Annotated in this window: 43 protein-coding genes and 10 pseudogenes; 29 read left to right on the forward strand and 24 right to left on the reverse strand. The window is 60.4% G+C overall.

The annotated features are described in order from the left end of the window. Nucleotides 1–555 precede the first annotated feature (555 nt). Complete coding sequence (locus tag LG661_RS16240) at nt 556–684, forward strand: WGxxGxxG family protein (protein WP_230532933.1); 129 nt, start codon at nt 556–558, stop codon at nt 682–684. Nucleotides 685–1,080: 396 nt separating this feature from the next. Here the strand turns inward: LG661_RS16240 and LG661_RS16245 are convergent, their stop codons facing one another. Further along, nucleotides 1,081–1,386 (reverse strand): hypothetical protein, encoded by a 306-nt coding sequence (locus tag LG661_RS16245; protein WP_230532934.1) that lies wholly within the window; start codon nt 1,384–1,386, stop codon nt 1,081–1,083. A gap of 379 nt (nt 1,387–1,765) precedes the next feature. On the opposite strand from LG661_RS16245, the gene LG661_RS16250 reads away from it, so the two are divergent. From LG661_RS16250 to LG661_RS25440, 7 genes are all read left to right on the forward strand, one after another. Next, nucleotides 1,766–2,158, forward strand: a complete 393-nt coding sequence (locus tag LG661_RS16250; protein WP_230532935.1) for a hypothetical protein — start codon at nt 1,766–1,768, stop codon at nt 2,156–2,158. 152 nt (nt 2,159–2,310) lie between these two features. Then, nucleotides 2,311–2,601: a GlsB/YeaQ/YmgE family stress response membrane protein gene (locus LG661_RS16255; RefSeq protein WP_322098883.1), complete on the forward strand. Its 291-nt coding sequence runs from the start codon at nt 2,311–2,313 to the stop codon at nt 2,599–2,601. Between the two features lie 67 nt (nt 2,602–2,668). Beyond that, entirely contained in the window at nt 2,669–3,370 is a 702-nt protein-coding gene (locus tag LG661_RS16260; protein ID WP_230532936.1) for an NAD-dependent deacylase, read from the forward strand. Between the two features lie 90 nt (nt 3,371–3,460). Continuing rightward, complete coding sequence (locus tag LG661_RS16265; protein WP_230532937.1) at nt 3,461–4,534, forward strand: ion channel; 1,074 nt, start codon at nt 3,461–3,463, stop codon at nt 4,532–4,534. 187 nt (nt 4,535–4,721) lie between these two features. Continuing rightward, a complete protein-coding gene (locus LG661_RS16270; protein WP_230532938.1) occupies nt 4,722–5,084 on the forward strand; it encodes a DsrE family protein in 363 nt (120 codons plus the stop codon). 36 nt (nt 5,085–5,120) lie between these two features. Continuing rightward, nucleotides 5,121–5,498, forward strand: a complete 378-nt coding sequence (locus LG661_RS16275) for a nuclear transport factor 2 family protein (RefSeq protein WP_230532939.1) — start codon at nt 5,121–5,123, stop codon at nt 5,496–5,498. A 349-nt stretch (nt 5,499–5,847) separates the two neighbouring features. Beyond that, nucleotides 5,848–6,084: a hypothetical protein gene (locus tag LG661_RS25440; protein ID WP_407666731.1), complete on the forward strand. Its 237-nt coding sequence runs from the start codon at nt 5,848–5,850 to the stop codon at nt 6,082–6,084. Here LG661_RS25440 and LG661_RS16285 read toward each other — a convergent pair. The 6 genes and pseudogenes from LG661_RS16285 to LG661_RS16310 form a co-directional block, all read right to left on the reverse strand. Continuing rightward, nucleotides 6,039–6,197 (reverse strand): annotated as a pseudogene (locus LG661_RS16285) (MucR family transcriptional regulator); the annotation flags it as partial. The gene LG661_RS25440 and the pseudogene LG661_RS16285 sit on opposite strands and share 46 nt — an antisense overlap. 23 nt (nt 6,198–6,220) lie before the next feature. Further along, nucleotides 6,221–7,492 carry a plasmid partitioning protein RepB gene (gene repB, locus LG661_RS16290; protein ID WP_230532940.1) on the reverse strand — a complete coding sequence of 424 codons (1,272 nt, stop codon included), beginning with the start codon at nt 7,490–7,492 and terminating at the stop codon, nt 6,221–6,223. Beyond that, nucleotides 7,492–8,730 carry a plasmid partitioning protein RepA gene (repA, locus tag LG661_RS16295; protein WP_230532941.1) on the reverse strand — a complete coding sequence of 413 codons (1,239 nt, stop codon included), beginning with the start codon at nt 8,728–8,730 and terminating at the stop codon, nt 7,492–7,494. Before repA ends, repB begins: the two co-directional genes overlap by 1 nt. A 1,517-nt stretch (nt 8,731–10,247) precedes the next feature. Further along, nucleotides 10,248–10,451 carry a hypothetical protein gene (locus tag LG661_RS16300; protein WP_230532942.1) on the reverse strand — a complete coding sequence of 68 codons (204 nt, stop codon included), beginning with the start codon at nt 10,449–10,451 and terminating at the stop codon, nt 10,248–10,250. A gap of 8 nt (nt 10,452–10,459) precedes the next feature. Further along, nucleotides 10,460–10,699: a hypothetical protein gene (locus LG661_RS16305; protein WP_230532943.1), complete on the reverse strand. Its 240-nt coding sequence runs from the start codon at nt 10,697–10,699 to the stop codon at nt 10,460–10,462. 220 nt (nt 10,700–10,919) lie between these two features. Beyond that, a complete protein-coding gene (locus LG661_RS16310) occupies nt 10,920–11,840 on the reverse strand; it encodes a recombinase family protein (RefSeq protein WP_230532944.1) in 921 nt (306 codons plus the stop codon). A gap of 535 nt (nt 11,841–12,375) precedes the next feature. On the opposite strand from LG661_RS16310, the gene LG661_RS16315 reads away from it, so the two are divergent. The 8 genes from LG661_RS16315 (at nt 12,376) to LG661_RS16350 (ending at nt 20,324) form a co-directional block, all read left to right on the forward strand. Continuing rightward, complete coding sequence (locus tag LG661_RS16315) at nt 12,376–13,113, forward strand: MBL fold metallo-hydrolase (RefSeq protein WP_230532945.1); 738 nt, start codon at nt 12,376–12,378, stop codon at nt 13,111–13,113. A gap of 591 nt (nt 13,114–13,704) precedes the next feature. Then, on the forward strand, nt 13,705–14,355 hold the full coding sequence (locus LG661_RS16320) for a TetR/AcrR family transcriptional regulator (RefSeq protein WP_230532946.1): 651 nt from the start codon (nt 13,705–13,707) through the stop codon (nt 14,353–14,355). A 104-nt stretch (nt 14,356–14,459) separates the two neighbouring features. Continuing rightward, complete coding sequence (locus tag LG661_RS16325) at nt 14,460–15,698, forward strand: metal-dependent hydrolase family protein (RefSeq protein ID WP_230532947.1); 1,239 nt, start codon at nt 14,460–14,462, stop codon at nt 15,696–15,698. A gap of 20 nt (nt 15,699–15,718) precedes the next feature. Then, entirely contained in the window at nt 15,719–16,939 is a 1,221-nt protein-coding gene (locus LG661_RS16330; protein WP_230532948.1) for an ABC transporter substrate-binding protein, read from the forward strand. A gap of 175 nt (nt 16,940–17,114) precedes the next feature. Further along, a complete protein-coding gene (locus LG661_RS16335) occupies nt 17,115–17,978 on the forward strand; it encodes a branched-chain amino acid ABC transporter permease (protein WP_230532949.1) in 864 nt (287 codons plus the stop codon). After that, complete coding sequence (locus tag LG661_RS16340; RefSeq protein WP_230532950.1) at nt 17,978–18,862, forward strand: branched-chain amino acid ABC transporter permease; 885 nt, start codon at nt 17,978–17,980, stop codon at nt 18,860–18,862. Before LG661_RS16335 ends, LG661_RS16340 begins: the two co-directional genes overlap by 1 nt. Next, nucleotides 18,859–19,617, forward strand: coding sequence for an ABC transporter ATP-binding protein (locus tag LG661_RS16345; protein ID WP_230532951.1), 759 nt, complete (start codon nt 18,859–18,861; stop codon nt 19,615–19,617). Before LG661_RS16340 ends, LG661_RS16345 begins: the two co-directional genes overlap by 4 nt. Then, complete coding sequence (locus tag LG661_RS16350) at nt 19,614–20,324, forward strand: ABC transporter ATP-binding protein (protein ID WP_230532952.1); 711 nt, start codon at nt 19,614–19,616, stop codon at nt 20,322–20,324. Before LG661_RS16345 ends, LG661_RS16350 begins: the two co-directional genes overlap by 4 nt. Before the next feature lie 6 nt (nt 20,325–20,330). Here the strand turns inward: LG661_RS16350 and pcaD are convergent, their stop codons facing one another. The 11 genes and pseudogenes from pcaD to LG661_RS25140 form a co-directional block, all read right to left on the reverse strand. Continuing rightward, complete coding sequence (pcaD, locus tag LG661_RS16355) at nt 20,331–21,137, reverse strand: 3-oxoadipate enol-lactonase (protein ID WP_230532953.1); 807 nt, start codon at nt 21,135–21,137, stop codon at nt 20,331–20,333. Between the two features lie 232 nt (nt 21,138–21,369). After that, nucleotides 21,370–21,708: a hypothetical protein gene (locus LG661_RS16360; protein ID WP_230532954.1), complete on the reverse strand. Its 339-nt coding sequence runs from the start codon at nt 21,706–21,708 to the stop codon at nt 21,370–21,372. Nucleotides 21,709–21,839: 131 nt separating this feature from the next. After that, nucleotides 21,840–22,280, reverse strand: coding sequence for a hypothetical protein (locus tag LG661_RS16365; protein ID WP_230532955.1), 441 nt, complete (start codon nt 22,278–22,280; stop codon nt 21,840–21,842). A 6-nt stretch (nt 22,281–22,286) separates the two neighbouring features. Then, nucleotides 22,287–22,874: a transposase gene (locus LG661_RS16370; protein ID WP_268995478.1), complete on the reverse strand. Its 588-nt coding sequence runs from the start codon at nt 22,872–22,874 to the stop codon at nt 22,287–22,289. A gap of 21 nt (nt 22,875–22,895) precedes the next feature. Further along, entirely contained in the window at nt 22,896–23,105 is a 210-nt protein-coding gene (locus tag LG661_RS16375; RefSeq protein ID WP_230532957.1) for a hypothetical protein, read from the reverse strand. A gap of 219 nt (nt 23,106–23,324) precedes the next feature. Beyond that, nucleotides 23,325–24,083 (reverse strand): DMT family transporter, encoded by a 759-nt coding sequence (locus LG661_RS16380; protein WP_322098884.1) that lies wholly within the window; start codon nt 24,081–24,083, stop codon nt 23,325–23,327. Nucleotides 24,084–24,382: 299 nt separating this feature from the next. Further along, nucleotides 24,383–25,771, reverse strand: a complete 1,389-nt coding sequence (locus tag LG661_RS16385; protein ID WP_230532958.1) for an NAD-dependent succinate-semialdehyde dehydrogenase — start codon at nt 25,769–25,771, stop codon at nt 24,383–24,385. 53 nt (nt 25,772–25,824) lie between these two features. Continuing rightward, nucleotides 25,825–26,945, reverse strand: a pseudogene (locus tag LG661_RS16390) (alkene reductase). A gap of 127 nt (nt 26,946–27,072) precedes the next feature. After that, complete coding sequence (locus tag LG661_RS16395; protein WP_230532959.1) at nt 27,073–27,258, reverse strand: type 2 periplasmic-binding domain-containing protein; 186 nt, start codon at nt 27,256–27,258, stop codon at nt 27,073–27,075. A gap of 71 nt (nt 27,259–27,329) precedes the next feature. Then, nucleotides 27,330–28,146 (reverse strand): annotated as a pseudogene (locus LG661_RS16400) (IS5 family transposase). A 167-nt stretch (nt 28,147–28,313) separates the two neighbouring features. Next, nucleotides 28,314–28,439 (reverse strand): helix-turn-helix domain-containing protein, encoded by a 126-nt coding sequence (locus tag LG661_RS25140; RefSeq protein WP_268995477.1) that lies wholly within the window; start codon nt 28,437–28,439, stop codon nt 28,314–28,316. A 91-nt stretch (nt 28,440–28,530) separates the two neighbouring features. Between LG661_RS25140 and LG661_RS16410 the strand changes: the two genes are divergently transcribed. From LG661_RS16410 to LG661_RS16425, 4 genes are all read left to right on the forward strand, one after another. Then, the gene (locus LG661_RS16410) at nt 28,531–29,127 is read left to right on the forward strand and encodes an OsmC family protein (protein ID WP_322098885.1); all 597 of its coding nucleotides are present in this window, start codon (nt 28,531–28,533) and stop codon (nt 29,125–29,127) included. A gap of 306 nt (nt 29,128–29,433) precedes the next feature. Next, complete coding sequence (locus tag LG661_RS16415) at nt 29,434–29,892, forward strand: (2Fe-2S)-binding protein (RefSeq protein WP_230532960.1); 459 nt, start codon at nt 29,434–29,436, stop codon at nt 29,890–29,892. 3 nt (nt 29,893–29,895) lie between these two features. Continuing rightward, nucleotides 29,896–32,043, forward strand: a complete 2,148-nt coding sequence (locus LG661_RS16420; protein WP_230532961.1) for a xanthine dehydrogenase family protein molybdopterin-binding subunit — start codon at nt 29,896–29,898, stop codon at nt 32,041–32,043. A 16-nt stretch (nt 32,044–32,059) separates the two neighbouring features. Further along, nucleotides 32,060–32,695 (forward strand): Isoquinoline 1-oxidoreductase subunit, encoded by a 636-nt coding sequence (locus LG661_RS16425; protein WP_407666732.1) that lies wholly within the window; start codon nt 32,060–32,062, stop codon nt 32,693–32,695. Between the two features lie 390 nt (nt 32,696–33,085). Here the strand turns inward: LG661_RS16425 and LG661_RS16430 are convergent. Then, nucleotides 33,086–34,137: pseudogene (locus LG661_RS16430) on the reverse strand (IS3 family transposase). A 125-nt stretch (nt 34,138–34,262) separates the two neighbouring features. On the opposite strand from LG661_RS16430, the pseudogene LG661_RS16435 reads away from it, so the two are divergent. Further along, nucleotides 34,263–35,962: pseudogene (locus LG661_RS16435) on the forward strand (IS1182 family transposase). A 63-nt stretch (nt 35,963–36,025) separates the two neighbouring features. Here LG661_RS16435 and LG661_RS25445 read toward each other — a convergent pair. Then, nucleotides 36,026–36,415, reverse strand: a pseudogene (locus LG661_RS25445) (transposase); the annotation flags it as partial. Beyond that, on the reverse strand, nt 36,324–36,719 hold the full coding sequence (locus LG661_RS16440; protein ID WP_230532963.1) for a transposase: 396 nt from the start codon (nt 36,717–36,719) through the stop codon (nt 36,324–36,326). The pseudogene LG661_RS25445 and the gene LG661_RS16440, both read right to left, overlap by 92 nt. A gap of 397 nt (nt 36,720–37,116) precedes the next feature. Here LG661_RS16440 and LG661_RS16445 point away from each other — a divergent pair, with 397 nt between their 5' ends. Beyond that, nucleotides 37,117–37,764 (forward strand): phosphatase PAP2 family protein, encoded by a 648-nt coding sequence (locus LG661_RS16445; protein WP_230532974.1) that lies wholly within the window; start codon nt 37,117–37,119, stop codon nt 37,762–37,764. Nucleotides 37,765–37,998: 234 nt separating this feature from the next. After that, a complete protein-coding gene (locus LG661_RS16450) occupies nt 37,999–38,286 on the forward strand; it encodes a transposase (protein ID WP_322098886.1) in 288 nt (95 codons plus the stop codon). On the opposite strand, the pseudogene LG661_RS16455 reads toward LG661_RS16450, so the two are convergent. Both LG661_RS16455 and LG661_RS16460 read right to left on the reverse strand, forming a co-directional pair. Then, nucleotides 38,274–38,501 (reverse strand): annotated as a pseudogene (locus tag LG661_RS16455) (transposase); the annotation flags it as partial. The gene LG661_RS16450 and the pseudogene LG661_RS16455 overlap by 13 nt on opposite strands. A 92-nt stretch (nt 38,502–38,593) precedes the next feature. Then, nucleotides 38,594–39,476: pseudogene (locus LG661_RS16460) on the reverse strand (transposase); the annotation flags it as partial. 229 nt (nt 39,477–39,705) lie between these two features. On the opposite strand from LG661_RS16460, the gene LG661_RS16465 reads away from it, so the two are divergent. Next, nucleotides 39,706–40,719, forward strand: coding sequence for a ketopantoate reductase family protein (locus LG661_RS16465; RefSeq protein WP_230532964.1), 1,014 nt, complete (start codon nt 39,706–39,708; stop codon nt 40,717–40,719). 86 nt (nt 40,720–40,805) lie between these two features. Here the strand turns inward: LG661_RS16465 and LG661_RS16470 are convergent, their stop codons facing one another. Then, on the reverse strand, nt 40,806–40,970 hold the full coding sequence (locus tag LG661_RS16470) for a hypothetical protein (RefSeq protein WP_230532965.1): 165 nt from the start codon (nt 40,968–40,970) through the stop codon (nt 40,806–40,808). Nucleotides 40,971–41,497: 527 nt separating this feature from the next. Here LG661_RS16470 and LG661_RS25450 point away from each other — a divergent pair. The 5 genes and pseudogenes from LG661_RS25450 to LG661_RS16490 form a co-directional block, all read left to right on the forward strand. Beyond that, the gene (locus tag LG661_RS25450; RefSeq protein ID WP_407666733.1) at nt 41,498–41,653 is read left to right on the forward strand and encodes a DUF1127 domain-containing protein; all 156 of its coding nucleotides are present in this window, start codon (nt 41,498–41,500) and stop codon (nt 41,651–41,653) included. 159 nt (nt 41,654–41,812) lie between these two features. Beyond that, nucleotides 41,813–42,352 (forward strand): GNAT family N-acetyltransferase, encoded by a 540-nt coding sequence (locus tag LG661_RS16475; protein WP_230532966.1) that lies wholly within the window; start codon nt 41,813–41,815, stop codon nt 42,350–42,352. Nucleotides 42,353–42,870: 518 nt separating this feature from the next. Beyond that, nucleotides 42,871–43,134, forward strand: a pseudogene (locus LG661_RS25455) (amidohydrolase); the annotation flags it as partial. A gap of 1,181 nt (nt 43,135–44,315) precedes the next feature. Beyond that, nucleotides 44,316–44,513 (forward strand): annotated as a pseudogene (locus tag LG661_RS16485) (twin-arginine translocation signal domain-containing protein); the annotation flags it as partial. An 11-nt stretch (nt 44,514–44,524) separates the two neighbouring features. Beyond that, on the forward strand, nt 44,525–45,549 hold a 1,025-nt coding region (locus LG661_RS16490; protein WP_230532968.1), incomplete at its 3' end, for a TRAP transporter substrate-binding protein.

A 45,549-nucleotide genomic window follows, 5' to 3' on the forward strand; every position in this document is an offset into this window, starting at 1 on the left:
TAAGCCATACTTCAGGGAGGATCACTTCTCAGGAGGCAGACCAAGGGCTACAGGCAGGACTTCGCGGGCGCTCCCATAGGAGCCGATACCAGACCGTCAGCACTGTCTCTGAGACAGAAGGGTGTCGTGCCCGGCTGCCCTATCGGCTTTCCGGCTTGCTCCTCTTCCTCTTCAGCAAGCAGGTTGTCGAGACCGTCAGCCAGATTGGGAAGCTGCTCGGAAAAGCATGGTAGACGACGATATCGCCTGCTCCGTCGTCCGGGAGTGTGGCCTGCCAGACATCCCTTCCTTCCTCTCAAACGTAAGATCCGTGCTCCTGTTGCTGTTGCTCGCGGCACCAAGCTTGGCAACAAGCAGGGAACATATCTGTTGGGATTGGGTTCGTACCGTGCCTGCCGCACGTCATCAGGCGGGGTGGCTTAGGCTGCACAATCTTGGAGGCATCCCATGACCATCGGCCTGCTCCGTGTCGCGACCCTCGCGCTAATGCTTCTAGCTATCACGCCCAGCCTGGTCCTCGCTTAGGTAACCCCAGCCCCTGGGGGAGCCGTTGCCGTGCAGGAAGACGACGGCTTCGACTACGGCTGGCTTGGCCTGCTCGGCCTGCTCGGCTTAGCCGGTCTCATGGGGCGGCGTGATCGTCGCGAGCATGACGTACACAGCACGACCACAACACGTCGTTAGGGGCGTTCACCGCTGAGGCGGGGCCAAGGCCCCGCTGCACCAGTAGCAGAATTCGTTCGGCTCACCTCCATCGCATTGCAACGCTACCGCGACTGCTGCTCGGTTTGATCCTAGTGCCCGTCAAGACTGGGAGGCCGTTTCGGATGACATGCAAGGGGCGTTCGCACTGAAGCGGTGAGCCCCTCGTTTGTTTTTAACTTTGTCGCTGCAGTCGCCGATTCTGGGTGCGGCATCACACGGACGAGCTCAAATCCGGGCATCATTTGAGTTTTGCCCGCTTTCCACAGGGGCCAAGAGGGATAGTTAACGTCACCTCAGCGAAGCAGTAACGAGGGAAGTGGAAGCGGATGGGGAGGCTGGGCGATGGAGAGCAGCAGGGGCACAAGTGAACAGGCCTTAGTCGTTTCCGATACCGAGCTTCTGCGCCGGATCGGACATGATCTGCGCTCCATATACACTGAGGTGTTCAAGCAGCCCCTGCCGCGCAAGATTGAGGCGACACTCTCCCGCATTGAGCGTGAGCAAGGCCGCGCCGGGTACCAGCGCCAGTCCGCGGTCCTCTGATCCCCGCCGCTCCAGGGCTGACCAAGCTCCTGCCAGGAGACACATCGCCAGGATGATCGAGGCGATAAGGAGGGAAGCGCCTGTCCAGGCTACTCCTTGTGGCCTGTTGTGAAAGTGTACCTTGGGAGGAACTTTCATGCCTGGTCTCCCCTGCGTTCAGGGAAAGAATGCCGTGACAGACTAGCAATATACCTACACACTCGAGAACGGCAGCGAGCAGACGGAGTGCCCCTGATGAGCCGGATCAACCGTTGCCGCTAAGATTGCTTCGACACAGAAGCATCCGGTCCCTCTGATTCCTCCGAAGCCCTTACTTTAAATCCATCAGGCCACGAGTTTACCGCGAGGTGATTTTCCTCTGCCCCCGTCATTCTGCCCAATGAGAGGCCCACGCCAGTGTCGCGGTTGGGTACTCGGCAGTTTGGAGCGGTTTGCAAAGGAACGAGCCGTACCTTGACCCTTTGTGCGTTCTATGTTTGTTCTTTCTGCGACATTGAGCAAGAGAGGCAAACTCGACGTGATTCGCACAGGATCGAACCAAAAGCTCACCGAGCCCCGTACGCCCGAGCAGCAGGCGAAAGACATAAAGCGGATGCTCGCGAAGGCCGAGCAGAAGGTCAGGAACCTAGAAGAAAGAATAGCGGATCAGAAGCAGCAGATTCGTGAGTTCCAGGCCCAGACCAAGCACGAAGAAAACCTCACCGCCGAGCGCGAGGACCTGAAGTCCGAGATCACGGACCTGAAGGGCGAGATCAGGGAACTGACCCGCGCCAACCGGGACCAGGTCGAGAAAATCGAGGCGCTCCGGGTCGAGAACGCAAAGCTGAAGGCGGGAACAAAGGTCCGGAAGTCGAGCGGGATAACGGCTGGGGTGGACCTCCGGGGATTGCTACAGCCCTCGCTCTCCTGAGTATCGGAAAAGCAGGCTGGTTTGACGCTCTGGCGTCGCTCCTGGATAGTTTCTCCGGGGCCATCCATATCGAACACATGGCGAAAGCATCAGAGCGCAATCCAGGCAAAACACGATCCAAGCGCAAGGCACCTGAGCCAACTCGCGCTCGGTTGCCGATCCGCATCAGTGTGGATCGGGAGGCTCTCGATGCGCTGGATAGGCGAGCCATCGCTGCTCAGGTCGGGATCGGGATCGTGGCAGGCTGGCTGGCAAGCTGGCTTGTTGGCGGCTCCGGCCTTCTTCAGTACGTGATCTCTGGGCTTGCCGGATCGCTCGTCGGTGGCTTCCTTCTGGAGCGGTTCGGGATTGATCTGGGCATTCGCAATCAGACTGCAACGCGCATCGTCACTGCCACCTTGGGCGCGATCATTGTTGTCCTGCTGGCCCGTCTTATCGGCTGAGACCCTCGCATTCGATGCTTGTCCCGGCAGCTTGACGGTACCGAGGAATTGAGGGCTGACTGATCAGATGAACATCTTTGTACTGACGGGGGCTGGCGTGTCAGCCGAGAGCGGCCTTGGCACTTTTCGTGACAAGGACGGGCTTTGGTCCCACTTTGATCCGATGAAGCTCGCCACCCCAGAGGCGTTTGCCCACAATCCTGATGAGGTTCATGCCTTCTACAACATGCGCCGCCAGAACCTCCTGCCGGCAGAGCCCAACGCCGCGCACCGGGCGCTGGCCCGCCTAGAGGCCGGTCTGGCAGAGCGCGGCGGCAGCCTGTTTTTGTGTACGCAGAACATCGACGACCTTCACGAACGGGCCGGATCGCGGCGGGTCGTTCATATGCACGGCGAACTGCTCAAAGCCCGCTGCACAGCCTGTGGCGGGATAATACCATGGCGCGAGGACCTGAGCGTCGAGGTCCCCTGCCCATCTTGCCGCCAAGCTGGAGGATTGAGACCCCACGTGGTCTGGTTCGGCGAGATGCCGCTGGAGATGGATGCAATCTATGACGCTCTACTTGAGGCAGACCTGTTCGTCGCCATCGGCACATCGGGCTCAGTCTATCCGGCTGCGGGGTTCGTGTCGGAGGCGCGAGGACACGGTATCCGCACCTGCGAGATCAATCTGGAGCCGTCCGAAAATGCCCGTCAGTTTGATGAGGGGCGGTATGGCCCAGCAAGTGAAGCGGTTCCGGCCTGGGTCGAGCAGGTGCTCTCATGCTGAGGGTCGGGGGAGTGACGCAGCCTCGAAGTGACGGCTTTGCTCCCGAGCAATGACACGCCGCCGGAAACCACCCTTCCTGAGGGATAGCTGATGATCTGGTTCATGACGCTCTTCAAGCGCCCGAATCAATTTGTCTCCCGAAAAACCTACCGGCGGCAACTGCTTGATCTGGCCTTGCTGCTCGCAGGATGCTGCGCTCTCTTCGCGCTGGTAATGGTCATGTCCGAGGGGATGTCACCGTCAGATGCCCTCTGGCTCACCGCCACCACGATCACAACGACCGGCTATGGCGATCTCTACGCCAAGACCGGCATCGGTCGCCTTGCAACAGTGCTCATCCTCTACATTCCGGGCATCGCGATCTTCGCGAAGGTCGTGAACGTGTTCCAGGACATGCGCCAGAACACGGCGGAAAGAAAGAACACGGGCCTCTGGAGGTGGAACATGGAAGGTCACATCGTCATCATTGGGATGCCGAGCGGCGACAGCGAAACCTACTTCGAGGGCTTCCTTCAAGAACTTCGGCGTGCTCAGAGGTTTCGGAACCACCCCGTTCAGGTGCTTACGAAGGAATGGTCCGGGGGCATCCCTCCCGCGCTCGCCCAGCGTGGAATGGTCCACCACCACGGGGACGGCAGCACCTTCGCTGACCTCGATGCTGCCGGGGTCAAAAAGGCTGACATCGTTGTGGTACTTGCCAGTTCACCTGAAGCCGATAGCACGACCTTCAACACGGTTAGTATGCTGCGCGAGATGGGCGTAAGCTGTCCGATCGTTGCCGAGTATGTGAAGCCTGAAAGTCAGGCGCGCATTCACCGCGCTGGGGCGACAAGCGTTATCAAGCCAACCCGTGTTTTCCCGGACATGCTTGTGCGCGTGATGGTCGCCCCAGGCTCAGAGTTCGTGCTGGAGAACCTGATGACGGCGGATGGCGACGAGTTGATGGGCTTTGCCATCCAACCTCGTGCGTTGCTCTGGAAGGATGTGGTTCATAAGCTTGTCGAAGCCGATATGGGAATTCCCATTGCTTATATCGGCGAGGATGGAGCGGTGACCACGAATCCCCGCTCCAGTGATCCAGTGACAATCCACACACTCTTCCTCGTCTGTCATGAGGAGCAGCCTCTCACGGCTGCGGACATTGAGGCTGTGCTCGCGGAGTAAGAGATCGTTGAAGTGACTTGAGTCAGGTGCTCCCAATGAGCAGATTTTGCCAAGGAGAATTATCAACGGTGGACGGGTTTGTGGCTCCCACTTCACCTCATTCCAAATAGTAGGGCCGTCCCGTTGGCGGACGGCTTGATGAGGTGCATAGTCCTGCTCTCTCGTTCTACGTTCGGTGGAGGTGTTCATGCCCAGCCTTCTTGTCCACGTCACCTGCGGTCCTGAAAGCCCGACCAAGGCGGCACTCGCCCTGTTCGTCGCGGCAGCGGCAGTCGAGGTAGGGCATGACGTCCATGTTTTCTTGGCGGGCGATGCTGTCCAACTCATCCGCGAACCGGTACGCAGCAGCCTCGTCGGGCTTGGCACGGGTGCCCTTCGGGAGCATTTCGAGAAAGTGATCGCTGGAGGCGGGCGGCTCTATCTCTCGGCTGGGTCCTGTGCCGCACGAGGGATCAGCGATGCCGACCTTGAGGGGATCCCCCACGAGAAGGCTGGCCCTCCCATGCTGGTGCGACTGATCATGGATTGTGACCGAAACATCGTCTACTGACGCTGCGTGTCTGAAGAGGCAGGACAGGGAGACTTGATGACAAAAACTATTTTCATCGCACTCCTTGACGATTTTGCGGCGGCTTGGAATCGGCATGACACGGATGCAATCCTGTCGATGATGACCGAGGACTGTGTGTTCGAGGCCAGTCGTGGACCCAACGTGAAGGGGACCATTTATACAGGTCAGGATGATGTCCGCCGTGGGATCGAGGAGGTCTTTGCAACCTTTCCGGATGCGCAGTGGAACGGACCCAGGCACTTCATTTCTGGAGATCGCGGTGTCTCAGAGTGGATATTCACTGCAACCGGGCCGGATGGGACTCCTGTGGAGGTCCAGGGCTGCGATATCTTCACATTCCGAGACGGCAAGATCGTGATCAAGAACTCGTACCGAAAGCAGCGTACCGGCTGATCGCCGGAATTTCCCTTGTTCACCATTAAAGCGCCGGTAGGCTTGGCTCTCCAAAAGACTGCGGGGAGAGCACAGACATGGACGACGCTGCCACGGATCATCGAAGCCTCTGGTTCCTCAACACCCACGTCACCATCCGCATCTCGTCGCAGGAAGGTTCGGACGGCCTCTCGGTGCTTGAACACCGTTCCTCGCAGGGAGACTCGCCGCCCTGCACATCCACCACGACGAGGATGAAATCTTCCACGTACTCGAAGGTGAGGTGCGCTATCGCGTCGGGGACTAGGAACGCCGGGCCAGCGCTGGCGAGATACTGCTTACACCCAAAGGCATTCCTCACACCTACCAGGTGGAGGCGGTTGAGGCCCGGATGCTCACGATCACCCGAGGCGAGTTTGAGAGCTTCATCCGGGCGTTTGGACGCCCTGCTGAAAGAGATGGACTGCCTGATCCGTCTGGACCTCCCAAGCCTGAACAAGCAGAGGCTCTCGCCCGTGCCTGTAGGCAGTTTGGGATCGAACTAGATCCTCGGCGCAGTGATTATGACCCTTTGGCGGGTGGCTCGGGAGGAGCGGCTTTAGGATAGGCGCGGCCCATCTTGGTGCGGTACTGCTCGGGCGTTATGTCGTAGGTGGTGCGCAGATGGCGCTTCAACGATTTGAATGACTTCCCATCCTCCAGGCAAATGATCGCATCGGGAGGGCCCTTTGCTTCTAGTACAGTTAGCTTTCTGATCGCCCAGAGTATTGAGCATACAGAGCATCAAGACTATTGACGACGAACTCGGCAAAGCCCGCATCGACATTGCGGTCGATCTGCAGCGTGCAACGCTTAGACGTAAAGTTGATTGTTGCCTTGACGCGCGTATCGGAAGCCTCCCAGAAACCAAGCTCAGCACGTGCTGGCCGGTCTTTGCGGGTCACCTCTTCGACGAGGGAGTTGAAGCGCTCGTTCGTCTCCCGAGCGTTAAAGGCGGGCGTCTTGATGAACGCCTTCGCTTTCTCTAGCGCGGATGCATCGTTCTGGAACAGTTCGGCTAAGGGCAGCCAGCGTTTGCGACCGATCTCCGGAGCTGGGCCAATCGCGTCGATAACAGTGGCTGGAATCCGTTCGACCACCTGCAAGTACCAAGTGATCTGGGACTGGTTGCTGATGCCGAGCGCTGCCGCGATCGTCTCACGGTTGAACTTCCTCGCTTTCATCGCAGCCACAAATCGCGCCTTCTCAATGAAGCTCAAGTCGAGTCGGGCGTTATTTTCCTGGCCTTGCGCCACAATGAGCTCAACGTCAGTCAACTGCCTGACGACCGCGCGGATTTTTCTTCCGAGCGAAGCGACGGCCTTCAGGCGTCGATGCCCGTAAGCAGCCTGATATCGCCCGTCTTGCTGGGGATGAGGCCTCACTAGGATCGGAACAAGCTGCCCCTGGCTCTCGATCTGATGTGCCAGATCAGCAATCGACTGAGTGCCATCCTCCATTCGGTCTCGGATGAAGGATTCGTCGATCAGGTTCGGATCTAGTTCAACGACCGCTTGCCCAGTCTCAACTAGTGCCTTCAAGTCCTCTAGTTCATGTGAGTCGTCACGAACCATTGTACTTAATCGCTTCATCACTTGGCTTGTAGGCGCATTCTGCCGAAGCAGACTCTGGGATACGGCCTGAGAAGTGTTCTCGACTTTACTCTCGCTCCCGACTTTCTGAGGTGCCGCCGTAAGCGCTTGAGGGATCTTCACGAGCGTCGCGGGGACCGTAGGGGCGATATCAGAGATCTCAGGATCAGTGTTCAGGGCCGATAGAGCCCCCTCCCCCGCCCCTGAGTTTCTGTCAGATGGCTCCACGATAACGGGAACGCCACTCGCTCTGGGCTCAACATCTAACTCGGAGATGGTGTCGGAGACTGCCCGCAGCTTGTCCTCATATGCGGGCTCCTGATCCACAGGATCAGGCTCTTCCGTGTTGAGGAACGCTGCCAGTCGCTTCGCACTCTTTGCCATTAGATCCTCCCCCAGGCCTGCAGAACCAGCTTTTCGATATCGCGGTTGACGGCATTCATGGACTCAATCGCGCGGTCAATTGTACCTTTCGTAAAGTCCGCACGCTCGGCTTCATAAATGGTCTTCTTCATGATGCCGGCGTCCGAGACGGCAGTGCTCTTCAGCATTTCATTGTCAAGAACATAGTCTCCGAACATCTTACGGAGATACTGAACCATTTGGGCTTGAGGCACATCATTTGGCTCATAGCGGGTGACCAGGTATTTGAGCCAGTCGTACTCTGTATTGCCGCCTGCGTTTTTTAGCACGCTTAGCAGGTCCTTGGTCATTGTCAGGAACTGAGCCATAGACATCACGTCCATCATCTGTGGATGAACCGTGATCACGATGCCCGTCGCGGCACTGAGAGCCGAGAGCGTCAAATATCCTAACTGAGGAGGACAATCGATCACAACGAGATCGTAGTTATGATGCACGGTCTCAAGCGCGCCGTTTACGCGGTCGAAGAAGCGCTTTCCCTCCTGCTTGTTCTGGAGAGCCATTGGCACTTCGTGCTCGAATTCCATGAGCTCGAGATTCGCAGGGATCATTTCCAGGCCCTCGATATAGGTCGGCCGGATAATATCCTTGAGCGGAATTCTCGCACCGGAGTAGCGGATGTTTCCATAAAGGGTCTGGTTCTCTAGGACGTCGAGCTCCGGATGGAGGCCGTGGACGGCTGAGAGGCTCGCTTGCGGATCCAGATCGATGGCCAGAACGCGATATCCATTTATGGCAAGATACTGCGCCAGATGAGCCGCAGTTGTGGTCTTTGCTGATCCGCCCTTGAAGTTCGTACAGGCGATCACCTGAAGGTGTTCGCTTCCGCTACGGTGCTTCAAATACTGCCTCTCCCCTTTCGCATTTGCGTCGAGATACGCACGCAGGTTCGCGACGTCCTTGAGGGAATAGAGGCGTCGGCCATTCGGCTGTATCTCCACGTCAGGTCCCTTCCCGTCCAGCGAGAGCTGCCGCAGGTAACTGTCCGCGACACCAAGGAGCTTAGCGACCTCTCCGGACGTTAGTTTGCGAAAGGACTTTTGAGCACGCGGCGGAAAAGCGGTCTCGAGCTGCCGGTGCAGGTTTTTGGAGAGCTTAGTTGCATGCTCTCCAATGAGGTCAAGCCCCACACGGGACGGCCGATTGGATGTTGAGCTGGCAGATACATGACCTTCGCTCTCGAGCTGAGGCAGAGCCATCAAGGTCCCCCTTCTTACGGAAAAGTGCCGGTGAACGGCTGAATTCCGTCTTATCAAATGCAGGGAACGTTAATATCAGGTTAAACTAGGGCTGATCGAAACGAGGCGTCGGCCACGTTGTTCTGCTGAGGCGCTATTGCTAAATAGCTATTGATCAACGAGAACTCTCAGCGACAGAGTGTTTTAAACACATGTAAAAAAACTCTGTCTGCCATCCCCCTGAGACGAGGATCAGAGCTCCGTCAACCCTCGCCCACCTGCGACCCTCGGTCTGATTCGCGCTTGCCAAGTATACTCATCAAACCCTGCAGCAAGGTGGCTTGAAAGGGTCCATCCGTTCCCTACTGGCGTAGTCCGATCCGCATACCGCGAAGCCAACAGCAGCCAAAGAGCCAGATTAGACCGTACAAGCCTGATTTCCGGTCGTGCGAACTTTACACCGCCTTAGATTTTACACGTGTAAAATCCGGGTAGAGCAGCTCTCGCTTGTCATTGGTCGGCCCCGACGCCGAAGACCTCAGTCGAGTGAAAGCCGGCGCAGGCATCGCTTAGCCGACGCCATCGACGCTCAGCCATTCCGTATTAGACGTGTAAAACCGCAGCGGCGGCCTCACGTCCATCGGGCGACATCAGTGGAGTCGCCTTTAGACTCTAGTGCCCCGCCCGTTTCAGCACCAAAGGCAGTTTTGGGATCCTGCTATTCGGCAGGCATGATATCGGCAGTGCGCTGCCGCTGCTTCTCCTTGATTAGATGGCCGCGATGCGTTGTCGGGTCCGGGGTCGCAGACCACAAGATATCGTATTCTATACTTGCAAATTCGAGGATGCGAGCCAAAGCCCCTCCCCTTCAAACCGAGGCCGCCGATTACTGTTTGACATGTATGCGGCCGGCGCAAAGTGCTAGCGGCTACGAGAGAAATCCAGGCCAGATGGAAGTCCGCCGTGTCACCACGGTTTCCACTCAGAAGGCTTCAAAGCCAGAACGCTGTTCTCGCCCCGGGTTCGCTCTCAAAGAATTTTACACGTGTAAAAACGTCTCGCTAGTTGGGCCAGTCGGCCATCAGGTTGGTTCCTCGTCTAGGCCAAGGAGAAGCCTCGCCCGCGAGGTCCGCCACATCGTTCCGCCACCAGATCCCTGCGGAAAGCAGAGGGAAAGACGGGCAGGGTCTAGGTGGCGCTGTGGCAGTGACTATGGGAATACCGATGACAGATGCGCTCGCACCATCAATCCCGTGCACACCATGTCGAGTGGCGGTAAGATCTTTGCCTCGTCCTAGGGCAAAGCCTCCATAGTCCGTATCGATGCGTGTGCCCCTCGCGCTATTGCCGCGGCCACGATCCCCCGTACGGTGGCTCAAACCGACGCGAACGGTTGAACAGCAGTCCCAGCCGGATCTGGGTGAGCGGGGAGGGGAATCCACGAATCTCTGCACATGATACTTGCCATTCCGACACGCGGACAATGGCTGACCGACGTTCAGGCCGCTGTGGGCGCCCCTGAGCCGTTCCGAGCCATCTCACCTGGGACGCTCTCGCAGAGTAGGTGCAAACCACGCATTGATCTTGCTGAACTTGAGATGGTCGGCCACCGACGTGGGAGCCTTCGCACTCTGTCGGGCAGCATCCGGCCTGGACCTCACCTCCTCTGTCACCAGCACGTCAGCCTGCCGCCCGATGGCCGATGCGCCTTTCAGGACCTCGAGGCGGTCCTGGGAGCGCATGCGGCGTCTCAGGTGCTGGGAGTGTAGACCTCCCGCTCCCACTTCGCCTTCGCCGTATCAGCGCACACAAAGCGGCAGATCGGGCGAGAGAGACAGGTCGGCATGGTCTCGACGGCTCGGGCCGGCTGGTACGGGAAATCGGCCGCCACGATCGCCGCCTCAATCACACAGGTTTCGCCGTCTTTGCCAGGGAACGGGTGTGAGCCTCGTTTCAGCTTCCGGTTCAGGAGGTGATAGAAAGTGTCCACGGCAGCCATCCCTGTGGCGTCCGCACCGCAGGATGGTAGTCCCCTGACAGCTCACGCAATCGCACCGAGGGATGCCAGGTCGAATACCTGACCTTGTGTTATGGGTACATGACTACCGGGGTAGCTCAGCGCCCAGGAGCGAGATGGCAGAGCACCTCAGCAGTCTATGCCCAGACCGAGCCCGAACTCGATTGAGTAATGACATCATCCAGCGAAGCGACTACACCGCATCTTGTAGTGAGGATGGCAGGGCCAGACCGGCCTTGCGCGCTCGATCGAGCTGCTTCTTCACCGAGGAGGCTGACCATGTGAGACCCCCACGCGGTGTCCGCTCCCGCATGCGCTCAAGCTGCACCCCAATGTCCCGCAGCGAGAGGCTCGGGTCGGTCATTGCGATACCGGCGATCAACGTCATAAGACGGTCCTCCGGGTTCTTGCGCGGAGCAGGGCGGAGGAGGGTAGGGTCAGCCATGTGTTGCGATACGAGCTTGCCCACAGCCCGTCGCAGCCGGGCCACGGTCCACGGTTGACCGCCGCTGCCGAGCACGCGCACAATGTCCCCCCAGGGGTGCTGGGGCCGCATGCGCCGAACTGTTGGCATCCATCGATCTGCGCCAGCGATCAGATCGTCCATGTAGACCTTCTCCCGAGCGAGGGCGATCTTCCTAATGGCTTCCGGCCGACGCTCGCGCATGCCCGGATTGCCCGGCTTCTTGCCTCGCGCCTTGGCGGCCTTGATCCCGGCCCTCGTGCGCTCGGAGATGAGGGAGCGTTCCAGCTGCGCAACTGCACCAAGGACCTGCAAGGAAAATATTCCTTGCGGCGTTGCGGTGTCAATTGGGTCGCGCAGGGAGCGGAAATGCGCCTTCCTGGCTTCTAGCGTTTCGATCACCTCGAGGAGGTGGCTTACTGAACGGGCCAGACGATCCAGCCGCACCACAACGAGGACCTCACCCGGCTTGATCTCGCGAAGGAGACGCGCAAGCACCGGCCGGGCGCGGCTCGCCCCGGACCCGTGCTCCTGATGGATTTCGGCGCACCCTGCAGCGTGCAGCTCGTCGAGCTGTGCATCATTCGCCTGGTCCTCGGTCGAGACGCGGGAGTAGCCGATCAGGCGGGGATTCACGAGGGGAGGGGGCATGAACAAGCTTCAGAGAGACGGCTTCCAGCGCCTTTGTACACTCTCGCTTGCTATGAGCAACTGATCGTTTGAACACGTTTCTCAAGTCACTTTGTTAACCAGCCGGAGAGGGGATGGCTTCCCTCCGGCCGGCAGAAATGGCTTAAAACAACGGATTTTTGGGTTGGGTGGCCGCCCCAGAAGCGCGCTGGAGCTCCCCAGCAGGGAGTCAGATCGAGATTACTGACCTCTGCTGTGACCGCCGCCCCGCAGGTCTACTCAGTCCATCACTCAAGCCGTAGCAAAGATCTAGTTGGCTCCTTCTGTGACGGCTTAGCCCTTTGATATCCGCAGCTTAGCAGCAGATGCACTTGTGGCTTTCTGGCAGGGGAGGGGGCCCATCGGCAGATCACATGAGCCCTGCCCTTGTGGACGAGAGGCCCTGCACTCCTACATCCTTGATCTGCTATCCTGGCCCAGGGATGTGGAGGCGCCGATGATGAGCTTCTGCCGAGCTGCCTGTTCCGTTGCTGCTTTCGTTGGCTTGAGCTGGTCCTTGCCTGCTGCCGCTTCCGAGTTGCAGGGGTGCCCTGGACTGATCGCCTCCAGAGAGGCCCTGTTCTCCCGGGCCGCCCTGCGTCAGGACGAGGTGGGCCTCACCTTCATCGGCCATGCCACCTTCCTGATCGAGACGCCTCAGGGTATGCGGATCGCCACCGACTACAGCGACGGCACGCGCCCGCCCGCCACGCCTGACGTGGCCACAATGAACAAGGCGCATTCCACCCACTTCAGCTACCGACCTGATCCTGGAATCAAACACGTGCTCCGGGGCTGGAATCCAGATGGTGGGCCGGCCCACCATGACCTGACTGTGCAGGATGTGCGCATCCGGAATGTCTCGACGAACATCCGCAGCTATGGCGGGGCAACGGAATACGACGGCAACTCTATCTTCGTGTTCGAGACCGCTCAGCTGTGCGTCGCCCATCTGGGCCATCTGCACCACACTCTCTCACCCGAGCACCTGAAGAAGCTCGGCCGCATTGACGTTCTTCTGGTGCCGGTGGATGGGGGCTACACGCTGGCGACCTCTGACATGATGGAGGTGCTGCGCTCGATCAATGCGCCGCTCATGATCCCGATGCATTTCTTCGGGCAGTCGACGCTCGACCGCTTTCTGGCGTCGGCCCGGGAGCACTTTCCGGTGGAGTTCAGCGATGCGGCGGCGATTACCGTGTCGCGCGCAACGCTGCCCAAGAGCCCAAAGATCCTGGTTCTGCCGGGGCACTGAACGCCTGGTAAGTAGCTCCGCCCGAACCATCTGACTTTTAATCCGAGCGTCCTGGGTTCGAGTCCCAGCGCGCTCACCAAATCTTTTCAATTACTTAGCTGCTGGTGGGGTTTGGTCCTGCTTCCCAGAAAGCCTGATTGGGAAGCGTATGGGAAGCAAGCTCGGTTAACCGAGCGTTTTTCTCCCCAATTCACATTAGAGGCCTCAGCCCGGGTTCCATCGACCCGATCATTGTGAACGTCCCGAATCACGCGCAGAGCGGACCTTTACAGCGTTCTGCTTAAGAGCTGCTATTGACCTAACCCGGACCTTGCGATTGTTCAAACGCGATGGCTGAGTTCGGCGCAGATGTCCGGAGCATATGGACGACAGTGAGTAAGTCGTGCGCGAACGCGGACAGTCCGCAATTCGAAACAGTGTTTCGCTACGCGTCCGCATCGGCGCCGAATTTTTCAGCGCATTGCTCCGGCATTTGCCTCAAGTTTGGTCACGTAGGGCTTGACGATGTTCAACAGCCAAGCACAAGGTAAGATACAGACTGGCCGGTTCGTTTCTTGATGCTCCTCCAGAAGGAGCCCAGGCGGGGAGTGCATGGGTAAGGTCGCGAGGAGAACTCAGGAGCAGCGAACGGCGGAAACGCGGCATCGGCTCCTTGATGCCACGATCACCCTGCTGCTCGAGCGGGGTTATTTCCGGATTACAACCGCAGATATTGCATCTGTCGCCGGGGTTTCGCGCGGTGCTCTCACCCATCATTTCGTCAGCAAGGAAGACATCGTTACGCAGGCCGTCCAGCATCAGCTCAGAAAGGTGACGGTCGATCTCCACGAGCTCGCGGATTCTCTGGAGGGCAAGTCGACCGACGAGATCGTGGACTATTTGTGGGAGATGATGGCCGGCGGGCTCTTTCTCGTCACGCTGGAATACCTTCCCGAAGCCCGTCACAACTCGGAATTCAAGGCGCAGATGACTCCGGTCGTGAAGGAGTTTCATGCGGCACTCGACGCCATCTGGGCGCGCCTCTCCCAACATGCCGGCATAAAGCCGTCCCAGGCCCAGGTCATGTTGAACGCCACGATGTGCCTGATCCGCGGGATGGTCGCCCAGACGATCGTGCGTGACGATCCCGATTACTTCCGCTCACTGCTCGCTTACTGGAAGGGACATCTGCGGGAAGTGTTCGTACTCGACCGACGATCACCGCAGGCGAGACCGCGCCGTAAGGTGTCGGCGGCCGAGTGAGAGGGCCGGCCTCGACCGGCATCTCGCGCGGGCACCGCGCTCAAGACAAGCAGTTTAAATCGCACCGTTCCGGTGCACAGCCCTAGATGGAGTCATCCACCCCTATGTCGCTTACACTCTTTTCGAATGCGCGCATCGTCGACGGCACGGCTTCCGAGCCCAGCGCTCCGATGCATGTTCTCGTGGAAAACGACCGGATCCGGGAAGTGTCCGAGAGCCGGATCGCTTCGGAGCATGCACGCGTGATCGATCTCAACGGCGGTACGCTCATGCCCGGACTGATCGACTGTCACGTCCATGTGGTGGCGGGGCTGGTGAATCTCGGCCAGAACGCGATGCTGCCCGACGTGCTCGTCGCCTTTCATGCGGCGCGCATCATGAAGGGCATGCTCGCGCGCGGATTCACGACTGTGCGCGACGTGGGCGGCGCGACCTTCGCCTTGGCCGATGCGGTGAACCAAGGGCTCGTCGAGGGTCCGCGCCTGATCGTGTGCGGCAAAGCGCTGTCCCAGACCGGAGGACACGCGGATTTCCGCGGCAACTACGACAACCGCGATCCTGAGTACCAGACGAGACGTCTCGGCGCCCTCGGCCGCATCTGCGACGGTGTCGAGGCCTGCCGCCACGCCGCACGCGACGAGATCCGCCAGGGTGCTCAATTCATCAAGATCATGGCGAATGGCGGCGTTGCCTCGCCCACGGATCCGATCGCATTCCTCGGATTTTCGAACGACGAGATCCGCGCCATCGTCGAGGAGGCGCGCAACGCTCAGACCTATGTCTCGGCCCATCTCTATACGGACGAAGCGATCTCGCGAGCCGTCGAGCTGGGCGTACGGTCTGTCGAGCATGCGAACCTGATCGAGGATAAGACGGCCGCCCTCATGAAGGAACGCGGCGCGATCGCATGCCCGACTTTGGTGACCTATGAGGCGCTGAAGAACGAGGGCGCCTCGCTCGGGCTCCCGGCAGCTTCCGTCGCTAAGATCGACGACGTGAGGCTGCGCGGCATCGAATCCCTGGACATCATGCGGCGCGCGGGCGTCACCATGGCCTTTGGCACGGATCTGCTGGGCGAAATGCACCGCCATCAATCTGAGGAATTCGTGATCCGCGGGCGCGTCCTGGCGGCCGCCGAGGTCATCCGCTCGGCCACCGTCGATGCGGCAGAACTCATCGGCATGCCGGGTCAGATCGGTACCGTCTCGCCCGGAGCCTATGCCGACCTGATCGTCGTCGAGGGCAATCCCCTGGCGGATCTGTCCCTGCTCACGGGCCAGGGACGGCACATGCCGCTCATCATGAAGGGCGGCCAATTTATCAAGAACGAGCTCAACCACTAAGCACCAGAAAGGGAACCTCGATGACAACCACCCGTCGCCAGTTTCTAGGGACCATCGGCGCCACGACGGCGCTGATCGGAGCCCCCACCATTCTTCGCGCGCAGTCGCAGCCGGTCTTCCGTGTCGGAGCGCTGTGCCCGGTCACCGGATCCGGCAGCCCATACGGGTCCGGCATGCAGAAGATGATCATCGCCGCTGCCGAAGCCGTGAACGCGGCTGGCGGGGCTGCCGGACACAAGATCGAAATCGTGGCGGAAGACACGCAGACGAGCCCCCAGGCCGCCGTGCTCGCGGCCAAGAAGCTTATCGACGTCAACAAGGTGCAGGCCATTCTGGGTACGTGGTCGTCTGGCGTGTCACTCGCGGTCGTGCCTCTGACGAACGATGCCAACATCATCCTGATGAACACCTCTGGCGCGCCGGCGCTCTCGACGCCGCCCGCCAACGCCAAGGGTCTGTCCTACCGCTATCAAGCGACCAACGACCGGTTCGGCCGCGCCTTCGCGGAGATCGCCGAGAAGGAAGGCTTCAAGCGCCCCGCGACCATGGCCTTCAACAACGCGTCTGGCATCGGCAACACCGAAGGATTCCGCAAGGCCTGGGAGGCGAAGGGCGGCAAGGTCGTGGAGAACGTCGTCTACGAGCCGAGCCAGCCCACCTACCGCTCCGAACTTCAGCGGGTGCTCGCGGCCAATCCCGACGTCATCGTGACGGGATCCTATCTTCCCGACACCACGATCATCATGCGCGAGTGGTTCCAGAGCGGTCAGCCGGTCAAGTGGATCATGCCCGGCTGGGCGGCAAGCCCCGATCTCGTCAAGGCCGTGGGGGCCGATGTCCTCGAGGGCGTCATCTCCGTCGACTCCGTCTCCAACGAGAACGCGCCGTCGTACAAGGCGTATGACGAAGCTTTTCGCAAGGTGACCGGTCAGCCGGGCCAGTCCAACGTCTACGCCGCCATGACCTGGGACATGATGAACGTGCTCGCGCTCGCGATGGAGGCGGCTAACTCCACCGAAACGGCAGCGATCAACGCCAAAATCCGCGAGATCGCGAACCCGGAAGGCGAGAAGGTATACACCTATGCCGCAGCGAAGGAGGCCCTGAAGAAGGGCGAGATCAATTACGAGGGCGCTTCGTCGATCCTCGACTTCGATCAATATGGCGACGTCACGCCGGATTTCGGCGTCTTCTTCATCGAAGGTGGAAAGCTGAACCGCCGCTACGTCGTGAAGATCTAAAAACCGCATCGGGACAGGGCGGAGCCGCCCTGTCCCGACCCGCAGCCTGAACGAAGAGAGCCGCCTCGCGAATGGCGGGGCGGCTCGAATGCTCTTGTCCCGCACCCGGCTCGACCGTTGAGCCGGGTGATGCAACGAGTCCTCTCGTCGAGAGGGCGGCGTTCGTAGGTCATCCATGTTCTACGCCCAACTCCTCGTCAACGGCATCGTCCAGGGCCTCGTCATCGGCCTGGCGGCCCTTTCCATCACGCTCGTCTTCGGGATCGCCCGGTTCCCGAACGCCGCGACTGGCGACTTCATGACATTCGGCGCCTTCTCGGCGCTCACCGCCCATCAGGCGACCGGCTCAATCCTGTTCGGCGGGCTCGGCGCCATCGTGGCGACGGGCCTCGTTTCGCTCCTGGCGTATTGGGCCGTGTTCCGCCGCTTGGCAGACCGGTCCGTCGTCGCGCTCCTCGTGGCGTCGATCGGCATCGGATTCCTGCTCCGGGCTGTGCTGGGCGTAGTCTTCGGGCACGGTCAGCAGGTCTTCCAGGTTCCGCTGACGCGACCCTACGTCTTCAACGGCATCCGCGTGATGCCTCTCGACCTGCAGCTCGCGGCAGTGGCCGCGCTGGCTCTGGCTCTGGTGTTCTCTCTTCTCTACCTGACCCCGATCGGCCGGCAGATGCGCGCCGTCGCCGACAACCGCGACCTCGCCCGGGTCTCGGGAATCAGGCCCGGACGGGTAATGGTCGCGTTGTGGCTGGTTGCCGGAGGGGTTGCCGGGGTCGCCGGCATGATGCTGGGGATCAAGACGATCGTGACGCCGGAATTCGGCTGGGAGATGCTGCTTCCCGCCTTCACCGCCGCCATCCTCGGCGGGATCGGATCGCCCGTTGGAGCAGTGGCGGCCGGCCTGATCCTCGGCGTGGCGCAGGAGCTCTCGACCCCGTTCGTGGGCTTCACCTACAAGATTGCGCTCGCCTTCATCATTATGCTCGCCGTCCTGCTGCTGCGCCCGCGCGGATTGTTCGGCCAGTTGGAAGGAGCACGCTGATGGAAGCCTATCTCGTCGCGATCGGCATCATCGCCCTGATCTACGTCATCCTTAGCCTCGGCCTGACGCTCCAATACGGCCTGACCGGTCTGATCAATTTCGGTCATGTTGGCTTCTTCGCGATCGGCGCCTATACCAGCGCCCTGCTGGCCTTCCAGGGTGTCCCGCTGGTCCTGTGCTTCGCCGCCGCAGCGGTCCTCGCAGGCATCGCGGCTTGGCCCATCGGCCTCGTGTCGCTGCGCCTGCGCGACGACTATTTCGCCATCGTCACCCTGGGCTTCTCGGAGGTGGTCCGGATCGTCATCACGAGCGAGAAATGGCTCACGAGCGGCGTTCAGGGGTTGCCCGGGGTCCCGCGGCTCTACGAGGAGCTCGGCGGCTTCACGGCGCAGCTTGCCGTGTTCGCGACGATCCTGGCCGTCACGCTCCTCGGAATCTGGATGATCCGCCGCATCGCCGGCTCGCCCTTTGGGCGTCTGATCGAGGCGATCCGCGACAACGAGGAGGCGGTGCAGGCGCTCGGGAAGGATCCGGCGCGGTTCAAGATCCAGGTGCTCGTCGTGGGCGCGGCCTTCGCCGGGATCGCTGGCGCGTTCTATGCCCACTACATCACCTACATCGTCCCGGATCAGTTCATTCCCCTCGTCACCTTCTACGTCTGGATGGCCATCATCATGGGCGGCGTGGGGCGCGTCTCGGGTGCGGTCGTCGGGAGCGCGATCCTGATGCTCTTCCTCGAAGGCTCGCGCTTCCTGCGCGACGTGCTGCCGGGGGTCTCGGAGGTCGACATGGCCTCGGTCCGCATCGGCGCCGTCGGCTTCCTGCTGATCCTGTTCATCATGTACCGCCCGCAGGGGCTCATGGGAGATTATACGAAGCGATGAGCCTCGAGGTTCGTGACATTGGAAAGTCCTACGGGGGGTTCAAGGCCCTCGACGGCGTCCGGCTGACGGTCGAGACCGGTGCCCTTTTCGGGATCATCGGTCCCAACGGAGCCGGAAAGTCGACGCTCTTCTCGGTCATTTCGGGCTTCGTTCCCGCGGACGAGGGACGGATTATCCTGGACGGAAAGGCCATCGACGGCCTGTCGGCTCCGGCCCGAGCGCGGGCCGGAATGGTGCGGACCTTCCAGGTCCCGCGCGAGTTCCGCCATCTGACCGTGCGCGAGAACCTGATGGCGGCCGCGCCGCAGCAGACCGGCGAGAACCTGCTGGGCGTCTTCTTCCGGCCCGGCCGCGTCAATGAGGAGGAGGCGGCCATCGCGGACCGCGTCGACCAGACCATCACGTTCCTGAAGCTGACCCGGGTGGCGGACCAGCCGTCCGGCATGCTGTCCGGCGGTCAGAAGAAGCTGCTCGAACTCGGTCGCGCCCTTATGGCCAAGCCGCGCATGATCCTGCTCGACGAGCCTTTCGCCGGGGTCAACCCGGTGCTGATCGACGAGATCATGGAACGGATCGCCGAGCTCAACGGGCGCGGAATCGGGTTCGTGGTCATCGAGCACGATCTCCAGGCGCTCACCCGGCTGGTGCCGCGCCTCGCTGTGATGGATCGAGGCAGGATCATCGCGGAGGGCGAGCCGCGAGCGGTGCTCGATGATCCGCTCGTTCGGGAAGCTTACTTGGGAGGCGTGTCGTGACGCTGCTGGAATTCGAGAACGTCCGCGGCGGCTACGCAGAGGTGGACATCCTGAACGGCATCTCGCTGTCGCTCCGGCAGGGGGAGATCCTGACCGTCGCGGGAACGAACGGCGCCGGCAAATCGACCCTGGCGAAGGCCGCGGTCGGCCTCCTGCCGCGCGTGACCGGGCGCATCGTGTTCGAGGGCGACGACCTCGTGCCGCTGCCGACCGAAGCGCGGATCGCGCGAGGCATCGGCTATGTGCCGCAGGTCTCGAACGTGTTCGGGTCTCTTAGCATCCTCGAGAACCTGCAGGTCGTCGTCGGCGTGAAGGATCAGGCCCGACGCATCGGTGAGCTGTTCGAAGCGTTCCCTGTCCTCGCCGAACGCAAGCGCGCGAGGGCCGGCAGCCTGTCCGGCGGCGAGCGCCAGCAACTGGCCTTCGCGCGCGCCTTGATGACGCGGCCACGCCTCATGATCCTAGACGAGCCGACCGCGGCCTTGTCTCCGGCGAAGGTCGCGGATGCCTTCGACTTGATCGCGAGGCTTCCAAGCCTGGGTGTATCGGTGCTCGTGGTCGAGCAGCGGGCCCGCCAATCGCTGGCCATCTCGGATCGGGGCTGCATCCTCGACGGGGGGCAGGTGGCCCTCGCGGGCGACGCGAAGATACTCCTCGCCGACGAGCGCGCCGCGGAGCTCTATCTCGGTCAGGCGATTCACGCCTGATCGATATCACAGGGTCGGCCGGTCTCGATCCGTCGGCTGCGAGAGAAAATCCAGCACGGCGGATGCGAATGCGTCGGGCTGCTCGATGTTCGAGATGTGGGCGGCATCGAGCGTCAGCTTTTGCGCGCCGGCGATGGATGATGCGATCAATTCGCCGTCCGCAGGCTTGGTGGCCGGGTCGCGGGCTCCGATGATGACCAGGACCGGACGGGAGACGCCGCGGATCGACTCCCGTTGGTCCATGTCGCGGATGGCGGCACAGCACCCCTGGTAGCCGGCGACAGGCGTGCGCAGGATCATGGCCCGCATGCGCTCCATCGTATCCGGTGCGGATATGCGGAAGTGCTCGGGAAACCACCGCTCGATCGTCGGCTCGACCAGCGCCTCCATTCCGCCGCGACGGGCCGTCTCGATCCGCCCGTTCCACAGCTCGGGCGGGCCCATATGGGCGGCCGTGTTGGCGAGGACGGCCCGCTCGATCCGATCTGAGGCGTAGGTCAGCATCCACATCCCGACCATTCCGCCGAGCGACAGCCCGCACCAATGGGCCTTCTCGATGCCTAGAGCATCAAGAACTCCGACGGCGTCTCGACCGAGCTGGTCTATCGAGTACGGGCCTTCCGGGACGGCGCTGCGGCCATGTCCGCGCTGATCGTACCGGATGACCCGGAACCGCTTCGACCAGACCATAACCTGATCGTCCCACATGGTGAGATCGGAGCTGAGGGAGTTCGACAGGAGGAGGGCAGGACATTCGTCGGAGCCATCGACCTGGACGTGAAAGCTTGCTCCATTAATCGTGATGAACGGCATATCCCTGAACCGCCTGATGATTTCGAAGCGAACCGTCAGGCTGATGTGCTGCTTCGAGTGGTGAAGAGAGCGCGGCTTCGTGTCTGCGCTTGATCATCGTTTCTAGAAACGGCTCAAGGGTCCGGCAAGACCATTGTCTGCCGGACCGACGCCACCGCCGTCGTCGCCTCCGGTTGTTGGGCGTGATCGGAGTCAGGTCCGGTTACCTCCCGGCGCATCCTGCTGTGGGCCTTCATCGTGAATCGAACGCGGTTTGCACCAGTGCCCGCAGAACTGAATGATACCGGATAAAGAGAACCCGTCTCTGATGCGTCGCAGCTTGGGTGGGCCGCCCGAGGCCCACCCAAGCTGGCTCAAACGCCGGTCGCCTGCCGTCCGACCCCGCCCTGTGGGTGAAAGCGGCAAGGATCTTGCCGTTCAACATCTCGGGCTCGCCGGCAACTAGATCGGGCAGCTTCTCCTGGATCCAACTCAGCGCCCGGCGTTGCGCCTCCTCGGCACCTTCTTTCGTGTCGAACAGTGTCACTGAGCCGCCCGGCTCGTCGCCGAACCGGATTAGGACCTTGACCATGGCGGCAGCCTCACTTCGCAGAGACAACGCGGACAGGCGCCCATCGTCTCAGTGGATCCAGTTCGACAAGCGCCTTCTGGGTTACTCCACTTTGAGAATTCGGAATGTCTCATTATCTCGACTTTGGCCAATCACGCGGCATGACAGAGTGCGTAAATCAAGCCTCGCTGAAGGGCCTGTGAGGGTTTTGGCGTTTTGTGTCGGTGCCGGGATGTGAGTAAACCGGTTTCCCGCCCAATCTGCCGCCGCACGGCTGCCAGCCCATCCGCGAAGGTTGGGCGGGACTTGCGGTACCAGCTGTCGCTCCAAACAGCTGTGCGGGCACGCTGACCAAGTTGGCCTGCCAGCAGGGTTACGATTGAGAACAGCCCGAACAAGCATGGGTTGGTGCGAGCCACGGCATGATCGGACCATTGCCGTTGGGTCTCCACTCCCAGATGAGCGCGGGCCTCCTGGAACGTGACCTCGACCTGCCAGCGCAGGATGAACCAGCGGATGATCTGCAGAGGATCGCGCGCGGGATCGGTGCACAGCAGGGCCTGGGGGGAGAAGCGGCCGAGGGGATCGCGCAACAGCACCTACCGGATCGGCACGACCGGCTTTCCGCCATGGCGCCACACGGCGGGGGCCGAGCAGAACTCAACCACGCGATCTCCTTCGCCATACCACCTTGGCACCGTAACCCTTCGCCAGCGGGTGCTCGTGCGCACCAGCACATCAGACAGGTTCGGCAGGCGCGCTCCTTTGGTGCGGGGACGGCCGTTTGTCCCCGGACGGCGTGGCGGGGCTGGCTCATAGAGAGCAGCCAACACCAGCTCGCGCTCGGGCAGCCAACGCCGCACCTGCAGCATCATCTGACGCGCCCAGTCGGTCAGCTTCTTGTGCCGTCGCCCACGCTCACGACAGTACCGCTCGGAGGGCGCCAAGGCGGTCAGGAATGGCAGGGCCCAGGTGCGGGCGGCCCACGGGATGGGCGCCAGGAGCATCAGGCTGATCCAGCGTAGGCCTGAAGCCTTGACGAAGTGAGCATCGGAGGAGCGCACCGGGTCGCGGTAGATGCCCTTGGCTGTGATGCGCTTGCCGCGGCGGCGCTCGATGGTGTCATCCACACCAAGGATCACCGGACCCGTCGGTGCAAAGGCATGGATCAGCAGGCCCAGCAACAGCCGGGCCGCCTTGCGTCCGCTCTAGCGAACCCGGCTGAGCACGCGATGATAGTTGACGAAGTGATGTTCGCGGCTGAGGCCGATGATGCGCAGAATGCTGGTCACGGTGCGCTTGCCGGGCGCCAGGATGGCCCCGACGAGCAGGATCTCGGCATGGCGCCAGGTCTGGTGGCGAAAGAGCGGAGCAAACGCTACAATGATTATGGCGAAGCGGGCGGGCAGGTTTGGCATGGCGGCGTCTCTTGGCGGAAACTCCGTTAGCCTACTGCATCGTCCGCTTCGCCGCCGCTCGGTTTGCCCCACACTCAGCCGTCAGAAATGGCCAAAGTCGAGCTTAGAAGGTGCCGGAGTCAGATCACCGCTCTTGCGGCTTCGGGGTGCTTGAGGGGGAGCGCATTGCGATTGCGACGCCGCTAAGCGTCAGTATCATCGCCATGATCTCTCGAAGCCCTAACGGCTCGCCGAGCAACACAGCTGCGTTGGTAGGCGGCGAAGCGCGCTAAACCAAGTAATGTAGCACAGGGCCATCGCGACGATAGCCATATAAACCATTATTCCGAAGCCGAATAGAGAGAGCGCGCTGAAGTGAGGGCGCTCAAAGAGCAGGCCCAATATGGTTAGCGGCAGACACCCCAGCCCAACCTGCCATGCCGTCCGCGCTACAAAAGGCATTTCGGTCGGTGTCCGGTTCAGAACGGTCCCTAGCGCGAACAGCATGGCCGCACCGAGCGAAAGCGCACAGCCCAAAAGTTGCGCCCTGTCAAAGGCCTCATCTTGGCTGCCGAGAAGCAATGACACGCCGACAAGACCTAGCGCTAGTGACAGCACGCTCCTGCCGGATGGTCTCGTTCCACTGATCGGCCATGCCAGCAACGTGGCCCAGATTGGCATCGTGTAGAGGAGCAGTAAACTCTGGCCGACGGGTAGCCAGCGCAGCGCCAAGGTGGCAAACCCCATCCAGGCGAAGACGTTGGTGAACGCCTCTGCTAACATGCGGCCGTTCAGTCGGCGGGGAAGGACGAGCGATTCTCCAAGCCGAAGCGCAACCAGCGCAAGGGCAGCCGCCCCCACGAGACCTGCCAAACCCCTCGAAAAGAGCGGAGGCCATTCGAGCAGCAGGAGCTTCATAAGCGTAAAATTGAGTGCCCAGCCAACGGCGGTAATGGCGAGGCAGGCGAAACCTGTCCGTTTTCGCTGATCGAGGCTCACCAATAGTCTCCAAAAACTCTATGTGGCTATCTCGTTGGCGTTCCCACCCTTCGGCGTACGCAGGAGATCCAGCTTACTGGGCCAATCATCACGGAGCTGGCTAGTCAGGCGATGCGCAGCCAAATCCATTTCGCCATGATCACCGCGGGCCACCGGGCCAACTTCGCGTGCTAGCTCATCCAATGCAGTGTTGTCGCGTACCACTATGAATACGGCATCGCTGGCCAGCTTAAGATGGCGCGCCCAGGAGATGGGGCTCCTGGGCCGGCGCCGGCGATCACTATGCCAGGTTGGGCGGCTTAGTTACGGAATCTCCCGACAGGGGCCACCACCACAAGCTTCTGGTTGACAAATTCCTTGATGCCGACCTCAGCAAGCTCGCGGCCGTAGCCTGATCGCTTGACCCCGCCAAAGGGCAGTTCCGGGCCGCCGCTGGTCATCGCGTTGATCCATACCATGCCCGTCTCGATGCGAGATGCGATCGCTTTTGCGCGGCCGATATCGGCCGAGAAGATCGAGCCGCCCAGGCCGTAGGGTGAATCGTTTGCAAGTTCGACCAGCGCGTCATCGTCGCGCACGATGTGGATTTGTGCGACCGGACCGAAAAACTCCTCGAAGTACGCGGGATTATCCCGCGTGACGTTGGTCAGGATGGTCGGCTCAAAATATGCTCCCCCGGCCTGGATGGGATTGCCGCCATGGCGGACATGGGCACCCGCCGTGACCGCCTTGCGTACTTGCTCGGCGAGCTCGTCGCGCGCAGCCGCCGAGGAAAGGGGACCAAGATCGACGGTCTCATCCATCGGATCACCCACCCGCATTGCACCGAACCTTTGCGCGAGCTTCTCAATGAAGCTATCTGCCACCTTCTCGTGGACGAGGAAGCGCTTCGCCGCGGTGCAGACCTGTCCAGCGACCGACAGCCGGGCAGTCGCACCGACATCGACTGCGTGATCGAGATCGGCATCGTCCAACACTGCGAATACGTCCGAGCCGCCAAGCTCGAGCACCGACTTCTTAAGATTGCGACCGGCCTCGGCCGCGACGACGCTGCCGGCTTTCTCCGAACCGGTCAGCGTCACGCCTTGGACGCGGTCGTCTTGCAGCAGGCTGGTGACCTGGTCCTTACTCGCAAACACCGTCGTCCAAGCGCCCTTGGGGGCGCCTGCCTCAAGTATCAGCTCTTCGAACAGCTTTGCGCTTTGCGGCACGATGCCCGCCGGCTTGACCAGAACGGGGTTGCCCGCCGCGATGCTAGGACCGGCGACGCGCACCAGTTGGTAGAAAGGGAAATTCCATGGCTCGATCGCGACGACCACGCCAATCGGCTGGAACTCGATCCAGGCATCGCCTTGGTCGGTTTCTATCTTCTCCGGCGCAAGCATTCTTGCGGCGTTGTCGGCGAAGTAGCGCGCGATCTTGGCGGTTTCACCGACTTCCCATCGTGCCTCGGAGATGCGCTTGCCCATCTCTCGAACGGCCACTCTCGCCAACTCCTCCGACCTGCTATCGATCAGGTCCGCCAGTCGTGATAGGACCTCAAGCCGCCGCTCGATCGGCCCTTGCGACCAATCCGATTTGTAGACTGCGCCTGCCTCGGCGAGGGCGTGGTCGATCTCCTCATCAGAGTGGTTGGCGAACTCTGCGACGGTTTCGCCGGTTGCGGGATTAGTGCTCTTGTATGCCATAGGAATTCTCCATTGCGAGAGGGAGACCGGGCCTCATCGGTCCACCCGATTAGTCAGGCAGCCTGCGCTGCAACGAGAGACGGATAGTCGGTGTATCCTTCTGCTCCGCCGCCATAGAAGGTCGCCCGGTTGTGCTTGTTCAGCGGAGCGCCTTTTCGGATATGCTCCGGAAAGTCCGAGTTTGCGATGAACGCGCGGCCAAAAGCGGCGGCATCGGCCTTTCCGGAGGCTACGGCCGCTGCTGAAGTTTCCGGAACAAAGCCGCCGGCTGAGATAATTGGTCCGCCGAAAGCCTTCTTGAACAGCGACGCAACATCTGGTGCTTCCATGTCGAGGGGCTTCTCGTCGTCGGTAAAATCGGAGTGCGGCTCGATGAGGTGAAGGTACGCAAGGTTCCGCGCGCCAAGCTCGCTAGTCACATGATCCCAAAGTGCGAGGCCGGCGGAATCTTTCTTGTCCAGAATGCCGCTCCATGGCGACAGCCGAACACCCACACGATCTGCACCGATAGCCGCTGCAACAGCATCGACGACTTCAAGAAGTAGGCGAGAACGATTTTCGATCGACCCGCTATATTCGTCGGTGCGCTGGTTGCTGCCATCGTGCAGGAACTGGTCCAGCAGATAGCCATTCGCACCGTGGATCTCGACACCATCAAAGCCAGCGCGGCGCGAGTTGCGGGCGGCCTGAATGAAATCGCTGACAAGCACACCAATCTCTTCGGTCTCAAGCGCACGCGGCGTCTCGAATGGAACCGCATTACCCTGTGCATCCATGTGATCGCCGGCAACTATGATCGCCGATGGCGCGACCGGCAGCGCGCCTCCTGGCTGCATCGTCGAATGCAAGACGTGGCCGACATGCCAAATCTGATTGAAGAAGAAGCCCCTCTTGCGTGGACAGCATCTGTCGCGAGGCGCCAACCGGCAATCTGATCGTCCGAATAGATACCCGGCACCCAAGGATAGCCATGTGCCTGAGGCGTGATGTCGGTCACTTCGCTGATCTGGAGCCCGCCGTCGCTGGCGCGCTGTCCATAATACTCGGCATTGAGTTCATGCGGAACGTCGCCCGGCTGCTTGGCGCGCATGCGGGTAAGCGGGGTCATCACCAAACGGTGTTTACGGGGAAGCGCTCCAAGCCGGAGCAGTGTAAAGAGGTTTGCCTGTGCCATGTGAACCTCGTTTCGTCATGGACAGGATGTAAATCGCAGCTTCTCATCTTACTATACACTTCAAGCGTGCAGCTTGATATCGCGTATCGTTAAGATGGTCTCAACAGCCGTTTGATCGGGGCCTTCCTCAACGGCGCGATGAAGACTTCGGATTTTTGACGAGCCGGCGCGCCATGAGACCCGAGTCTTTGAGTAGTGCAATTCTGATCGCAAGGTCCGCACCGGACGCGACTATGTCGACCGTAGCGTCGTTCAGGTCGAATTCGATCCGGAGCCTTAGATTTTCGTCGAGCAGTTCTTCGATGATCGGCATAACCCTTTTTCGACATCCTTTTTCGACCGAGGGTCGTCGGTGCCGTAACTCCTCAGAGTCCGTCTCGGAAGTCATGCAGCGCGAGCGATGCGGCGGATGAGGAGCATGGCGGGGGGTAGAGGAAGGCTGTCGCTGATTCGATTGAAGCCTCTGCATCATTCCAAAGCCCCAGAGCCTCCGATTTCGGTCAATCCAGGCAAGAAAGCGCTCGAAAACGATTGATCGCATGGCTGGACGGCGAAGCCGATCCGCTCAGGCTTGCGGCGGACGATCTCGACGGCGATGCGGGTGGCGGTCGCGACGCGCGGGCCTTGGTACCTGGCGTCGGCGAAGGCCCTCTCGAGAAAAGGAAACGGGCGGCGCGACGCCGCCAGCAGCGGACTCGCCCCATCGCGATCCAGAGCGCTGGCCGGGTGGGGGAACAAGACGAGGCCACGCCTGTCGGTGTCGACGAGGGCGTGGCGCTTGCGACTCATGATCTTCTTGCCGGCGTTGTAGCCGCGCGAGCCGCAGGCTTCGTTGGTCTTCAAGCTCTGGCTGTCGATGATGCACGCTCGGGGAGGATGCCCAACTACTTCGTTCGCGATCGATCATCAGCAACGCATGGTTCAGCACCTCGAACACGCCTCCGTCCCGCCAGGTTGCAAACCAGCGATAGGCGGTGCCGTTGGCTGGAAGGTCACTCGGCAGAAGCCTCCAGGCGATGCCTCCGCGCATAACGTAGAGGATCGCGTTTTCGATCTCGCGAAGAGGCCAGGAGAGCGGTCGGCCCGTTCGCTTCGGCGCCGGCAGCAACGGCGCCATCAGCCGCCGCTCCGCAACCGTCAAATCCGATTCGTATCGAGGTCCCGCGCGACTATGCTGCCGGCGGGTGGCTGGGGTCCACATCGCTCGCTCCAAATGGCCTGAACAACCCCTTGGAATCACGAGCGCCCCAGCCGCTCAACTCTTTCGGGACAGGGCTCTAAATAATCCAGCCGCGCCGCTTCCTGCGTGTCCATATCGCAGTTGCAAAGATGCCAGAGTGCCTCGCCCTCGGGCGCAAGCGCTTAGGATCAGGATGTCCGATAGAGCAGGCGGACACCCAGTTCCTCCTCCAATCCCACTAACCGTCTGGTAGCGGACATAGGCGTCAGCTTGAGGTGCTTGGCTGCCGCGGAGAGACTGCCTGTGCGCAGCACGCTTAGGGAACCTCAAGTCCCTGGGAGTCCACTGGTACATCACGAAGTTCGTTATTTTGCATACCGCAATGGGCATATAGAGCCGAATACTGTGAATAGCTATGTTTTTGTCCATAGCAATCCAGATGAGGCAACCATGGCAAATGATCCTCTCAATGGCCTCGACGTCTTGGCCCTTCGCGATACGGCGGCAGTCATCGCAGCCGATCCCGCAAAAGGTACGGCGCGATTCCATATCCGCACCCTCTGGGACGGAGGAACCCGCAGCCGGTCGACCGTCAATGCGTATGAGCTGGGCGATCAAGTCATCGAGCGCCGGTTCGAGATCGAGTCCGATGAGCCGCTGGAACTGCTCGGCGGAAATTCGGCACCCAATCCGCAAGAGCTCCTGATGGCGTCCGTCAATGCTTGCATGACCGTAGGCTACGTCGCAAATGCCGCGCTAATGGGTGTTAGCCTTTCGACCCTGGAGATCGAAATGCATGGGACGCTCGACCTGCGAGGATTTCTAGGACTTAGCGACGATGTTCCTGCTGGATACCAGAGCCTTGACTATACAGTCCGGATAGCTGGCGATGGTACGCCTCAACAATTTGCTACAATTCACGAGGCCGTTATGCGGACCTCGCCCAACTACTTCAACATGGCTCACCCAATTTCCATGAACGGGCGCCTCGACATTCTCTAGCCTGCTAAGGGCTAGGAATGGTTGGGCCCCGGTGGAGTAATACGGTAGAGACGACAAGTCAAAACTGGCGTCCTAATAAGAAGCGATGATGCCTGTACTTGCCACTATCTAGATCGCGTGTATTCTCGATCATAGAATTTCCGTCCATCATGCATGACATCTATATGATGAACGAATTCTTCACGTCGAATTTGGGGGCTCAGGCGATAGCGGATGATTAGACGGCTCGGCCGGCGTCACACACTCTCAAAAACCTGATGACCGGGCAGTGCGCCGGTCAGGCGGCCCATTTGATGGAGCGTAGACATGGTGACCTTTACTCTCAACGGAACAGAGCGCACGTTTAACGGGGATCCCGACACTCCGCTTCTCTGGGTCATCCGGGATTTCGAGAAGCTGACGGGCACGAAGTACGGCTGCGGCATCGCGCAATGCGGAGCCTGCACTATCCATCTGGACGGCATGCCGCGTCGATCCTGCGTGACCCCGATCTCCATGATCGAGGGTTCGGACGTGGTTACCATCGAAGGCATCAGCGGCAAGGAGGCCGAAGCAATAAAGACGGCATGGGCGGCCATCGACGTTCCCCAGTGCGGCTACTGCCAGTCAGGGCAGATCATGTCGGCGGTCGCCTTGCTGCAGATGGTCCCCAAGCCCACCGATGACGACATCAACAGCGCAATGACAGGAAATATCTGTCGATGCGCCACCTATCATCGCATCCGCGCGGCTATTCACGCGGCAGCTAATTCGATGGAGGGTTGAGCCATGGCTATCCAGGACATCGACATCACACGCCGCGGCTTTATCGCCGGGTCAGGGCTAGTTATTGGTATTGCAATGGCACCCAAGCTGCTCAAGGCTGCCCCAACGGGGGTTCCGGCCGGCGGCGGCCCGGAGCTCGTGCCTATGAATACCTTCGTGAAGATCGGAACCGACGATACCGTTACCATCTTGTCGAAGCATATTGAGATGGGCCAGGGCCCGTTCACCGGGCTGGCGACACTCGTGGCGGAAGAGATGGATGCCGATTGGAGTCAAATGCGCGCGGTGCATGCCCCGGCCGACAACGACCTCTATGCCAACTTGGCATATGGCATCCAAGGCACCGGGGGATCCACCTCGATTGCCAATTCCTTTGACCAGATCCGGATCGCTGGTGCGACCGCACGCGCAATGCTGATTGCCGCCGCGGCCAAGGAATGGCAGGTGCCTGTCTCAGAGATCACGATCAAAAAGGGTCGTATCAGGCACGCTGCGACCGGCAAGGAAAGCGGATTTGGCGCCTTCGCGGAAAGGGCTGCTCTGCAGAACCCACCAGCCGAGCCGAAACTCAAGGCCCCGGAGGATTTCATCCTGATCGGTACCGATCTGCCGAAACTTGATACGCGGAGCAAGATCGATGGTACGGCTGTCTTTACGCTGGATGTCATGCCGGACAATGCGCTGATCGCAGTGGTTGCCCATCCCGAGCATTGCGGCGCCACCGTGAAGCACTTCGATGATGGTGAAGCCCGAAAAGTCCAAGGCGTTGTCGATGTAAAACAGGTGGCTTCCGGCATTGCGGTCTATGCAGATAATACCTTCGCGGGATTGAAGGGTCGGGATGCGCTGCACATTGAATGGGACCTCTCGGGGGCCGAGACCCGGTCGTCGGAAGAGATCGCCGCCGATTACGTGAGACATTTCGACGAGCCAGGCATCGTGGCTACCAACAACGGCAATGTCGATGGAGCCTTCGATGCGCCCGGCGTGCAAACCGTCGAGGCGGAAATCATCTTCCCTTTCCTCGCCCATGCGCCGATGGAGTCACTCGACGCGGTCTTCGTAATGGCACCAGACGGTTCGCTGGACATCTATACGGGGGCCCAGTTCCCGGCCATGGACCGACAGGTTGCGGCAGAAATCCTAGGAATGCAACAATCGCAGGTACGCCTCAATACCCAGATGACCGGCGGCGCTTTCGGCCGCAAGGCACAGTTCGGTTCTCCCTACATGCAGGAGGCCGCCGCGGTTTATGCGGCAAGTGGTGGCTCCCGTCCGCTGAAACACATGTGGACGCGGGAGGACGATATTCGCGGCGGCTTCTACCGCCCGATGTACGCTCACAAGTTGCGCGGGGCGATCAACCAGAAGGGAGAGATCACCGCCTGGGAACAAATCATCGTTGGCCAGTCGATCCTTGGCAAGGTCGACCTCGATGAGACCTCGGTGGAAGGCGCGTCGAATCTGCCTTATGCCATTCCGAACCTGAAGGTGACGTCGCACAACGTCGAGCTCGTGGTCCCGCCGCTCTGGTGGCGATCGGTCGGCCATACGCACACCGGCTTTGCGGTCGAGACCTTCGTTGATGAGCTCCTAGTGAAAATCGGCCGGGATCCAGTGGAAGGCCGACTGGGGCTTCTCTCGGGAAGACCGAGACATACCGGTGTCTTAAGAAAGGCCGCTGAGATGGCGGACTGGGGTAGTGCCGTGCCGGAAGGAAGAGCGCGCGGTGTCGCGGTGGTGGAAAGCTTCCACAGCTATGTCGCGCAAGTGGTCGAAGTTTCTGTCGATCCGGAGGGCATACCGCGCGTCCACAAGGTGTGGTGCGCCGTAGACTGCGGCCTGGCGATCAATCCGAACGTCATAAAGGCCCAGATGGAGGGCGGCATTGGCTACGGCCTCGGAGCCGTCCTCTTTGATGCGGTGACGTTGGGAACGGGCGGCAAGATTGTCCAGTCGAACTTCCACGACTACCGGTCGATCCGCATCAATGAGATGCCAGAGGTGGCCGTGGAGATCATCAAGTCGTCCGAGCGTCCGACCGGGGTTGGCGAGCCGGGTGTCCCTCCTATCGGTCCAGCGGTGGCCAATGCCTGGCGGAGCCTGACCGGAACACCCGTTCGACAGCTTCCGATCGTCAATATTGTCTAGGCATGAGGACGACCTGATGAACTCGAAAACCTGGCTACTCGCCTTCCCGGCCTGTTTTCTCGTGGTCGCTGCCATGTCCTTGGTTCCATGGTCGCATGCCCAGGAGGAACAATCGCTCAGACCTGCTGCCGCTTTCAAGTCGATAGAGAACGAGGAGGAACGTTCCTTGGCGCTATTCCAGGAGGCCGGCAAGGTCATCCAGCACCCGCGTTGCGTCAATTGTCATCCTGCCACTGACCGGCCGCTACAAGGTGCCAACATGCAACCCCATCAGCCGCCTGTCTTCCGCGGCAATGGGGGCATGGGCCTGCCGGGCATGCATTGCACAACGTGCCACAGCGCGGAAAACATATCCGTCGTGGGCCAGGCCGAGACGATCAAGAGCATCCCGGGCCACCCCGCCTGGCATCTTGCTCCGATCGAGATGGCTTGGGAGGGCAAGAGCCTTGGCCAAATCTGCCAGCAGATCAAGGACCCCGACCGCAACGGCAACATGACGATAGACGAACTCGTCGAACACATGGCACATGACGAACTTGTGGGCTGGGGGTGGAATCCTGGCGCCGGACGTGAGCCGGCACCTGGCACGCAGGAAGAATTTGGAAAGCTTATCAAAGCCTGGGTAGAAACGGGAGCAGTATGCCCGCGCTAGCTAAGTTGATCGGCGCCCGCCACGAAGATTAGCGCAAGGCCTTCCGCAACCGACCAGAATGGCAGAATGCCCGCACAAGGCGCAGAGACGTATTGAAGACAGGGAACATGCTTATCCACCCTGTCTCGTCGCGTCGACAGGTGCCTCAACTGTTTAAGCCCACTCAAGACGGCAGTGCTGACATCAAGTGTTTGCCGTGGATGGTCGCATAAGATCGAGTACTTTGGCAATCTTCGGTGCCGGATCAGACGACCGACATTTGAGAAAATGTCTACCTCGAATTTTGGTCAATGGGGGCCCGGAGCGGCGGCGGCACCAGCCGATCTCTCCACTTTATCTTATCAGCGGTGGAATGGAATTGCTTCGGTTTAGTGGAGAGCGGTTTGTCAGCTATCCGGTCAGTCTTTCGAACTGAACGGGACTGACATAGTCGAGCGTCGAGTGACGCCGCACGGGATTGTAGAAGCCGTCGATATAGCGACCAATCGCCTGCTTGGCCTTGGCCCGCGTCTGGAAGACGGTGCGCCAGACCAGTTCGGATTCCAAGGTCTTGAAGAAGGTCTCGACCACTGCATTGTCGAAGCAATTGCCTTTCCCGGACATCGAGATCCGGATGCCATGTTTCCTCAGTTCCGCCTGATAGACCGCTGAGCAGTATTGACTGTCACGGTCCGCGTGATGGATCAGGCCCGGCGATGGCTGTCGGAGCGCCACAGCCTTGCGTAGCGCCTCCAACGCGAACTCCTGGTGCAGGCGGTCGCTGACCGCCCACCCGACCACCCGCCGAGCAAACAGATCCAGGACCACGGCCAGATAGAGCCAACCCTCGTTTGTCCATACGTACGAGATGTTCGCGGCCCACTTCTGATTGGGACAATCGGCGGAGAAGTCCTGATCGAGCAGATTGGGCGCGACCGGGAAGGCATGATGGCTGTCGGTGGTGCGCTTGAAGCGGCGCTTCTGCCGGGCTTTCAAGCCGTTCTCCCGCATCAACCGGGCGGTCCGGCGGCGTCCCACCTCCAGGCCCTCGTCCTGCAGTTCGCGGGTGACGCGGGGGCTGCCGTAGGTCCCATGCGAGCGGGCAAAGGCCGAGCGGATATGGGCCAGCAGGACCAGGTCCTCCCGTTGGCGTGGGCTGGCCGGACGGCTTCTCCAAGCGAAGTAGCCGCTTTGGCTCGCTTCGACGACCTGACACAGGCGTGTGACGGGGAAGTCCTCTTTCGCCGCATCGATGAACTGGAATTTCATCGACTTCCCTCCTTGGCGAAAAAAGCCGTGGCCCTTTTGAGGATCTCGCGCTCCCGGCGGCGGTCGATCCAGTGCCGCAGGGTGGACAGGCCAACCCCGAGATCCGCGGCGACTTCACGCCGGCTGCGGCCGCTCGTCAGAGCAAGACGCACGGCCTCGTCCTGAAACTCCTTCGTAAACCGTGTATGGGGCATGGAGATCCTCCCGGGTCATAAAGTGCTCTCCATTTTCCCAATACTGCTGGCGAATGGGCCGAGCCCTTGAGGCACGGATCAGCGTTCTGGGTTTGGGGGGCAGTACCACCAACCCGGGGGTCCTCATGTCGCTCCGCCCGACCCCGTACCGTGATGTTCCGGTCGCAACGGCAGCCGTCGCCCGTGCCGCGTTCCCGCATGGCAGTCCCAATCTGCGCTTGCGTGATCACCTTGGGATGATCTTCTGCGACGCCCAGTTCGCGTCCCTCTTCGCCCCATGCGGACAGCCGGCCGAATGCCCGTGGCGACTGGCGCTGGTGAGCTTGCTTCAGTTCGCCGAGAACCTCTCCGACCGACGGGCAGCCGATGCTGTCCGCAGCCGCATCGATTGCAAATACCTCCTGGGACTGGAGCTGACCGATCCTGGCTTTGACGCTTCGGTTCTGAGCGAATTCCGCAGCCGTCTCGTCGCCGGAGGCGCGGAAGAACAGCTGCTCGACACCCTCCTGGTGCTCTGCCGTGAGCAGAAGCTGGTGAGCGTCCGTGGCCGGCAGCGCACCGGCTCCACGCATGTGCTCGGAGCCGTCCGCTCCCTGAACCGCCTTGAATGCGTGACTGAGACTCTGCGCGCCACCCTGAATGCCTTGGCGTCCGCAGCCCCTGAGTGGCTGCGCGTCCATGCCGATCCGGTCTGGCTGGGGCGCTATGGCCGACGGGCTGGCGATTATGACGTGCCGCAGGGCGAGGTGAAGCGGCGCTCCCATGCCGAGCAGATCGGGCGCGATGGTCATCAGTTGCTCGTGGCGATCACAGCCCCTGACGCACCAGCATGGTTGCGCGAGGTCCCGGCTGTTGAGTTGCTGCGGCAGGCTTGGGTGCAGAATTTCTGTCTTACTGACCAAGCTCAAACTGTAGACCCTGGGGTCGGCGCATTCTCCGAGGCCACTCCCCAGGTGCAGTGGCGGACCGACCAGGAGGGATTTCCACCCTCCCTGCTGATGGCCGGATCACCCTACGATCCAGAGGTCCATTATGCCAAGAAGGGGACGACAACCTGGATTGGATACAAGGTTCATCTAACCGAGGCTTGCGACGAGAGCGGCCCGCACCTGATCACGCACGTGGAGATCACGCCGGCGCCGGTCGTGGATCGCGACGCCCTCGACACCATTCATGATGGGCTCAAGGCCAAGGGTCTGCTTCCCGACACTCACCTCGTCGATGCTGGTTATGTCGCGGCCGATCAACTCGTCGCCAGTCGCCGGAACTATGGAGCCACGCTCCTGGGGCCGGCTCCCCAGAACTATCAATGGCAGACCCAATCCGGTGATGCCTTCACCTTGCAGGACTTCATCTTCGATTGGGATCGGCAAGTCGCGATCTGTCCGGCCGGCACGAGAGTAGGAGCTGGCTTCCGGATTACTGGCAGGAACGGACTGCCTTCAAGGTGCGCTTCTCGACGACCCACTGTCGCCCCTGTCCGTTGAAGGCACAGTGTACCCGGAGCGGCCGGCGGCTTCTCACGCTGCGCCCTCAGGAGGAACACGAGACACTGGAGGCGGCTTGCGAACGCGAGGCGCAGCCTGCCTTCGCCAGAGAGTACCAGCAGCGCGCCGGCATCGAGGGAACGATCTCGGCCGGGGTCCGAGCTCTGCACCTGCGACGCTCGCGCTACATCGGGCTTGCCAAGACGCATCTCCAGCATGTGCTGACGGCTGCCGCCATGAACCTCATTCGGCTTGGTGCTTGGTTCGCGGGCACACCGCTCGCACGAACGCGTCAATCCGCCTTTGTCACCCTCATGGCACTTCCAGCAGGTGCATGAGGCATTCGCCAGCAGTATCTTTCCCGAAGCAAGTCCATAGTTCTCGTCCGTCCTCTCGCAGCGTAAAGCACCGCGCTTGAAGCGCTTGAGCTTTCCCATTGTCTGCTCAATACGAGCCCGCCCGCGGTAGAGCGCCTTGGGGAAGAACGTTGGCTTGTTGTTGGTCGTCTTGCGGTACGGAATGGCCGGACAGATGCCGCGGGAGCGGGCGGCCTGCCGGTTGGCCTTGGCGTCATAGCCCTTGTCGCCCACAGCTACCCGCGGCGTGATGTCAGGGCCAAGATCGAGCAGCGTCTCGAAGTGCGGGCTGTCGCTGGCCTCACCACCAGCCAGGTGAAAGCCGAGCGGATCGCCAGCCCAGTCAGTCTTGAGGTGGATCTTGGTCGAGAACCCACCTGGGAGCGGCCGAGTGCCTGCCGGCTCTGCCCCCATTTGCCCCTGCCGCCGAGACATGGGCGTGCACGATGGTGGCGTCGAACATCTGCACCAGGTGAGCGGTCTCGCTCAGTGCCGCCAGGGCCTCGAAGAAGGCCTCGTACACGCCCGCCCGGCTCAAGCGCCAGAAGCGTTTCCAGACCGAGTTCCAGTTTCCGAAACACTCAGGCAGGGTCCGCCAGGTGATGTTGTGAACCGTGAAGTCGTGCAGCGCCTCCAGGAAGCGGCGGTCGTTGCGGCCTTTGGCGCCGCGCCGGGAGCATGAGGCAGCAAACACCCGCAGCGCCGTTGCCCAATCGTCCTCGGTCATTCCCGTCAGCATGGTCGAGCCTCCTGAAGCCGACCTGCCATGAATCACCGACAGCCTAATTCGGGAATCCACTCACCCGTTGCTCGGCCCAATCCGTCCACACGGCATAGTATGCGATCTGGATTGAATAGCCGCGAGTTTGGTAGACATCCTCGGGTTACGTTTCTGCAGGCGCTCGAACTTGACCGGAGACCTTTGTGCCATCGCAGACACTCGTTCCTTTAAAGAGATCAATGTTTAACGCCAGCAACGGTAGAATTTCATTTGTAACAGGATGGGGGCGAGCTGACGCAGTCGGATAGCATTCCGGACTTAAGCGGGGAATGGCATTGGCCGCTGCAGATCGGCGCGGCTGACGCCATGAAACTTCTGCGACAATGCCAACGCCAACAAGGACTGGTTGGTTATCATGATCCCAAAACACCCGTGGCGCAGCATCTATTTGAGCAGCTTGGTGGCCGCGGGCAGTGCTGCTTTGTCCTTCTTCTTTGCCATCCCCTTCGACAAGCACGTAGCGGTTCTCGTTCGCAAATTTCCAGACGAGGCGAAGGCGCCTTTCGCGGTCCTTTCAGGAGCGACCGAGCCAGTGCTTGTCCTGCCGCTCATGGCATGTGCACTTGTGATGATAATCTTGATCTCAGGGAGGCGTGGGTTGACCAAACCGGGCATGGTCACTGGTCTTTGTCTGATCAGCGCGACCCTGGCGCTTCTTCTAACTTTCCTCGGCAAGGTGCCGATCGGCCGTGCACGTCCCCAAATCAGTGCGGAGTGGGATCCTCTTTTGTTCAAGCCATTCGCGGGATCCTATGTCTATGAATCTCTTCCATCGGCTCAAGCGGCAATGATCGCAGCCATCTGTTTGTGTATCGCTTCACGCGTCCCCGGAAGGCGACTCATCGCTTTGCCTGTGGCGCTTCTCGTAAGTCTGTCGCGAGTTGTCATCGAGCGGCATTGGTTAAGCGATGTCCTGGCGGGATGGGTGGTGGGCGGCTTGGCAGCATTAGCGTCAGTTCTGCTGCTCTCCCGTTTTCTTGATGACGGCACGCGCGACATGTAATGCTGTACTTTGCTCACCGCGATCGCGCGTGGCGCTTGAAGCCGAAGACGTCCAATTCCGTTCGCCATTACCGCTGTTGATGCCTTCGCCGACATTGGTGGCCTTCCGGACGTCACCGGCTGTCATGTCGGCTGTGCTGGATGAGGTATAGCGTGAGCATCACGAGCACTCCATCTTGCCGAGGGGCTATGCGCTGGCGTGACTTGCCGCCTGATTGGCGAGGAGCGCGGGTGGATGGACTGGGATGACGCTGATGCCAGACTTCAAGACAAAAATTATCGCCGAGTAGAGGTGGTCACGTGTCGGCGTCAACGGCGCTGCTGGACGCCGTCGGAAAAGGCGCGGATAGTTGCGGTAAGCGTGGAGCCTGGCGCCAACATCTCGGCTGTCGCGCGGCGTTGGGGGGCAATCGCGGGCTTCTTACGATTTGGCGACGGCAAGTGGCGACACGGCGGAAGTTCTTCAGCCTGCAGAAGGCTGCCTCGATGCGCCAGCGGCCTTTGTAACGGAACTTCGTCATAGTCGATCGGCACCTTTCGGTGCCAGCGCCCTGGAATAGTGGCCTCGGCGCCTTCGGCATTCAGGCGCTTGCGCAACGCGTTGGCGTCGTAGCCCTTGTCAGCGATCAGGCGGCCCACCCGACCACCCGCGCCCAAGAGCGGTTCGGCCATGTTGACGTCGGCGACGTTGCCTACCGTCAGCCGCAGAATGGCCGGCCGCCCGAGAAGGTCCGTCACGACATAGATCGTTGTGGTCTGGCCGCCGCGCGAGGGTCCGATGGCCTGCGTTTTCGCCCGCCTTAACGTACCTGGACAGCAGGCGGTCTAATCTAAGAGCGGCTCTGGTCCATCTGGGTTGTAGATTGGGCGGCCTGCATCTGGTGCTGCACGCGGCGGCTTTGGATGGTCTGTCGTTTGATCCTGTCGCGCCCCTTCAGAATGACCTCACCGCGTCCATAGTAAACGTCAGCGGGTGTCAGGTTGCTCAGGCTCTCGTGGTCGCGTTGATGAGTGTAATGCGCGACAAACGGTTCGATCTGCGCCACCAGATGGCCGGACAGGAAGTAGTTCTCCAGCAGGGTGCGGTTCTTGAGCCTTGGTGCCAGCCTTCGATCTTGCCCTGCATCATAGGATAATACGGTGCCCCACGCACACATCTCTCATGTCCTGACCCTCCAGCCAGGTGGCCATGTCGGACGAGATGTAGCTCGAGCGGTTGTCCAGCAGCAGCCGAGGCCGGTGCAGCACCTCAACTTGCTCAAGGCCAGAGGCTCGAAGCGCCAGTTCCACGGCGTCGGTGACGTCGTCTGCCTTCATGGTGGTGCACAGCTTCCAAGTGAGGATGCAGCGTGCGAAGTCATCGAGCACGGTCGAGAGATAGAACCAGCCTCAGCCGATCACCTTCAGGTACGTGAAGTCGGTCTGCCAGAGTTGGCTGGGCGCGGTGGTCTTGTCCTTGAACGCGTCAGAGGCCTTCATCACGATGAAGGCCCGGCTGGCGATCAGGTCCTGCGCCTTGAGCAGCCGGTAGACGGAAGCCTCGGAGACAAAGTAGCCGTGCTGATCGGCAAAGCGTACCGCCAGCTCCCGTGGCGACAGCTCCGGCTCGTCCAGCGCCAGCTGAATGATCCGCTGGCGCATGGTATCGGCAATGCGGTTCCAGACCCGCTTCGGGCAAGGCCTCCGGTCCTCCAGGGCCGGCAGTGAACTGCCGCCCCTTGGACCGCTGTCACTTTTACTTCACCGTCGTTACCTCTCAACACGATACTGTCGTAGCTCAGGCACAGCGAGCTTCAAAGCCACAAGTGAACTGTGAGCCTGTAATCGTACAACCCGGGGTAAGCAGGGAAGCTCTATGACAAGTGTAGCAAATTTTTGAGCGACTGAAATAAAGCGAGAGCCGCGGACAAATAGCGTCCTGAGTAGTGGCACAGGAGTGAGCATGATCAGCCCCAATGCAGAGCCGTCTGTTAATGCCCGAATATGTGTTGCCGGTCCTGGCGCCATCGGGCTGACACTTGCTGCGCGACTGCTAATCGGCGGCTATCGCGTTTCCGTCATTGCTCGCGGCAGTAGTCTTACGTCCATTCGGCAAAATGGAATTCGCCTGGTGGATCGAGAAGGCGACCACCAATTGCGGATTGAGGTCGGCACCGCATCGGATTTTCCCGCTCAAGATATCCTTTTTCTTTGTCCAAAGTCTCAAGATATGCCGGCACTCGCGGCTGCCGTACAACCGATTATTGGCCCTAACACATTGATCGTACCCGTCATCAACGGAATACCATGGTGGTATTTTGATGGAGTTACCGGCGGCTGGAATGGCCGCCAGATCAAGTCTGTCGATCCGGATGGTGTGCTCAAGGAGCGGCTCCAGTCGACACAGATTGTAGGTGTGACAACCACTATAACTGCCGAGCGCTTGCAGCCTGGGGTCGCGAGAACGTTCAACCCTCTACAAATGACGATTGGCGAACTCGATGGTCATATCTCGGCCAGGGTGAAGAATCTAGCTGAGATACTAGTACGATCCGGTATCGAAACACGCGTGACATCACGCATCCGGGATGCGATCTGGACGAAAGTCGCGCGGAATCTGATTTCAAATCCGGTGTCAGCAATCACCCGTGTAACGCTGCGTGAGAACTTCAGCAACGGTTACCTCGCTAATATCAGCCGTCAAATGCTCTACGAGGTGCTGCTCGTCGTAGCTGCTTACGAAGCGCATCTTGAGATTGACCCGGATACGATAATGACGTCGGCGCGGAATATGGGCGACGTGGAGACATCCATGCTTCAGGATCTAGAGCGGGGGTCGCCACTCGAGCTATCGTCCATCTGCGATGCGGTGATTGAACTGGCAAGTCTCCGCGGCATCTCGATGCCGGTGACACAGGCAATGACCGATCTAGCGCGGTTCGCGAGCCAGGCAGCTGACCACTCCAGGGTCGCATGAGATCGTTCGTGATCAGCCCCGCAATAGAGATTGCTGACTCCGTCATGGGAACTAAAGTGGGGCAGCAGATGGCCCGACCGGCCATCTCATGGTTTCGTCACGTAATTCGGGCATGGCAACAAGGTGTGCAGGTACACGGTCCCGCTGACCACGCGCCGATCATCCGCCCGTAGGGCACCATGCTGCGCGAAAGGGAAGTACGGTGAGATACGCGCCATCTGACGTTCGCGCAGCAGCAACGGATCATTCATTCACAGCCTCCTCGATGGGAGGCTGTGAATCACATCTCAGCTCATGTTGATGGGTCTGAAGCCTAGCAACGTTGGCTCGCTCCGGTATCCCGGTAAGGAGTTTTGTCCGAAAGAGGGCACTTCGCCGCTTTCAACCAGACACAGCTACTTTCGAAAGGTGGTCAGTTCCGATGGCACCTGCAAAAGCCTGGATCGTCCGCTCAGCGGTTGAACGCCAGTCCCGCTGGAAAGATGGAGCGGTCTAAAAGCCACCTGATATGCGTCAGCAACTCGAATTCCAAGCATCCAAGCCAGCCTATGCCTCGTTTCAGTGGTAACCAAGGTCCTGCATTGAACATTCCTACATAATCGTCGGATGCAACAAATCCACTCGAATTGGAAGTGTTTAGCCGTAACTCTGCGAGTGCGGACCTTAAGCCTGTGCTTACTTAGGAGATAAGCTTATGATTGGGTTTTTAATACATAGCCAGTCGCGCGAAGCCGCGCGCCTTGAAGAGCCAGTTCCAAAAAGCTCACCTCTTTCTCTGATGTCACTCGTCAAAAGTCTTGTAGCTGAACTGCGATCCCGGAGGGCGATCAAAGAACTACGACGTTCTAGTGATCACATGCTAAAAGATATCGGGCTAACGCGCGAGGAAATCGAGTGCATGGTCCGTTATGGGAAGGGCAGCGGCCGTTTGTAGTCAGCGATATGCTATCTGCAGCTTAATGCCCTTCGCCGACGAACGCAGCCAAGCACGGGCCGTTTGACGAATCTGAACCAGAAGCGGTCACACCACCTAGGTGGGTGAGCTTTACCCACCCGTGCACAGTCAGACTCTGTTACTTGCAGGACATAGTGGATGACTTACGTACCTCACTACCCAACTGCGTTCCTCGAGCGTGTAGAGATTCCGGGTCGGAGCCGCATTCTGATTCGGCCAGTTATTCCACAGGATGCTGACGAATTTCGGCTGTTTGTCCGCATCTTGTCGGGGGACTCGCGGCGCAACCGCTTTCACAGCACCCTAACCGAGATACCGGAGACTCTTCTTAGGGCGCTCACGAATGTGGATCACAACAAGCATGTCGCGCTCGTCGCTAAAGCAGTCGATGAATCAGGTGTGATCATTATTGGAGAGGCTCGATTTGCGCGTGAAGAAGAGGACAGCCCAGCGGAGATCGCAATAGCAGTTGCTGACCGGTGGCGGCGCAAGGGCATTGGAACCCTTCTGTTGCACCGGCTAGAGATTTCGGCGCGCCGGAGGGGTGTCGAAGAGATGTTTGGATCAGTGCTCGCGGAAAATGTGGCACTTATCCACCTTGCGTTCCAAACCGGTTTCAAACTGCACACTGGAGATACGACCTATGGTGTAGTGAAGATGTACAAGAAATTTAGCTAGATCTTGCCTATCAGCCTGCTGTTATGTAGGCACCGAGCCAGCGACTGTTTCTGTTGCCGCTTCGAAACATGCTTTGCCTGGGCTACGGCTGGATAGAATCCAGCGATGATGCGCCACCGTAAGAAACTTAGGAAAGCCGGCGGTCCACGGCAGAGATCATCCTGTTGGAGGTGCCTGGTATATGGGCTTTCCGATAGGCTATCGCGATCCCGAGTGCATGCTCTCTGATCGTATTGCTGGCGTTTGGGTGAAGGCCGCGTTTCGAATGCTTGCAGCCGTCGATTACAAGTGTAGCCCAGTCCCCCTATCCGCATCTTTCGGCTTTTGGCACGTTGTCCCCGGACAGGGAAGCCAGAGCCATGCTACATCCTCTTAGGTCATTTGCGTGTCATGCATCACAGGTGATCTTTACAGCGCTAGCAATCTCCTCATCGCAGGCTCAGACTCCCAACCCGATCTCGAGCAGCAAGTCCGCTCCCGCGCGGCGTAGATCGAGGATAAGCTGATCGCATGGCGGCGATATCCATCAGCACTCAGAACTCGGTGGGCAGGAGTTCCGAACAGCAGGCCTTGTGGCGGAACATCTCTCGCAGATCGGGCTCGACGTGAAGGCCGGGCTCGTGCGCGCCGGAGTGGTTGCCGTGCTCGTAGGGGCGAAGCCCGGCCCTGTTGTGGCGCTGAGGGCTGACATGGACGCGCTGCCGGTCAAGGAGCCCGAGGGGCTGCCGTTCGCCTCCAAGACGAAGGGGAGATACCTCGGGCGTGAGGTCGATGTCATGCATGCATCTCTCAACCTGCGGAGGAGGGGCCTAGTCTCTATGCAGCCTCTACCGGAAATAGCTGGGGCGCTAAGGCAATGATCGAAGATGGCGTGCTGCAAGACCCAAGGCTGATGCAATATTCTGCCTACATGTCACATCCGCACTTCCGAGTGGCCGGATCGGATATCGGGCCGGGGCCGCTAATGCGAGTGCAGACGAGTTGCGCATCACGGTTGCGGGGAGACAGGGTCAAGCGGGTTTTCCTTGGCGTGCGGCTGATCCTGCCACGACGGCCCCTCAGATCATGCTGGGCCTAGAGACGGTTGTTCGAGCCAATCCGCACTACGACGGTGCTTTAGCTTGATTGACCGCGCCAATGCGTATTTTCCGAGAGCGGAGGTGGAGGGTTGCCACAGCTGAGCTGGCTATTTGTACAAGCGATGTCGCCTGAGTTGCAATGTCTACTCGGCGCGCAACATTCGCCCTGCCGGGTAGAATTCTTCGCGCCGGCAGCGTTCGCACTCGTCCACTCAAACCCGGAACCATCCGGGTTGGCATCACAGCGGTATCACTCCCGAAGCATACCACGGACCACACAGGCCTCATTCTCGAAGGTGGCGCCGAGACGTTCATGTTCTGGGGAGATGCGCTGCCGATTGGGCCAGGCACTCCGTCGCTCACGCAGGCCACGGCAGGTCACCAAGACTGCGTGGGAGCCGATACCGCTCGCGTCGCGCCTCACAGCCGTATTCCGCCTGGTTGTTGGACGCGAGATGCACCAACCAAACACCGGTGGAATCATCCGCATCTCGAACGTCGCTGTCATTGATGGGGGAGGTGCCCTCCAACGTCCTCGCTGTGCCGAAGTGGAGGCCTTGAAGTACCACTTGAGGAGGGCATCCATAAGAGATGGTCCTAAAGCCTCCCATGGCTGCATAAGTTACACCTGTAACCGAACGCTGCTTTCATTGAAATCCAAGCTTAGCACCTAGACATGAGCAATAGCTCCGGAACGGCGCACGAGTGCCTATCGCGCAGCAGGCGAATGGAGATCTCTCAAATGAACGCAGTGAAGAGAAGAAACTTTCTCAAAGGTGCGGGCCTGGCCGCGGCGGCNAGAAAGCTTCATAGCCACCGACCGGGTTGTTGTGCTTCACTGAGACTGCAACGAAATGTTTTTCGGGGAAACGCCTATGACGACGATGAAGAGAAGAAACTTTCTCAAAGGTGCGGGCCTGGCCGCGGCGGCCGGCACGGTGGCGGCTCCGGCCATCGCCCAGAGCATGCCGGAGATCCGCTGGCGCCTGACTTCGAGCTTCCCGAAGTCGCTTGACACGATCTTCGGCACCGCCCAGACCTTCTCCAAGTACCTGGCGGAGGCCACCGACAACAAGTTCCAGATNCCGGCACGGTGGCGGCTCCGGCCATCGCCCAGAGCATGCCGGAGATCCGCTGGCGCCTGACTTCGAGCTTCCCGAAGTCGCTTGACACGATCTTCGGCACCGCCCAGACCTTCTCCAAGTACCTGGCGGAGGCCACCGACAACAAGTTCCAGATCCAGGTCTTCTCCCCCGGCGAGATCGTCGGCGGCCTGCAGGCCCTCGATGCGGTGCAGAACGGCGCGGTCGAATGCGCCCACACCCCAGTCTATTTCTACTTCGGCAAGGAGCCGGCCCTGGCTCTCGGCACGGGCATCCCCTTCGGCCTCAATGCGCGCCAGCAGCATTCCTGGTGGCACTTCGCCGGCGGCAAGGAGGTCGTCAACGACGTTCTCTCGCGCTTCAACGCCACCTCGCTCGCCTGCGGCAATTCCGGAACCCAGATGGGCGGCTTCTTCCGCAAGGAGATCAATACCATCGAGGACCTGAAAGGCCTCAAGTTCCGCATCGGCGGTCTCGGTGGCGTGGTGCTGGCGAAGCTCGGCGTCGTTCCGCAGCAGGTCGCCCCCGGCGACGTCTATCCGGCGCTGGAGCGCGGCACCCTGGATGCGGCCGAGTTCGTCGGCCCCTATGACGACGAGAAGCTCGGCTTCCTGAAGGTCGCCAAATACTACTACGCTCCTGGCTGGTGGGAGGGCGGCGCGATGCTCCACCTCGTCATCAACCAGCAGAAATGGAACGAGCTGCCGAAGCACTATCAGGCCATCATGTCCAATGCTGCGGAGGCCGCCAACAGCTGGATGCTGGCGAAGTACGACGCAGTGAACGGCAACGCCCTGCGGCGCATGGTGGCCAACGGCGCGGAGCTTCGCACCTTCTCGCAGCCGATCATGGAGGCCTCGCTCAAGGCGGCAAACGAGCTCTACGGCGAGCTCTCGGCCAAGAGCCCGGACTTCAAGAAGGGCTACGACTCGATGGTGGCCTACCGGGCCGAAGTCCTGCCCTGGTGGCAGCTCAACGAATACGCCTTCGATACCTTCATGATCCGCACCCGCGG

Origin of the sequence: Microvirga roseola, assembly GCF_020866965.1 — a bacterium.
Lineage (GTDB): Bacteria > Pseudomonadota > Alphaproteobacteria > Rhizobiales > Beijerinckiaceae > Microvirga > Microvirga roseola.

What these genes read in the sequence shown, in the direction of transcription:
- LG661_RS16425 (WP_407666732.1), top strand. Translation starts at nt 32,060, where the DNA reads ATGAACTCGAAAACCTGGCTACTCGCCTTCCCGGCCTGTTTTCTCGTG.
- LG661_RS16465 (WP_230532964.1), top strand. Translation starts at nt 39,706, where the DNA reads ATGATCAGCCCCAATGCAGAGCCGTCTGTTAATGCCCGAATATGTGTT.
- LG661_RS16385 (WP_230532958.1), bottom strand. Translation starts at nt 25,771, where the DNA reads ATGGCATACAAGAGCACTAATCCCGCAACCGGCGAAACCGTCGCAGAG.
- LG661_RS16345 (WP_230532951.1), top strand. Translation starts at nt 18,859, where the DNA reads ATGAGCCTCGAGGTTCGTGACATTGGAAAGTCCTACGGGGGGTTCAAG.
- LG661_RS16415 (WP_230532960.1), top strand. Translation starts at nt 29,434, where the DNA reads ATGGTGACCTTTACTCTCAACGGAACAGAGCGCACGTTTAACGGGGAT.
- LG661_RS16375 (WP_230532957.1), bottom strand. Translation starts at nt 23,105, where the DNA reads ATGCCAAACCTGCCCGCCCGCTTCGCCATAATCATTGTAGCGTTTGCT.
- LG661_RS16330 (WP_230532948.1), top strand. Translation starts at nt 15,719, where the DNA reads ATGACAACCACCCGTCGCCAGTTTCTAGGGACCATCGGCGCCACGACG.
- LG661_RS16335 (WP_230532949.1), top strand. Translation starts at nt 17,115, where the DNA reads ATGTTCTACGCCCAACTCCTCGTCAACGGCATCGTCCAGGGCCTCGTC.
- LG661_RS16310 (WP_230532944.1), bottom strand. Translation starts at nt 11,840, where the DNA reads ATGCCCCCTCCCCTCGTGAATCCCCGCCTGATCGGCTACTCCCGCGTC.
- LG661_RS16300 (WP_230532942.1), bottom strand. Translation starts at nt 10,451, where the DNA reads ATGCGCTCCCAGGACCGCCTCGAGGTCCTGAAAGGCGCATCGGCCATC.
- LG661_RS16325 (WP_230532947.1), top strand. Translation starts at nt 14,460, where the DNA reads ATGTCGCTTACACTCTTTTCGAATGCGCGCATCGTCGACGGCACGGCT.
- pcaD (WP_230532953.1), bottom strand. Translation starts at nt 21,137, where the DNA reads ATGCCGTTCATCACGATTAATGGAGCAAGCTTTCACGTCCAGGTCGAT.
- LG661_RS16320 (WP_230532946.1), top strand. Translation starts at nt 13,705, where the DNA reads ATGGGTAAGGTCGCGAGGAGAACTCAGGAGCAGCGAACGGCGGAAACG.
- LG661_RS16275 (WP_230532939.1), top strand. Translation starts at nt 5,121, where the DNA reads ATGACAAAAACTATTTTCATCGCACTCCTTGACGATTTTGCGGCGGCT.
- LG661_RS16450 (WP_322098886.1), top strand. Translation starts at nt 37,999, where the DNA reads ATGGACTGGGATGACGCTGATGCCAGACTTCAAGACAAAAATTATCGC.
- LG661_RS16440 (WP_230532963.1), bottom strand. Translation starts at nt 36,719, where the DNA reads ATGCTGACGGGAATGACCGAGGACGATTGGGCAACGGCGCTGCGGGTG.
- LG661_RS16445 (WP_230532974.1), top strand. Translation starts at nt 37,117, where the DNA reads ATGATCCCAAAACACCCGTGGCGCAGCATCTATTTGAGCAGCTTGGTG.
- repB (WP_230532940.1), bottom strand. Translation starts at nt 7,492, where the DNA reads ATGGCAAAGAGTGCGAAGCGACTGGCAGCGTTCCTCAACACGGAAGAG.
- LG661_RS16470 (WP_230532965.1), bottom strand. Translation starts at nt 40,970, where the DNA reads ATGAATGATCCGTTGCTGCTGCGCGAACGTCAGATGGCGCGTATCTCA.
- LG661_RS25450 (WP_407666733.1), top strand. Translation starts at nt 41,498, where the DNA reads ATGTCACTCGTCAAAAGTCTTGTAGCTGAACTGCGATCCCGGAGGGCG.
- LG661_RS16265 (WP_230532937.1), top strand. Translation starts at nt 3,461, where the DNA reads ATGATCTGGTTCATGACGCTCTTCAAGCGCCCGAATCAATTTGTCTCC.
- LG661_RS16270 (WP_230532938.1), top strand. Translation starts at nt 4,722, where the DNA reads ATGCCCAGCCTTCTTGTCCACGTCACCTGCGGTCCTGAAAGCCCGACC.
- LG661_RS16245 (WP_230532934.1), bottom strand. Translation starts at nt 1,386, where the DNA reads ATGAAAGTTCCTCCCAAGGTACACTTTCACAACAGGCCACAAGGAGTA.
- LG661_RS16420 (WP_230532961.1), top strand. Translation starts at nt 29,896, where the DNA reads ATGGCTATCCAGGACATCGACATCACACGCCGCGGCTTTATCGCCGGG.
- LG661_RS16340 (WP_230532950.1), top strand. Translation starts at nt 17,978, where the DNA reads ATGGAAGCCTATCTCGTCGCGATCGGCATCATCGCCCTGATCTACGTC.
- LG661_RS16395 (WP_230532959.1), bottom strand. Translation starts at nt 27,258, where the DNA reads ATGCCGATCATCGAAGAACTGCTCGACGAAAATCTAAGGCTCCGGATC.
- LG661_RS16260 (WP_230532936.1), top strand. Translation starts at nt 2,669, where the DNA reads ATGAACATCTTTGTACTGACGGGGGCTGGCGTGTCAGCCGAGAGCGGC.
- LG661_RS16360 (WP_230532954.1), bottom strand. Translation starts at nt 21,708, where the DNA reads ATGGTCAAGGTCCTAATCCGGTTCGGCGACGAGCCGGGCGGCTCAGTG.
- repA (WP_230532941.1), bottom strand. Translation starts at nt 8,730, where the DNA reads ATGGCTCTGCCTCAGCTCGAGAGCGAAGGTCATGTATCTGCCAGCTCA.
- LG661_RS16475 (WP_230532966.1), top strand. Translation starts at nt 41,813, where the DNA reads ATGACTTACGTACCTCACTACCCAACTGCGTTCCTCGAGCGTGTAGAG.